The 57,671-nt window shown below is 39.1% G+C and carries 54 protein-coding genes and 1 tRNA gene (2 of these 55 cut by a window edge); 34 read left to right on the plus strand and 21 right to left on the minus strand.

The window, feature by feature from the left end; genetic code table 11:
* The 5 genes from EHQ24_RS06285 to prmC all read left to right on the plus strand — a co-directional run.
* A protein-coding gene (locus tag EHQ24_RS06285) for an amidohydrolase family protein (RefSeq protein WP_135600824.1) crosses the window boundary here: on the plus strand, positions 1–917 show its 3' portion. It extends 313 nt beyond the left edge of the window; only the last 917 of its 1,230 coding nucleotides appear in the window; the start codon falls outside the window, past its left edge; the stop codon is at positions 915–917.
* Between the two features lie 25 nt (positions 918–942).
* Positions 943–1,995, plus strand: a complete 1,053-nt coding sequence (locus EHQ24_RS06290; RefSeq protein WP_135600825.1) for a tetratricopeptide repeat protein — start codon at positions 943–945, stop codon at positions 1,993–1,995.
* 11 nt (positions 1,996–2,006) lie between these two features.
* Positions 2,007–2,639: a Crp/Fnr family transcriptional regulator gene (locus EHQ24_RS06295; RefSeq protein WP_167483061.1), complete on the plus strand. Its 633-nt coding sequence runs from the start codon at positions 2,007–2,009 to the stop codon at positions 2,637–2,639.
* 2 nt (positions 2,640–2,641) lie between these two features.
* Positions 2,642–2,714, plus strand: a tRNA-Arg gene (locus EHQ24_RS06300).
* Positions 2,715–2,720: 6 nt separating this feature from the next.
* Positions 2,721–3,605 carry a peptide chain release factor N(5)-glutamine methyltransferase gene (prmC, locus tag EHQ24_RS06305; protein ID WP_135600827.1) on the plus strand — a complete coding sequence of 295 codons (885 nt, stop codon included), beginning with the start codon at positions 2,721–2,723 and terminating at the stop codon, positions 3,603–3,605.
* Here prmC and EHQ24_RS06310 read toward each other — a convergent pair.
* On the minus strand, positions 3,597–4,025 hold the full coding sequence (locus EHQ24_RS06310) for a MarR family winged helix-turn-helix transcriptional regulator (protein WP_135600828.1): 429 nt from the start codon (positions 4,023–4,025) through the stop codon (positions 3,597–3,599). The genes prmC and EHQ24_RS06310 overlap by 9 nt on opposite strands.
* Positions 4,026–4,202: 177 nt before the next feature.
* On the opposite strand from EHQ24_RS06310, the gene EHQ24_RS06315 reads away from it, so the two are divergent.
* On the plus strand, positions 4,203–5,066 hold the full coding sequence (locus tag EHQ24_RS06315) for an alpha/beta fold hydrolase (protein WP_135600829.1): 864 nt from the start codon (positions 4,203–4,205) through the stop codon (positions 5,064–5,066).
* A 49-nt stretch (positions 5,067–5,115) separates the two neighbouring features.
* Here the strand turns inward: EHQ24_RS06315 and EHQ24_RS06320 are convergent, their stop codons facing one another.
* From EHQ24_RS06320 to EHQ24_RS06330, 3 genes are all read right to left on the minus strand, one after another.
* Positions 5,116–7,218 (minus strand): hypothetical protein, encoded by a 2,103-nt coding sequence (locus EHQ24_RS06320; protein WP_135600830.1) that lies wholly within the window; start codon positions 7,216–7,218, stop codon positions 5,116–5,118.
* Positions 7,219–7,567: 349 nt separating this feature from the next.
* A complete protein-coding gene (locus EHQ24_RS06325) occupies positions 7,568–8,551 on the minus strand; it encodes a malate dehydrogenase (protein WP_135600831.1) in 984 nt (327 codons plus the stop codon).
* A 27-nt stretch (positions 8,552–8,578) separates the two neighbouring features.
* Complete coding sequence (locus EHQ24_RS06330; protein ID WP_135600832.1) at positions 8,579–9,628, minus strand: DsbA family protein; 1,050 nt, start codon at positions 9,626–9,628, stop codon at positions 8,579–8,581.
* 163 nt (positions 9,629–9,791) lie between these two features.
* Here EHQ24_RS06330 and EHQ24_RS06335 point away from each other — a divergent pair, with 163 nt between their 5' ends.
* Complete coding sequence (locus tag EHQ24_RS06335) at positions 9,792–10,109, plus strand: hypothetical protein (RefSeq protein WP_135600833.1); 318 nt, start codon at positions 9,792–9,794, stop codon at positions 10,107–10,109.
* A gap of 2 nt (positions 10,110–10,111) precedes the next feature.
* Positions 10,112–10,750 (plus strand): hypothetical protein, encoded by a 639-nt coding sequence (locus EHQ24_RS06340; RefSeq protein ID WP_135600834.1) that lies wholly within the window; start codon positions 10,112–10,114, stop codon positions 10,748–10,750.
* Between the two features lies 1 nt (position 10,751).
* On the opposite strand, the gene thrB is transcribed toward EHQ24_RS06340, so the two are convergent.
* Genes thrB through EHQ24_RS06355 form a run of 3 tightly spaced genes read right to left on the minus strand, consistent with a single transcriptional unit; the run spans position 10,752 to position 14,502 of the window.
* Positions 10,752–11,705, minus strand: a complete 954-nt coding sequence (gene thrB / locus EHQ24_RS06345; RefSeq protein ID WP_135600835.1) for a homoserine kinase — start codon at positions 11,703–11,705, stop codon at positions 10,752–10,754.
* A 34-nt stretch (positions 11,706–11,739) separates the two neighbouring features.
* Entirely contained in the window at positions 11,740–13,263 is a 1,524-nt protein-coding gene (locus EHQ24_RS06350; RefSeq protein ID WP_135600836.1) for a phytoene desaturase family protein, read from the minus strand.
* A gap of 54 nt (positions 13,264–13,317) precedes the next feature.
* On the minus strand, positions 13,318–14,502 hold the full coding sequence (locus tag EHQ24_RS06355; protein ID WP_135600837.1) for an acyl-CoA dehydrogenase family protein: 1,185 nt from the start codon (positions 14,500–14,502) through the stop codon (positions 13,318–13,320).
* 370 nt (positions 14,503–14,872) lie between these two features.
* Here EHQ24_RS06355 and EHQ24_RS06360 point away from each other — a divergent pair, with 370 nt between their 5' ends.
* Complete coding sequence (locus EHQ24_RS06360) at positions 14,873–16,348, plus strand: HD domain-containing phosphohydrolase (RefSeq protein WP_135600838.1); 1,476 nt, start codon at positions 14,873–14,875, stop codon at positions 16,346–16,348.
* On the opposite strand, the gene EHQ24_RS06365 is transcribed toward EHQ24_RS06360, so the two are convergent.
* Positions 16,345–17,694, minus strand: coding sequence for an adenylate/guanylate cyclase domain-containing protein (locus EHQ24_RS06365; RefSeq protein ID WP_135600839.1), 1,350 nt, complete (start codon positions 17,692–17,694; stop codon positions 16,345–16,347). The genes EHQ24_RS06360 and EHQ24_RS06365 overlap by 4 nt on opposite strands.
* A gap of 84 nt (positions 17,695–17,778) precedes the next feature.
* Between EHQ24_RS06365 and EHQ24_RS06370 the strand changes: the two genes are divergently transcribed.
* From EHQ24_RS06370 to EHQ24_RS06440, 15 genes are all read left to right on the plus strand, one after another.
* Entirely contained in the window at positions 17,779–18,606 is an 828-nt protein-coding gene (locus EHQ24_RS06370; RefSeq protein ID WP_208725725.1) for a hypothetical protein, read from the plus strand.
* A gap of 16 nt (positions 18,607–18,622) precedes the next feature.
* Positions 18,623–18,922 (plus strand): LIC10362 family protein, encoded by a 300-nt coding sequence (locus EHQ24_RS06375; protein WP_135600840.1) that lies wholly within the window; start codon positions 18,623–18,625, stop codon positions 18,920–18,922.
* A gap of 67 nt (positions 18,923–18,989) precedes the next feature.
* A complete protein-coding gene (locus EHQ24_RS06380) occupies positions 18,990–19,751 on the plus strand; it encodes an electron transfer flavoprotein subunit beta/FixA family protein (RefSeq protein ID WP_135600841.1) in 762 nt (253 codons plus the stop codon).
* 10 nt (positions 19,752–19,761) lie between these two features.
* Positions 19,762–20,721: an electron transfer flavoprotein subunit alpha/FixB family protein gene (locus tag EHQ24_RS06385; RefSeq protein ID WP_135600842.1), complete on the plus strand. Its 960-nt coding sequence runs from the start codon at positions 19,762–19,764 to the stop codon at positions 20,719–20,721.
* Between the two features lie 23 nt (positions 20,722–20,744).
* Positions 20,745–21,326, plus strand: coding sequence for a LolA family protein (locus EHQ24_RS06390; protein WP_135600843.1), 582 nt, complete (start codon positions 20,745–20,747; stop codon positions 21,324–21,326).
* A gap of 2 nt (positions 21,327–21,328) precedes the next feature.
* Complete coding sequence (locus EHQ24_RS06395; protein ID WP_135600844.1) at positions 21,329–23,284, plus strand: hypothetical protein; 1,956 nt, start codon at positions 21,329–21,331, stop codon at positions 23,282–23,284.
* Positions 23,281–24,249, plus strand: coding sequence for a tryptophan--tRNA ligase (gene trpS / locus EHQ24_RS06400; protein WP_135600845.1), 969 nt, complete (start codon positions 23,281–23,283; stop codon positions 24,247–24,249). Before EHQ24_RS06395 ends, trpS begins: the two co-directional genes overlap by 4 nt.
* Positions 24,250–24,291: 42 nt before the next feature.
* Entirely contained in the window at positions 24,292–26,121 is a 1,830-nt protein-coding gene (locus tag EHQ24_RS06405) for a ComEC/Rec2 family competence protein (protein WP_135600846.1), read from the plus strand.
* Positions 26,075–26,950, plus strand: coding sequence for a 16S rRNA (adenine(1518)-N(6)/adenine(1519)-N(6))-dimethyltransferase RsmA (gene rsmA, locus EHQ24_RS06410; RefSeq protein WP_135600847.1), 876 nt, complete (start codon positions 26,075–26,077; stop codon positions 26,948–26,950). Before EHQ24_RS06405 ends, rsmA begins: the two co-directional genes overlap by 47 nt.
* Positions 26,951–26,969: 19 nt before the next feature.
* Complete coding sequence (locus EHQ24_RS06415) at positions 26,970–28,211, plus strand: sterol desaturase family protein (protein WP_135600848.1); 1,242 nt, start codon at positions 26,970–26,972, stop codon at positions 28,209–28,211.
* 253 nt (positions 28,212–28,464) lie between these two features.
* A complete protein-coding gene (locus EHQ24_RS06420) occupies positions 28,465–29,250 on the plus strand; it encodes a M23 family metallopeptidase (RefSeq protein ID WP_135600849.1) in 786 nt (261 codons plus the stop codon).
* A gap of 6 nt (positions 29,251–29,256) precedes the next feature.
* Entirely contained in the window at positions 29,257–30,084 is an 828-nt protein-coding gene (locus tag EHQ24_RS06425) for an HAD family hydrolase (protein ID WP_135600850.1), read from the plus strand.
* Entirely contained in the window at positions 30,081–30,767 is a 687-nt protein-coding gene (gene rsmI / locus EHQ24_RS06430; protein ID WP_135600851.1) for a 16S rRNA (cytidine(1402)-2'-O)-methyltransferase, read from the plus strand. Before EHQ24_RS06425 ends, rsmI begins: the two co-directional genes overlap by 4 nt.
* A gap of 39 nt (positions 30,768–30,806) precedes the next feature.
* Positions 30,807–31,430 (plus strand): helix-turn-helix domain-containing protein, encoded by a 624-nt coding sequence (locus EHQ24_RS06435; protein WP_135600852.1) that lies wholly within the window; start codon positions 30,807–30,809, stop codon positions 31,428–31,430.
* Between the two features lie 2 nt (positions 31,431–31,432).
* A complete protein-coding gene (locus EHQ24_RS06440) occupies positions 31,433–32,359 on the plus strand; it encodes a 50S ribosomal protein L11 methyltransferase (RefSeq protein ID WP_135600853.1) in 927 nt (308 codons plus the stop codon).
* On the opposite strand, the gene EHQ24_RS06445 is transcribed toward EHQ24_RS06440, so the two are convergent.
* Positions 32,356–34,470: a 7TM diverse intracellular signaling domain-containing protein gene (locus EHQ24_RS06445; RefSeq protein ID WP_135600854.1), complete on the minus strand. Its 2,115-nt coding sequence runs from the start codon at positions 34,468–34,470 to the stop codon at positions 32,356–32,358. The genes EHQ24_RS06440 and EHQ24_RS06445 overlap by 4 nt on opposite strands.
* A gap of 104 nt (positions 34,471–34,574) precedes the next feature.
* On the opposite strand from EHQ24_RS06445, the gene EHQ24_RS06450 reads away from it, so the two are divergent.
* A complete protein-coding gene (locus tag EHQ24_RS06450) occupies positions 34,575–35,951 on the plus strand; it encodes a flavin monoamine oxidase family protein (protein WP_135600855.1) in 1,377 nt (458 codons plus the stop codon).
* 2 nt (positions 35,952–35,953) lie between these two features.
* Here EHQ24_RS06450 and EHQ24_RS06455 read toward each other — a convergent pair whose 3' ends face one another.
* Entirely contained in the window at positions 35,954–37,069 is a 1,116-nt protein-coding gene (locus EHQ24_RS06455; protein WP_135600856.1) for an acyltransferase family protein, read from the minus strand.
* Positions 37,070–37,118: 49 nt separating this feature from the next.
* Here EHQ24_RS06455 and EHQ24_RS06460 point away from each other — a divergent pair, with 49 nt between their 5' ends.
* Both EHQ24_RS06460 and EHQ24_RS06465 read left to right on the plus strand, forming a co-directional pair.
* Positions 37,119–37,412 carry an HNH endonuclease gene (locus EHQ24_RS06460; RefSeq protein WP_135600857.1) on the plus strand — a complete coding sequence of 98 codons (294 nt, stop codon included), beginning with the start codon at positions 37,119–37,121 and terminating at the stop codon, positions 37,410–37,412.
* Positions 37,412–37,777, plus strand: a complete 366-nt coding sequence (locus tag EHQ24_RS06465; protein ID WP_135600858.1) for a DUF1292 domain-containing protein — start codon at positions 37,412–37,414, stop codon at positions 37,775–37,777. Before EHQ24_RS06460 ends, EHQ24_RS06465 begins: the two co-directional genes overlap by 1 nt.
* Here EHQ24_RS06465 and EHQ24_RS06470 read toward each other — a convergent pair.
* From EHQ24_RS06470 to EHQ24_RS06485, 4 genes are read right to left on the minus strand one after another with little or no spacing between them, the layout of a single operon-like run.
* Positions 37,761–38,183 (minus strand): MaoC family dehydratase, encoded by a 423-nt coding sequence (locus EHQ24_RS06470; RefSeq protein ID WP_135600859.1) that lies wholly within the window; start codon positions 38,181–38,183, stop codon positions 37,761–37,763. The two genes, EHQ24_RS06465 and EHQ24_RS06470, sit on opposite strands and share 17 nt — an antisense overlap.
* Positions 38,167–39,432 (minus strand): sensor histidine kinase, encoded by a 1,266-nt coding sequence (locus EHQ24_RS06475; protein WP_135600860.1) that lies wholly within the window; start codon positions 39,430–39,432, stop codon positions 38,167–38,169. Before EHQ24_RS06475 ends, EHQ24_RS06470 begins: the two co-directional genes overlap by 17 nt.
* Positions 39,433–39,435: 3 nt before the next feature.
* Entirely contained in the window at positions 39,436–41,010 is a 1,575-nt protein-coding gene (locus tag EHQ24_RS06480) for an acyl-CoA dehydrogenase family protein (protein WP_135600861.1), read from the minus strand.
* Positions 41,007–42,908, minus strand: a complete 1,902-nt coding sequence (locus tag EHQ24_RS06485) for an AMP-dependent synthetase/ligase (protein ID WP_135600862.1) — start codon at positions 42,906–42,908, stop codon at positions 41,007–41,009. The genes EHQ24_RS06480 and EHQ24_RS06485 overlap by 4 nt, the downstream gene beginning before the upstream one ends.
* A gap of 121 nt (positions 42,909–43,029) precedes the next feature.
* Here EHQ24_RS06485 and EHQ24_RS06490 point away from each other — a divergent pair, with 121 nt between their 5' ends.
* From EHQ24_RS06490 to EHQ24_RS06510, 5 genes are all read left to right on the plus strand, one after another.
* The gene (locus EHQ24_RS06490) at positions 43,030–43,629 is read left to right on the plus strand and encodes a CBS domain-containing protein (RefSeq protein WP_135600863.1); all 600 of its coding nucleotides are present in this window, start codon (positions 43,030–43,032) and stop codon (positions 43,627–43,629) included.
* Between the two features lie 8 nt (positions 43,630–43,637).
* Positions 43,638–45,071, plus strand: a complete 1,434-nt coding sequence (locus tag EHQ24_RS06495) for a sodium:solute symporter (protein ID WP_135600864.1) — start codon at positions 43,638–43,640, stop codon at positions 45,069–45,071.
* A 192-nt stretch (positions 45,072–45,263) separates the two neighbouring features.
* A complete protein-coding gene (leuA2, locus tag EHQ24_RS06500; protein ID WP_135600865.1) occupies positions 45,264–46,448 on the plus strand; it encodes a 2-isopropylmalate synthase LeuA2 in 1,185 nt (394 codons plus the stop codon).
* A gap of 105 nt (positions 46,449–46,553) precedes the next feature.
* The gene (locus EHQ24_RS06505) at positions 46,554–48,302 is read left to right on the plus strand and encodes an N-acyl-D-amino-acid deacylase family protein (RefSeq protein WP_135600866.1); all 1,749 of its coding nucleotides are present in this window, start codon (positions 46,554–46,556) and stop codon (positions 48,300–48,302) included.
* 49 nt (positions 48,303–48,351) lie between these two features.
* Entirely contained in the window at positions 48,352–49,158 is an 807-nt protein-coding gene (locus EHQ24_RS06510) for a DUF4349 domain-containing protein (protein ID WP_135600867.1), read from the plus strand.
* Between the two features lie 85 nt (positions 49,159–49,243).
* On the opposite strand, the gene EHQ24_RS06515 is transcribed toward EHQ24_RS06510, so the two are convergent.
* The 7 genes from EHQ24_RS06515 to EHQ24_RS06545 all read right to left on the minus strand — a co-directional run bounded on the left by EHQ24_RS06515 (position 49,244) and on the right by EHQ24_RS06545 (position 55,674).
* A complete protein-coding gene (locus EHQ24_RS06515) occupies positions 49,244–49,810 on the minus strand; it encodes a TetR/AcrR family transcriptional regulator (RefSeq protein WP_135600868.1) in 567 nt (188 codons plus the stop codon).
* 36 nt (positions 49,811–49,846) lie between these two features.
* On the minus strand, positions 49,847–50,905 hold the full coding sequence (locus EHQ24_RS06520; RefSeq protein ID WP_135600869.1) for an alkaline phosphatase D family protein: 1,059 nt from the start codon (positions 50,903–50,905) through the stop codon (positions 49,847–49,849).
* Between the two features lie 77 nt (positions 50,906–50,982).
* Positions 50,983–51,525, minus strand: a complete 543-nt coding sequence (locus tag EHQ24_RS06525) for a hypothetical protein (RefSeq protein ID WP_135600870.1) — start codon at positions 51,523–51,525, stop codon at positions 50,983–50,985.
* 128 nt (positions 51,526–51,653) lie between these two features.
* Positions 51,654–52,187, minus strand: a complete 534-nt coding sequence (locus EHQ24_RS06530; protein WP_135600871.1) for a hypothetical protein — start codon at positions 52,185–52,187, stop codon at positions 51,654–51,656.
* A 153-nt stretch (positions 52,188–52,340) separates the two neighbouring features.
* Positions 52,341–53,228 (minus strand): hypothetical protein, encoded by an 888-nt coding sequence (locus EHQ24_RS06535; protein WP_135600872.1) that lies wholly within the window; start codon positions 53,226–53,228, stop codon positions 52,341–52,343.
* A gap of 83 nt (positions 53,229–53,311) precedes the next feature.
* A complete protein-coding gene (locus EHQ24_RS06540; RefSeq protein WP_135600873.1) occupies positions 53,312–54,325 on the minus strand; it encodes a DUF6242 domain-containing protein in 1,014 nt (337 codons plus the stop codon).
* 236 nt (positions 54,326–54,561) lie between these two features.
* Positions 54,562–55,674 carry an MBL fold metallo-hydrolase gene (locus EHQ24_RS06545; RefSeq protein ID WP_135600874.1) on the minus strand — a complete coding sequence of 371 codons (1,113 nt, stop codon included), beginning with the start codon at positions 55,672–55,674 and terminating at the stop codon, positions 54,562–54,564.
* Positions 55,675–55,819: 145 nt separating this feature from the next.
* Here EHQ24_RS06545 and EHQ24_RS06550 point away from each other — a divergent pair, with 145 nt between their 5' ends.
* Positions 55,820–56,773 carry an efflux RND transporter periplasmic adaptor subunit gene (locus EHQ24_RS06550; protein WP_135600875.1) on the plus strand — a complete coding sequence of 318 codons (954 nt, stop codon included), beginning with the start codon at positions 55,820–55,822 and terminating at the stop codon, positions 56,771–56,773.
* A protein-coding gene (locus tag EHQ24_RS06555; protein WP_135600876.1) for an efflux RND transporter permease subunit crosses the window boundary here: on the plus strand, positions 56,773–57,671 show its 5' end (the start). Its footprint extends 2,215 nt past the window's final position; only the first 899 of its 3,114 coding nucleotides appear in the window; it begins with the start codon at positions 56,773–56,775; its stop codon lies off the right edge, out of view. The genes EHQ24_RS06550 and EHQ24_RS06555 overlap by 1 nt, the downstream gene beginning before the upstream one ends.

Raw genomic sequence — 57,671 nt, forward strand, 5'->3', positions numbered from 1 at the left:
TATATTACCTCGGTGCTTATAAAAATCTCTTTTCTGGCGTTACAACTGTTTTTGATCATATCCCTCATCATGTTCAAAATCCATTCAGAGGAATCCTTCCAGTAAAACTTATCACGGATTACACATTAGCCCATTCCATTGGAAATTATAGTTTAGGTTGGGGAGAGGGTCCAGCGTTAGAATACAGAATGGCAGAACATGCAGGCCTTCCATTTGTGACACATCTCGCAGAAGGTTTAGATGATGATTCCAAACAATCCCTTCGTTTGTTAGAAAAAATGGATGCACTAGGTGAACACTCTGTACTCGTTCATTGTTTGCCATTTGGTGCAAAAGAAGTGGAAAAAATTTTAGAAAAAGGTGCATCCGTAGTTTGGTGCCCTACTTCTAACCTTCATGTCTTTGGAAGAACTACCAATATCAAACTCTTTTTAGATATGGGAGTTAACGTATGTTTGGGGACAGATTATTCGCCCAGTGGCTCCTTAAATCTTTTAGAAGAATTAAAAACTGCAAAATCAATTTACTTTGGTCTGTATGGAGAAGAATTACCGGAATCCACCTTACTCAAAATGATTACGGAAAATCCAAGAAAAGCCTTTCGATTAGGAAATCCTGATGCCCTCATGCCAGGTCTTTCTGCAGATTTACTTATAATCAACGATGATAAAAAAGATACAGAAATCCACGTTTCAGAACTTTCCTGGAAAATGATCGATCTAGTTGTGATTGATGGATATCCAATTTATGGATCAGAAGAATACCGCTCGCTCTTCTTACATTTTGGTTTAGAAACGGAAGAATTATCCATTGATAGTAAAATTAAATTGGTTGCTGGTTCACCAAAAAAACTCTTGAAACAAGTTTCTGACAGCGTCGGTTATAAAAAGAGTTTGGCTTTTTTACCTAATTTTTGAAAATGAAGCGCAAGCGAGGCATGAGTTGTCAGGTCCCATAGTACGTAATTACAAAGGAGGTTCCATCGTCTACTTCGAGAAAGACAAGGCGGAGGATATCTTTGTACTACAAAAAGGTCGTGTTGTACTAACTTACACGAATATCAACGGTATGGAACTAAAAGAGGACGTAAAACTCGGTGAGTTTTTCGGAGTTAAGAGTGCCATAGGTCGTTACCCAAGGGAAGAGACGGCTCAAGTCATAGGAGCCGCTACAGTTCTTGTCTTCAAAGTTCCAGAATTCGAAAAATTTGTCTCAGACAAAACCCATCTCATCATCAAAATGCTAAAGGTGTTTTCGAGCCAACTCCGGCAAGTCCACCGCCAGGTTAGGGAAATCCTCGGCCAAGGGGAAGCCAAGAACCCAGCTTTCGAACTTATGAATGTTGCCGAAGTTTTTTATAAAAATGGCAATTTTGAACATGCTGCTTATGCTTTCGAAAAGTATTTACAACATTATCCGGACGGAATGTACACTGATCGTGCAAGACAACTCGTCGATTTAGCGCGAAAAAAAACACCATTCCCTCTCACCATACAAGAGTTAGTTTACAAACCGGAACCTGGTGCACAAGCGGGCAAACTCCAGGAAATGTTAAAAACAATGGCAGTTCCTGCACAGAACTCAAGTTCCAGTGTGGATCCCAATTCCATTCTTTCCCAATATGACAAAGCCTCCACACTTATGAATGCAGGGAAGTATGCGGATTCCATCGATCTATTCAAAGTCGTTTCGGAAAGAACAGATTCCGTTACCCAAGAAGAAGAACAGTTTGTAGAAAACTCATTATTTTATATGGGTAAGTCTAGTTTCAAAGCAAAAGATTACCCGAGTGCCATAAGTCATTTTTCTAATTTTATTAAAAAATACCCAAAAGGTCTTTTACTCAAAGAAAATCTTTACCACCTAGCGCTTGCTACAGAAGCATCTGGTGATAAAGAAAAATCCAAACAGTTATTCCAAAAGGTAACTCAAATGCCACCTTTGGATGATAGTATCTCGGAAGATGCTAAATCCAAACTCAAAGGAGGCAGATAGTGAATGACCAAATGTTAGAAGCTATGTTTGGGAAATTTGGAAAGGTTTTCCAACCAAACGAAGTATTGTTTTGTGAATACGAACCCGGAAATGACTTTTACCTCATCAAAGAAGGGAAGGTCAAAATTACAAAAACCATTGGAACCAGTATCAAAACCCTAGATGTTTTGGAAGCTGGAGATATTTTGGGAGAGATGGCCATTTTAGAGGAACAACCTCGTTCTGCCACTGCCATTGCCGTAACAGAAGTCAAAGCCCTAAACTTCAACCGTGCGAATTTCGAAATGCTGATGACAAAAAACCCAGCACTTGCGATGAAACTCCTTCATATTTTTTCCTTTCGAATTTATGACCAAAAACGCCGCTTAATGATCCTTCTTATGGATGATATCATCGGAAAGGTGTGCGACGTATTTATTATGTTATACGAAAAACAATACAACAATGATGTGTATAACGAAATTATCCTTTCTGCAACCGTGGATGACATTGCCAATTGGTGTGCCCAACCTGTAGGCGAAGTCCAAAAGGTTCTGATGCAATACGTAAAAACAGGCAAACTTGATCTCTATCCAGATAAAATTGTTATTCACAATATCTCCGATTTCCAAAGGATAGTGAATCAGAAACGTAAACCTACGTAAAAGCTCCCATAGCTCAGGTGGATAGAGCACTAGTTTCCTAAACTGGGGACACAGGTTCGAATCCTGTTGGGGGCAAAAGATATGGCGGAACAACCAGGAACCCTACTTTATTATTTAAAACGGTCCACAGAATTTCTTGAAAAAAAGGAAATTCCAAACCCTCGTGTGGATGCAGAATGGATCCTTTCTGATCTGTTAAACCTTCCCCGAATCAAACTCTACTCTCAATTTGAAATGCCTCTCGGCCAAAAAGAAATTGATACTTACAGAGAACGGATTGTAGAACGAAGCAAACGAAAACCAGTCGCTTACATCACCGGTAAAAAAGGATTTCATAAATTTGAATATTTTGTTTCGGAAGATGTCCTCATCCCAAGACCAGAAACCGAAGAACTTGTGGATTACCTTTGGAAAAAAAAGGAAGAACTATCCCTCATCGAACCAAAAGAAATTCAAATCTGGGATCTTTGTTCGGGAAGTGGGTGCATTGGCCTTAGCCTAACACAACTTCTACCCACAAGTGTTGTGACTCTTTCCGATCTTTCCGAAAAAGCCATTGAAATGAGCCGGCGTAATGCAGAAAAATACAACTTAAACGAGAGAGCCAATTTTTATGTTTCTGATTTGGATTTGGCACTCCCGGATGGTTTACAATTTGATTTGATTGTTTCCAATCCTCCTTATATCCCTGAATCAGAAAAACCAGAGATAATGCCAGATGTTCTCGACTATGAGCCACATCTGGCACTTTTTGTTCCTAACTTTCAAGAATTCCACAAACGGTTGTTATCTGCGGCAAAAACCAGGCTGAAACCAGGAGGGAAACTAATGATGGAAACCCATCCTTTGTACATATCAGAACTGGAAGAGATGGCAAAAAGTTTGGGTTTTGTGGCACTTAAGAAAATTTTAGATAGTTCTAAGAAAGAACGGTTTTTATTTGCTGAAGTTCCTGCCCTATCCTAATTCTTTTGATTTAGATTTACCTACTAGCTGCACCGATGATTGAATTTTAAAAAGTAATAAATAGAGTTCTTTTTCGTCTGTCTCTGTTAAATGATTTCTAAATACTAGGTCAGCCGAGGATATGATAGGAAGCCCCTTCTCCCAAACCTCTTTTCCTTTTTTGGTAAACCGTAAATAGAATTGGCGTTTGTCTGACCTAGAGACCTCTCGTTTCACCCATGATTTTTTCACCCAACCATCCACGAGTCTAGAAATAGTGGTTTTGTCTTTTACCAACCGCTCACTCAATTCTTTTTGATTGATATTTACCGATTCAGACAAAGGGAGGAGTAACATCCATTCTTCAAACCGCATCCCAATTTTGTTTTTTGTAAATTCGTCAGAAAGAAACCGCCTCATCAGCAGCAAAGTTTCACTCATATAAATTCCCAGGTAGTTTGAGTTTCTTATCCCATTTCCTTTCACAACTAGAGTTCATATGTTTGACAAAATCCTTCAAGTCTTTTTTAGTTGCAAATAGCAACCATATGGTTGCATATTACAACTATATTCAAAACACAAAAAATAGAAAAGTCCCGGTACCTTTAAGGAAATGTTATGGAATGGAAATATGGAATTATCGAAAGAGAGGGATTTGCCCTCCAAGTCGCACAGAACAACACAGTGGGACCTCCACTATTTTGGATTGGGAGTGCTTTGTATTATCCGAGAGTCATCCCTAAGGAATTTACAGAAAATTACCAAATCACTGTGGTGGACCAAAGAGGGTTTGCCAAGCGCATCAGCGGAAATATAGAAACAAAAGAAGATTATGCTTTGGAAAAACTCTTAGAGGATTTTGCCTTTATCCAAACTAAATTAGAAATCCCAAGCTGCCCAGTGATTGGCCATTCTGGACATGGGTATATGGCCCTTTCTTATGCAGCGAAATATCCGGAACTTGTATCCCACCTTGTTATGATTTCCACTGGGCCAAGCCATGGAAGTCCTATGTTGGAGGCAGAAGTTTATTTTCAAAGAGAGGCTTCTGATCTTCGCAAAAAAACAAATTTGGAAAACCAAATCCAATTCCAAAAAAATATAGAGGAAACTCCTTCGGATTTTTTTATTCATTACTGTGTGAGTTTGGAGGCAAAAGGTTTTTACCAAATTCCTTTTCCTTCTAGAAAATTTTGGGAAGGAATCCATACAAACAAATTGGCCTTTGATCATTTGTTTGGTGAAGTGTTTCGAGATATCGTTGTTTCCGATTACTTCCAAAAACTTTCCATACCGATTTTGATTTGTATGGGGAAAGAAGACTATCAGGTGGCACCATATTATACTTGGGATTCGATCTTAAATGAGTTCCCTCAGATACAAATGACTGTGATGGAAAAATCCAGCCACTTACCTTTTTTGGAAAGACCGGAGGAATTTTTAAATCAGTTGAAAAATTGGTTAGGAAGAAACATAAATTAGTTGATTCGGCTTAGATTACTTCACTCTTTTCTTTTTGATTTAATCGGAACTACTGGACTGCCCAAATCCCCTGGGTGAAAGATTGGTTCCATTTATAAAAACTTCCCACAACAATGGGAACACCTCGAATCATAGAAAATGAACTTAGGTTTCCACTTTGTAATTGTGAAAAAGAACGATCGACTGCACCCGTTTTGTCTATTTTTGCCAATGCTGTTTGAAAATTTAGATTCAAATCATATTGACTCAAACTAAGTAAATATAAGGAATTTCCATCGTCTGACAGACCATATACGGAACTGCCTGGAACTGTCATATTAAATGGCAAAAGTTGTTTTTGTTCCAAATCAAAACCTGCCACCAAATAACGACTTTGCCCATTCACAGAACTAAACTCCCCTGCGCTATAAAGGGCCCCTCCAAAGATATGAAAAGTTTTTATAGTCCCTAAACCCGCTGTGGTTCCAATAGGGATATTATTTGGAGTGGTGATCGGATCTGTAAAATTTGGATAAAAATTTGTCACATTGGCCCCTGTCAAACTAAGACAAACCATACCAGCTCTCGCATTCCCTGATACCGAAGTAAAAGTACCAGCAACAAAAAGTTCTGTTTCACTAAAGACAAGTTTCCTCACAGAGCCATCAAAATTCAAATTGGGCCAGAGGAGAGTTCTTGTTGTCCCACTCAAATCTATTTTTGCCAATCGCTGGATACTTGATGCGTCTACAGTTGTTAAGTCACCACCAACATAGAGAGCGTTGTCTTTAACAGCTAAAGTTTGTACCTCGCCAGCACTGGCACCGAATGTTGGGTTCCAACTAGTAGGTTGTGCTGTTCCAAAATCCAATTCAACAAAACCATTACGAGTAGAGGAACCCACTTGGGTAAAGTTACCGGATGCATAAAGATAATTTCCATGGAAGGTTATATCGTTGATGAGTCCGTTAAAAAAAGGAGAAAAACCGGTAATCGATTGATGATTTAAATCTACGGAGAATAAATAATTACGATCTACAATATTAGTAAATACATAGTTTCCACCAATAAACAAACGGTTGTTCCATGGAAGAATGGACTTTGTTGCAAAGTTTGTACCACTATCGTACAAACCAGGATTCCATGAATCAGTGGCTGTTCCGAAAACGGAATCTACTTTGGCTGCGCTGGCCCTTGATTGTCCATTTACGGAATCAAAATTTCCGACAAAAAACACGGAATCATTTGTTTCATAAACATCCTCTAAAGGGTTTAAAGAATAACTTGAAATGGCAGGAGCCCAATTGTCTGGGGCCCCAGAACCTGTCAGAGAAACTCTGGCAAGAAAATCCCGAGGAGTGCTACCGCCAACCAATGTGAAACTTCCGCCGAAATATGCTTTCTCTCCACGAATCAGTAATTTGGTAACCTCACCATCAACATTAGGATTCCAAGAAGTTGTAAGCCCATCCGAAGCATTAATCGCTGCTAAATTATTCCGAGTGTTTGAATTGATACTCGTAAAATTTCCTCCGATATAGACAACCCCACCGGAATGAGAAACTGTTTTTACCGATGCTCCTGCAATTGATGGTTGCCAACCTGTTGCAGTTCCACTAACCAAGTCAACGGCTCCGACAAATTGCCGAATTTGGCCACCTAACGAAGAAAAATACCCACCCACGACAAAAGCAACTCCGTCACCAAAGGCGATATCACTCGGTTGGACATCTGGATTTGGGTTCCAAGAATTGACTTGGCCGGAAGTCAAATCAATGGCTGCTAAATAGTTTCGCGTATTTCCATTTACGGCCGTAAAGTCACCTAAAAGATATAAAACTCCTGCATGAATGGTAACTTTATTCACAACATTATTGATCACCACATTGAAATTGGGATCTAACTTTCCATCGGAAAGGAAATGAGCCAAATATGTTCTGGGTTTGGTGTTTGCGATTTGGAAATTTCCTGATACAAAAATTCCACCCACTCCATCTAACACGGCACTAGTAATGCGTGCCGCTCCTAAATCATTGAAGTTCATAAACTCTTCCGTCGGAAAAATAGTTCCCGTTTCTAAATTAACCAAACTCCCTCCGCCAACCGGGACTCCGACCTTAGTGAAATTACCGGCAAAGTAAACATGACCATTCCATTCTTTTACGACCTTCACATCACCGTTAGTACCCCATCGAAAATTTACTTTAGAAGCCGGGAAATCAAGTTTTATACCGCAATGAGGACTTCGATCCACAATCGCAATTTTAATGAGTATGGTCTCCCAAAATGTACGCGAATTTACATCACAAACATGATTCAGTTGGGGCACCGAGCAGGATATAGTGGAAATGATTACAAATAAAAAGATAAAATTTGATGGAAGGGAAACACATTCAAAAAATAATTTCTAAACTATATTAAGTCAATAAATATGTCATAATATTCTATTAGTTGCACATAAAAAAACCCGCCACCTTACGGTAAACGGGTTTTAAGAATCTAGGAAAATGTAAATATTAGGATTAACCTAACATATCTTTGACTTCGTTTCTTTCTTCTTTCAACTCGTTGTGAGTGATGTCAAATTTTTCCTTACCAAAAGCATTGATTTCAAGACCAGTGACGATCTCTACTTTTTTACCATCAGACTTGAGTGGGTATCCAAAGATAAGACCTTTGTCCACACCATACTCTCCATTGGAGTGACATGCAGCACTGAACCAGTCGCCAGCTTTTGTAGGAGTCACAATGTTATGCACTGTGTCAACTACCGCGTTTGCAGCCGATGCTGCAGAAGATGCTCCACGTGCTGCGATGATGGCTGCTCCACGTTTTTGAACGGTAGAGATGAAATCACCTTTCAACCATTCTGTGTCAGAAATCAAATCTGTTGCTGGTTTTCCTTTGATTTTTGCATTGTAGAAGTCAGGGTATTGGGTTGCCGAGTGGTTTCCCCAAATCGCAACGTTAGATACGTCTTTCACAAGAACACCTGCTTTTTGAGCGAGTTGTGTTTTTGCACGGTTTTCATCAAGACCAGTCATCGCAAACCATCTGTCAGACGGAACACCTTTGGCGTTGTTCATAGCAATGAGAGCGTTTGTATTACATGGGTTTCCTACAACAAGAACTCTTACGTCACTGGCAGCATTCTTTTCGATAGCTTTTCCTTGTGTTGTAAAAATTCCACCGTTGATTTTAAGAAGGTCTCCCCTTTCCATTCCCGCTTTTCTTGGAACAGAACCAACAAGTAGTGCCCAGTTGATGTCACGGAACGCCTCATCAATGTTAGAAGAAACAGATACTTTTTCCAAAAGAGGGAAAGCACAGTCGTCCAATTCCATGATAACACCTTTAGCGGCAGGAAGGGCTTGTTCTAATTCCAATAATTGGAGTTCCACTGCGGTGTCAGGTCCAAACATTTGTCCTGAAGCGATACGAAATAGGAGTGCGTATCCGATTTGTCCGGCAGCACCAGTAACAGCAACTTTTACTTTTTTGCTCATATAATTTTCCTTAAATTTTATAATCTATTATTGTTTTAGTTCTTTTTGGATGATCTCATCAAAGTTTTCGAAAGGTAATGCTCCCGAAACAAAGATCCCGTTGATAAAAAATGCAGGAGTGCCACTCACACCTACTTTTTGTCCATCTTGAATGTCTGCGTCGATTTCTGCTTTCAGACTAGATGCATCTTTCATACAAGTTTGGTATTTGTCTTTTGGCATACCTGCTTTTAAAACTAAAGCATCCACATTGGCCTTACCTAACTTTCCGCTGTTTTCAAAAAGTATGTTAAATACATCCCAATACTTTCCTTCGGATACCGAACAATTGGCAGCCATGTGAGCATACATTGCATCTTGGTGGAAAGGAAGTGGAAAGTCACGGAACACCCAACGAATTTGGCCTTTGTATTTTTCACGAAGTTGTTGGTTTACATCTTGGCTTCGTTTGCAAAATGGACATTCAAAATCAGAGAATTCGATGATTGTAATTTTTGCATCTTTCGGGCCGATCGAAGGATTATTTTTTTCTTCCACTGTCACTCGGACGGCAGCTGGTTCTTTAATTAAAAATTCAACAGGATATTTCGTAACGATATCACGATAAACAGAGCGGCTATGTTCTTGTTCTTGTTGGTTTTTTAAGAATCCAACAATTTTATCCTTAGTTTCACTTAAGGATTTCCCACCTAACTGATCTTTATTGGACATATATACATTTAGAATTTCTTCTTCAGATGGTTCTCTTGGAGTGAATCCTTGATTTAATACTTCTGATGGTTTTATGTTTTTGTCTTTGGCTACTAGTTCAAATAGTTTGTCCTGCGCAAACTCACCAAGAGTGTTTTTGATCAGGCTTTTGTATTCTGACTGAAATTTTGAATAAGCAATGGGTGAAGTTACTTTCACATCGCTCAGGTCATATTTTTTTCCGCCGATGCTGACTGCATCTTGGGTAATGTATTCCTTAACAAAAGAAGGAACACTGACAATAAAGAGAAGGGCGAAAACGAAGTTGGTCGCTAGGACGATTTTGGAGATGGGATTTTCCATCCACTTTTTAAAAATATTTTCCATCCCTGCCAGCTTCCAGGCCACAAAGCGGGCAATCAAACGGAAAAAAGCTAAAAAAATAGTCGATTTTCGCTAAAGCCGAGTAGGATATGTCCGACAATCTGAGGGAGGGAAAAGACAATTTTTTCTCAAAAGAGCTGATCCTAAACACGGAGGTTTGGGAAACATGAACACGATAAACATTCAAGGAAATTCGCACCTAACGATCCCCCCACAGATCCCAACCCAAACGGGGAAACAATCAGAAGAAGGAAAAGAATCCTTACCTGAAAAATCTCAATTGCTACGGGTCAAAAAAAACGAGGAGAAGGAACTGGAAACAAAAGTAAAACCAGAAGACTTGGTTTTGAAACCAACTCCCGCTTCCTTAGAAGAAAAATTAAACCAAATCATCTCCCCCGAAGAAGTGAAAGATTTACTTTCTCTTGTGACAAGAACTCCCCTACCAGAGCCGAAAAACCATAAGGTAGATACAAAAAGGTAAGATTGTTCCTTAGCATCGCCATTCTTGACAGCTTCACCCTAGTCCTTAGCGGGGTTTTAACCATCTCCATTTTGGGACTAGGATTAGTTGTGTACAACCAATTCATCCATCCCATCCTTTCCAGAAAAGATTCTGACCGGTTTATCCCAGTACAGACCGGAGACAAATACGATCTAGTTGTCGACGAACTCAGTCGGTTCGCCAGTTTCCAAGTGGGAAGTAAAACAGGACAACTGGCAACTCGATGTAATGCAATCACGGAAGACCATCTCATCTTTCAATTTAAAAAAAGTCGTGATAGCGAAGATTATACCATTACCGTTTTGAAAAACGGCCCTACTTTCTACAAACCACCAAGAATGGAACATTATGGAAAAATGGAATCCAAAGAAAGTTTTGAATCTTATGAAATCATTGGCCACCCTGCTGAATTTCGAATCTCAGATAAAATAACGAAAGAAAGGATGGTGAATTTTATTGAAGTCTCCCTTACCTCTTCTTTTTATTTCAACAGATCCGGGAAAGAAAGGATGAAGTTTACCTTTGAAGTAGGAAAAATCCAACCAGGTATCAATAGAAAGGTAAGGTTCCGTGGAGATGTTTACGGGTTTGGAAAAGAAGAAGGAGCAGAAGAAGACTAAACTATTTTGTTTGGATCCGAACGCCAAGCCCATCTGGTTTGACTCGCCGAAACTGGTAAGACAATCCAGAATCTGACATTCCTTTTTTTACCATCTCTTCCAATTCATTCTGTTTTGATTTTACAGACTTTCTTTCTAGAAACACAAGCAAACTCGGGCCGGAACCTGACAAACAATATCCAAAACCTGCTTCCTTCAAAACCTCTGCCAATCCAAACAAGGGAGAATTGTTTGGGATTCGGTAAGGAGTATGCATTTTATCTTCCAAACCAATCAGCAAGTCACCAAACTTACGTTTGTCTAAAAAGTGCATCCAGGCTCCAATCCGAGACAAATTAAAAATTACATCGGAAGTGGAATAAGACTTAGGAAGTGTTTTTCGTGATTCTTCTGTAGAAACATGGAATTCAGGTGTTAAAACATAAATGGCAACAGAGGCTGGGAATTTTTTACGGAAAAATCGCAAAGGTTCACCAAACGTAGAATAGGCGAAAACGAACCCACCCATATAAGCTGGCAAAGTATTGTCAGGATGGCCTTCAAATTCTGCAAGATACTGAATGAAGTCGGATTCCGTTGGTAAAGATTTCGGTTCCATTCTTTTATGAACTTCACGAGCAAGTGTGAGTCCTGCAACAATGGCCGAAGCACTGGAACCTAGTCCACCCTTCAAAGGTAAGGCCAAGGTCATTTTACAATGATAAGGTGGAGGACTTACTCCTAGTAAAAACTTTTGAAAATAAGAAAGGTAGGACTGGTAAACTAAATCTTCTTTCGCTGAAAACGGCAATGGATTGCCATTTTTTAATTCTGTTTTGGATTCCGTAATTTCTTTAGAAAAACTAAATTCAAATTCGTTCCGAAGGTCAAGAGCAAGGCCCATGAGATCAAAACCAGGCCCCAAGTTGGCGGAAGTTCCCGGCACTTGGATGAGAATCTTAGGAAGGCGAATCATCGTTTCGCCCAGGCTCTACGACCTGTTTCCAAAATCAACCTCTCTTTCGTGCTAAGAATTGTTCCGCAACATTCAGGCCTCCTAAAATCACAGCCGGAATTCCTTGGCCAGGATAGACAGTATCCCCTGTTAAAAGTAAATTAGGATCTTCCGATTGGTTGGCGATCATTCGAAAGGGATTCAAAAAATAAGAACTGGGAATTCCGCCGACCCTTCCAAACTTCCTTCCCGTCCAAGTTTTCCATGTAACAGGTGTTGCAGAATGTAAAAATAAAACCTTTCCATTTTTAAACCAACTAAACTGATTTTTTAAGGTATCGATTAAAATGGATTCGATTTCCTTTTTTTTATTTTTATAAAACTCATCTCTTATCCATAACTCTGGATTTTCAATATGAGTGGATAGGGAAAGAATCCTTACTCCATTTTGTGACCTGATCGGATCCTCTGAATGAGAAAGGGAAAGAAATACAGATTTCCCACCTCCATATGGTAAGTTTTTTTCCAAATGAATTTGGTGGTGCAGGCATTCGCTTGTTAGGGAAGTGTCACTGGGACCAGTTTGGATGGCGATCCCCATTGTAAATGCTCCCCAAATTCCTGTTTCGAATTTTGAAGTTTGTGTTTTCAGTTTTGGTAAATCATTTGTGATTTCACAAAGATTCCAAATGGGAATATTGGAGATAACTAGGTCTGCATAAAAATTTGAATTTTCTCTATGGTTGGTTTTGATTTCCCAATTCCATTTTCTTTCCTTCTCCACTCCGATGCATTTTTTAAGACTGCGAACTTCTTGTTTATAAAGGATTTTACCACCGTTTTTATGAATTTGGTTGAGAATGGTTTCGGCCAGAGTTACCATTCCCCCTTCGACAACATAATTTTGTAATTGAGGATAGGTAAGACCTGCTGCTGCCATAACAAAGGGAACATCTTTCACAACAGACTGATTGGTAATTAACAATTGTTCGTCCAAAAACTGAATCCATTCTGAATTTTTATACAAACCAAATCCTTGTAACACTCGTTTCAGAGAAACAAAAGAAAATACCAAAGGAACTAAGTCGCTGACCCTAAAATGAAATATCGTTTTTACAATATCTGTTAAATTTCGAAAGGGAAAATTTTTATATCGGGAAGACAAACTCCAAAGAAAGTCAGAAGTCAAAAAACATAAATCCCAAAACAAATCCATCCGCCAACCACCACCGAACACTCGTTTGGATTCATTTTTCCATTTTGAACGGGACTTGTATCTTTCGATGGTTTTAGTTTTCATATGGACAACCATAGAACGATCCAATGGAATTACGGGGAATTGAATTTGAAATTTTTTGGTAAGTTGGTCTAAAGGTAGGCCGGGTTCAAACCCCACAAGAGTTGTGGCTCCCGATTCAAAAACAAAACCTTTTTTTTGAAAACTAGAAGCACATCCACCGGGAGAAATTCCCTTTTCTAAAATTAAAACTTTTTTGCCTTTTTCAGAAAAGGAAAGAGCCGCACTCAATGCTCCAAGTCCCGACCCAATGACTACGACGTCCCAATAGTGATCTTCCATCCTCCTTGTAGACAGTGGTCACAGAGAGGACGGATCAAAATTTAGGAAATAGGATCACTCAGACCAAAGTTTTTTTAAGTCACTTGCGATATTTTTTTGCATGGCTTCGTTTGTGCCACCACCGATGCTCAGGAGAATGGCATCCCTATGCAATCTTTCTACTGGATATTCACGGCAATACCCGTATCCGCCTAATACTTGTATTGCGTTTCTTGAGACTCGTTCTGCCATTTGAGTGGCCACAAGTTTTGCCGAAGCCGCACCAAGGGAGTTACGAACATCTGGCCCAAGTTCACTTGCCACATGATACACTAGGGCGCGAGCCGCTTGGTAATCTGCATAGGATTCAGCAACCATCCTTTGGATTTGACCAAACTCCATTAGTTTTTTACCGAAGGCTTCTCTATGACGAATGGTATAATCACACATGATATCGATACAACGGCGAGCAATTCCAAGAGATTGTGCGGCCAGTGTCACTCGTTCAATTTCTAAATTCCGCATCATATGAGTGACAGCACCATTTTCCACACCAAGTAAATTCTCTTCTGGAACTTCCATATCTTCAAATACAAGTTGTGTTGTTGGGGAAGAACGCATTCCCATTTTTTCTTCTTTTTTACCGACCGAAAAACCTTTGTAAGACGATTCAATCACAAAGGAGGTCATTTTTTTTCCTGTTTTTTCTAACTTTGTATAGAGAACAAAAACTTGTCCAATGGATCCGTTGGTGATGTATTGTTTGACCCCATTGATGATGTAACGATCACCCTTTTTTACTGCATGAGTGGTCATCCCAAGAACATCGGTTCCGGCCCCGGGTTCTGTCATTCCCATACCACCGATCCATTCACCGGTGATGACCTTACTCAAATAACGAGCTCTTTGAGAAGGATTGGAACTATAGAAAAAATTATTCACAAAAAGTACTTCGTGGGCTAAATAAGATAATGTAAATCCTGGATCAAACCTAGACATCTCTTCATGGATGATGACAGAGGCAAGTGGATCAAGACCATGGCCACCATCAGCTTCTGGTATCGTGATTCCAAAAATTCCAAGTTCGGAACCAAGACGTTTGAACAACATGGTATTAAAGGTTTCTTTTTCATCGTTTTCTTTGGCTTGTTCGTCCATTTCCCTTTCAGCAAAGGATGCCACTGACTCACGTAAGGCCAAATGGTCTTCTGTGGGATTGAATAAATCTAAAGATGATTTTTTTGTCGAAAGCGTACTCATAGAGATAAATTTTTCGTACTTTTCCTGAACCTGTAAACGAAAAAACCAGACCACTTGCCTGCCTTAGAATCGAAATCGCTACAAAAACGAACAGTTCATCTGATAATCAAACAAACTTTTATGATCAACATAAGATATACACTAACTAGAGTTATTCTACAATTCCAAGCTTGACACAAGTTTCATATGGATAAAACAAAAACTACATTTATCAAGAGAACATCTACTTACAACTAGTGATTATCCTATGAGGAAAATCCTAGATGATAAAAAGTAAGCCTGAATCACAGGAATACTTTACAATTAATACAATCGATTCAAACATCACTAAAAGATTCGAAAAATCTTTCGTCGAATCATCCAAAATACAATGAGCACTAACGATACAAACATAGTACCTCGAGATAAGCTCGCCAAATTTGAGTTAACTGAAGAGTCTTTAAATAGTTTCCGTAAAAATAGCAATATTCCACTCGACCTTTACAATAAGGACGGACAAATCCTCATTCATAAAAAAAGAAACCCTACTGAAGCTGATTTCGGAAAACTACTAAAGTTCGAAATGCAAGGGGTTTACTTTCTTATTTCAGAGTTAAAAAAATCAAAAGCTCCAGGTCAAAACGATCATAGTTATTTAGAACCAGGTCGCACAACCAAACTATTTGATCAGGAAAAAACCTCTCGCTTTGCGAAACAATCCCAAGCACTCATTGAAGACCTTCGGAAAACCTCTTTCTCTTCAGACCAAGCTGTTTTTGTACAAAACTCTGTGAACGAACTACTCACTGACTTCACAAGTAATCCTGACTTTGAACTAGGGATTTTTAATATTTTAGAAATTCTAGGAGTGGCAGGAGTTTCTGTTGAATCAGAACTTATGACCAAACGCACAGTCGTTGCTATGGGAATGAAGGTTCGCACAAAAAAAATCGTCAATGAAGGAAAAGAAGAATCCAATAAAAAAGACCATTTGAGTCTTATGATGGCAAGTTATTTGGCAGATGTTGGATACTCAAGGTTAGACATCAAAAACAATCCAAAACTCACTAAAGAAGAATATGCTGTTGTCCAACAACATCCCATCATTAGTTATTTGATGACACTTCCTGCTCCGGAAATTGATTCCCATGTCAGAACATTAATTTTAAACCATCACAGACCCTATCGTGGCAACGGTGTGAACAACAACTTTCCAGACCCAAGGTCTCTTTTTACAAAACTTATGTCCGTCCGTGACAAATACAATAAGGATGTTGGAAAAGAAAGAATCACACAAGACATCGAACTCCAACTCCACTTACAAGAAAATAATGTAACCTCTGCTAGTTTTGAAGAGGACATTGCCATCCTTTCATTGGCAAGTGAATATGCATCCCTCACATCAAACCAACCGTGGAGACCAGCTTTTAAATCATCTACAGCTTTAAAGATGATTCTCAATGATTCCTTTTTCTCCTATAGCAATAAAAACATCAGACATCTTTTAGATTATGTAGGAAGTTCTCTCACCAATAACGAAAACATTGTAAACTTTGGAGACTTTGTCATCACAGCCTCCGTAGATTCTGAAAGACGAGCTCATTTTGATATTTGTATCGTGTTAGAAGTAGGTCGTTACCAAACAAGACCCAAACTCCAAAGAATTTGTAGCATCAATCCTATTTTTCAAAAAGGAAACAAATTCAAAATTGCAGACTTTGATTTACAGAGCATTAAAATTGATCGTAGAAAAGCAATTATGGACTTAGCTTTACAAGCGGGCACATCTCGTGTGATTTATATCATCGATCCGGAACTAAACCCCGCCCTCCACGAAGCCGTTTACAAAATCAATATGGCCTCTTAAATTTTACTTGGTGCATACAGATGAATTTTTTGTTCTCTTCCGGTAAGAGTCACAGATTCTTTTTTATCCCAACCAGTTGGCGAACCTGTCTCCAACCAAACGGCTTCCGAAATTAAAAAAGAAACTCCCAAATCTTTACAGGCAGATTCGATGCGAGAAGCTGTATTCACCGTGTCACCAATCACAGTGTATTCCATTCTTTCTTCCGATCCAATACTCCCACAAAACACTTCTCCTGTGTGAATCCCGATTCCAATTTTGATTTCTGATTCACCCTTAGAATTTCGTTCTTCGTTCCAACTTTTTAATTCATCTAACATAGACTTTGCGGCAAGAACTGCATTTTTGGAATCTTCTCCAATAATTTCTGAAGGTGTGGGAGTACCAAATGTTGCCATCACCGCATCCCCAATGAATTTATCCAAACTTCCATTGTGTTTAAAAATGGCCCGCACCATTCGGCGGCGAAACTCTGTTAAAAAAATTGACAACGCTTCTGGATCCATTGGTTCTGAAAATTGAGTGAACCCTCGGATATCACTAAAAAGAATGGTAACCTTCTGGCGTTTGCCTTTAGCGATGACTTCCGGCTCCGAAACAATTTCAGATACCAAATCTGGAGAAAAATAACGAGATAAAGTTGTTTTCTGCGATTCAGCGGCCGCAAATTTTAATAACATCCTAAGGCTACGAAAGATCGCATAAGAAATCGCAAAAACCAAAACAAGGTAAACTGTTGGTTTTGTAACAGATGCATCCGACAAAATGATTTGATCACCGAGGACATACTCATGCCAATCCATACTACTGACAGAATTTGTATCCACTAAGGCATAAAATAAAAATCCATAATAACTGATGAGAAAACAAACAAAGGAAAAGTTAACGAGTGAAAACCTGTATTGAAACAAACTCAAAGACAAAGGCAAAAGATAAAACACAACCAATGGTGTTTTGACAAGGAAGTTTGGATTTCCATCTCCCTTTAAAATGTACCAGTTAAAAATGGTAACGGAGATGAGTAAGTTATCGATAAACAAACTAATATAATCATACTTAGTTTTCCAATGACCCCTACTTTTTTTTAAAATTTGATAATGGATGAATGTATTTAAAAAATAAAATGCAATTGCTACGTAATTTATCAAATATCCATACACAGAATCTGTATTGCTGAGATTGGCAACCGCACTGGCAACGAGGGCAACTCCAATCACATACCGAAACCGAACGGCAAACAAAGCCCCCATTTGTTCTTCTTGGAATAAAAGTTCCGACATATACCGAGGAAACTGATCTCGGATGCAATAAACAGAACGAATGGAACGGACAATCGAGGCGAACATAACCAGAGATTCGAACAGATAAAGTTTTGTTTGCAAGGGAATTTTCTTTTTGCCAATTCTGAATCCATTCCTTATCAATGAATCATGTTCCAAAACGGGTGGATGGTTCGATTCGGAAAACTGACTTCCTTCCTTGCTGTGGACGTTCTCGTTTCCGTTTGGGCCAACCTTTCCTTTTTTTCCCTTTATGGAAATGAGAAAATTCGATTCACCCTTCTCCTTTTTTATACAAGTTCTGTTTGGGCGCTGTATCTAACCGACCATTTATGGGATGCTTTGCGAGAAAAGGACTTGGTCTCCGAACGAGGGAAATTTTATTTAAGACATCGCCATCTGATTGTTAGTTTTATCATTTTTCTTATCCTTATTTCACTTTTTGTAGGATTCTATTTTGAACTTTCTTTTCTCTTAAAAAACCTTCCTTTACTCCTGGCATTTTTGTTTTCCGTATGTTTGATTGTCTTCCACCTCTCCCCCATTCCCAAAGAAATTCTAGTTTCTGGATTGTATACCTTGGGAGTGATTGCCCCCTTCGGATCGTTTGGTGGCAAAAATCCCCTTGTCCTCGTATTTTTTTTCCATGTTTTTGCCAATGTCCTTCTCACCTACAATCAAGACCGTGCCTTTGACCTTGTGCAAAATACCTTCACCCTCACAGAGATCCTAGATTCCAAAAAATTAAGGACCAGTGTTCTTTCTCTTTTGGGCATGGGGATTTTGATTCTTTTGGCGCTCGAGATTTGGTGTTCTCTGTCTTTTCCCTTCCTTTTCGGAATGGGACTTTGTTATTTTTGGTTGGGGGTATGTTGTTTTCTTCCAATGGATGGGTTTCGGTTTAAATCAGCCTGTGAACTTTCTTATCTACCACTCTTCCTTCCGCAGATCTTTTTTTTCTTCTCCCCGCTTCCTTAAAATTTAGGGTGGGTTTATGTGGTTACTCATCCTCCATTCCTTTGCCCTACTGTTTTTTGCCTTACTTTTTGCTTTCCGATTTAGAAAACTTGTTCCCCATCCGGAAACAAATGTCCTCGAACAAATCCAAGTGGCCACAAATGACTGGAAATCCACTCCCCACTGGGTTCTCCTACTCACGTTTATCCTTTTCCTATTTTATCCACTGACACTCGGTTTTTCCTTCTTCCTCCGGACGGACGCCAACGTTGTAGTAGTCATCCTTTGGGTCATTTGGGCCTACAATTGGAGTAAATACACGTTCTGGAGAGAATAATGTACTTCCCTTAAGACTTCCCTCACGTTTTCTGGTCTAAGGAAATCCACGAAAACGGGGTTTAGGAATGAAAATTGTTGTTCTAGTTAAACAGGTTCCGGACACGGAAACCAATATCAAAGTCGGCGACAAATCGATCAACGAAGCTGGCGTAAAATGGATCATCTCTCCTTATGATGAATTTGCTATCGAAGAGGGAATTAGAATTCGCGAAAAAAGCGGTGGAGAAGTCATTGCAGTGTCCCTCGGCCCAGACCGCGCTGTAGAAGCACTTCGTACTGCCTACGCTATGGGTGTAGACAGAGCTGTTCATGTAAAAGTGGATGACTACGTAACTTTTGATTCTACATACACTTCCGAACTTCTTGCAAACCTCATCAAAGCTGAAAATGCAGATGTAGTGATTGGTGGACGTCAATCCATCGATACTGACAGCTCACAAGTTGTCGTTCAAATTGCAGAGAGATTGAATGTTCCTCACGTAGCAATGGCCCTCAAACTAGAGTTTGACGGAAACAAAGTTACTGCAACTCGCGAAATCGAAGGTGGAACTGAAGTAGTAGAAACAACTGCTCCTTTAGCTGTCACTGCTCAAAAAGGATTGAACGAACCAAGATACCCAAGTTTGAAAGGAATCATGTCTGCGAAGAAAAAACCGGTAGATGTTAAAAAACCGGAAGAACTCGGAGCAACTGGATCTAAACTCGAAGTTGTATCTCTTGAACCACCTCCTCCACGTATCGCTGGTCGAAAACTGGAAGCAGCAGATGCAGCAGGTTTTGCATCTCAACTTGTAAAAGCACTTCGCGAAGAAGCGAAGGTCATCTAAGGAGACTAACATGGCAGATGTTTTAGTAGTTGGTGAATTAAAAAACGGCGAACTTAAAAAAATCTCAAAAGAACTCACTTCTGCAGCTCGCAAAATTGCGGACTCCATTGGTGGCAAAGTTCATACAGTAATCATTACTGAAAACGTGGATGCGTTTGCAGGTGATTTGAAAGCGGTTGGTGCTGATACAGTAATCGGTGCAAACCTTGGCGAATTTACTCCTGAAGGTTATGCAAATGGAATTTTTGCAATCATCCAAGAGAAAAAACCAGCAGTGGTTCTTCTACCACACTCCGCACAAGGAAAAGAATACTCTGCAAGAGTAGCGATCAAAGCAAATGCTGGAATCGTTGCTGATGCGGTAGCTCTTTCTGTTGACGGTGGTAAAGTTGTTGCTAAAAAACCAATTTACTCTGGAAAAGCTTATGCAAATTTCAAAGTCACTTCCGACATCCAAATCTTTACAGTACGTGCTAACTCCCAAGAAGTAACTCCAAAAGACGGAGCGGGTGCTGTTGAAAAATCTGGTGCAGCTGCAGGCGAAGTAAGAACTAAGTCTCTCTCTAAAGATCTTTCTGGTGGAAACAAAGTACAACTTGCTGATGCTTCTATCATTGTGTCAGGCGGACGCGGAATCAAAGGACCAGAAAACTGGCCTATCATCCAAGACTTAGCAGACACACTCGGAGCAGCACTTGGTGCTTCTCGTGCGACTGTAGATGCAGGATGGATTTCTCACTCCCACCAAGTAGGACAAACAGGTAAAACTGTCTCCCCTAATTGTTACATTGCTTGCGGTATCTCCGGAGCCATCCAACACTTAGCGGGTATGGGATCTTCTAAATACATCGTTGCCATCAACAAAGATGGAGATGCTCCTATTTTCAAAGTAGCAACTTACGGTGTCGTTGCGGACCTTTTCGAAGTAGTGCCTGCACTTACTTCTGAGTTCAAAAAAGTATTGGGTTAATTCCCAATACGAACTATCAAACTTTGAGGAATTTCCTTCCCAAATTTACGATTGTTCTCCTTTTCTCTGTCCAAACGGGTTACCTTTGGGCAGAGGATGGAAGAGATCGCCTGAATGCCGTCATAGGCAAAATGAATTCTCTCGAAAGTTTTCGCGCCTCTGTCACCATCAACGGTGGCCTAACGGGTGTCGTATCTTTCAAAAGCCCAAACCAACTCCATGCTCGTTTCAGTGACGGACGGATCATTTCCTCGAACGGCAGGATTTTATGGTTTTATAATCCAGACTCATCCATAGCAGGAAAACAAGACCTAAAAGGTGTTTCCGGCGGACTCGGTGGCCTACTTTCCGGATACGAAAATGTGTCGGTAAGTGGAAGAACTTTTCGTCTTACTTCTACTACCAAGCGGTATAATGAAATTATCTTGGTTGTTTCCGATAACGACCTTCCCCGCGTACTCAAAATGAAACGTTCCGATGAAGAAATCACCGAAGTGGCCTTCTCAGGCATAGCTACCAATATTGGTCTCGGAACAGGACTATTCAACTTCCAACCTCCCACAAGCTCACAAATTGTTGAGAACCCTCTCAACCAAAAGGAGTGATTGTGACTCCGGTCTCCCGCACAGAAGCACATAGAGTTTTTGCCGACTTGTACCGTAAAACGCGGACACCGGAACACCAACAGCTCATTGATGAGGCCATTTTAAAATCAAACGACGTATTCATTCGTATTGATCTCATCCGAAAAGTAGATGAAGATTTTGAAAGTAAAAACAAACCCAAAAAAGAAGACAGTCGGGATCGTGGTCTTCCTGAAAAAGAACAACCAAGAAGAGAAGTCATTTCTCGCACTAATACTCCGGAACCTAAACCAAAACGTTCTAGTGACTTAGTCACAATCGATAGCGCCAAACAAAAACAAAACCCTGGAAAAAAAAGAGCCATTGAACAAAAGCAAGGTGGCGGTCTTCTTGCAGGATTGTTTGGTGGAGGAGCTGGAAACACAAACAACTCGATTAGTAAATTTGCGAAAGAAACGGGAACCATTGACATTGGACTTTTTGGTAGGAACCCTACGATTTCCAATAATGTGGAAAAACTATTTCGTGGAATGAAAGAAGATGTTCTAATTCCCACCATCCAAGCCCTTCGTGTTTCCGAACAACAAGGATGGAGGATTTGGACTCCACTAGTTTACAATATCATCAATAATTTTAATAAGTTTTTTAATTCCTTTGCATCGCTTGATGCACTTATCTTAGATAAAATATCCGCTGATATTTTTTTAGAACGTTCTCTCAAGATGCAAATGTTTTATGTGCGTTTCCTTCAAAGAAACGATGCAAATGACATCATTCTTTCTAACCTTCCAGACATTGTTAAAATGGATGAGAAACTCACACCAAAACTTAGCAAAATTATGGAAGGAGTCAACTACGCACTCAACCTAGAAAACAACAAACCTAGGTTATCTGACGCCATCACTGCATTTTACATTGTAGCAAAGAAAAAAATGTTCACTTGGCCAGAGATTGTGGCTGATTTAAAAGTTCCTGCCATCCAAGAACATAAATTTCAAGCAGCCCGTGAAATACAAAAAGAAGTAGAGATCACGGTTGCTAAATTATCTGACGACATCAACACTCGAACTTTCAAAAAAGAAGAACTCGCAAATCTTCGCACACGTTATTTTTCAATCGATGATAAAGGAAAAATCAGTTTCGATTTTCTGAATGTAGTTGTGGATGATTTTATGGCACACCATATGCCTGAATCGGCAAAAAGCCAAACTGTCAAAAATAGTTACAAATCACAACCGCATAGACTCGTTTATCTTTTGTTACGTGATCTACAAACAGTCTATATCAACTTAATTGAAGGGTATGTTCGTCTTGGTGATAAAAACCAAAACCAAGAACTCCTTATCATCCAACCAGGACTTTTTAGAAACGAAATTGACCAACTCAATTCGTTAGTTCGAACCATTGATAATTTTAATAAAAAATTCCCAAGTTTCCAATATAGTTTTCAACAGTATGGAATGGATAACAGCACAGGGAATGCAGCAAATGATCAAATTGCAGGAACCATTGTCCTCGCCTTACAAGAATCATCCGAATTTTTTGGAAGTTTTGCGGGAAAACTCAATATCATTGTAGAAAACCATTTGATGGCAAAAGCCACAGAAGCCAAAGGGAAAGTGAACGATAAAATTTCCTCCACAAAGGACAAAGTCATTGAAGAAGTAAAAATTTCCCAAAGGTTCATCCCCCATTTTGACAAAGCTGTTGTGGCGAAAGAAAGAATCAATGGGATGAAAGTGGAAGATGTTTTTGTTCAATTCACTAAGTATTTATATAACTATGCGGTCATTTTCAAAGATCCTGCAACCACATCTAAACTCACAGCTCATCGCAAAATTGAACAAGAGCTCATTAAACTAAACAAAGAATACGAAAGGCTTACCTACTCTACGTTTAACAAAGAAACAGAAGGTAGTTCCGTATCTTCTGAAAACCAGAGTTCTGATTCCATGGATGAATCGGAAGGAGAAACATGAGAGTCCTTACTGGATTACAACCATCAGGCAAACTTCATTTAGGTAATTATTTTTCTGCGATTAAAAAAATCTTGGACTACCAATCCAAAGAAGATTTGTTTCTCTTCATTGCCAATTTACATGCACTCACTACATTTAGATCTAAAGAAGAACTAAGAACCTTCACCATAGAATGTGCAATCGACTTACTCGCACTAGGTGTTGATCCAAAAAAATCCGTCTTCTGGGTTCAAAGTGATGTTCCCCAAGTGACTGAACTCACTTGGTATCTTTCTCAATCCATCACAGTGTCTCAATTACAACTGGCTCATTCTTTTAAAGACAAAGTGGCCAAAGGTTTTGTTCCAGGTGCCGGACTTTTTACTTATCCTGTGCTCATGGCAAGTGACATCTTACTTTTTTCTGCAGAAAAAGTTCCCGTAGGAAAAGACCAAAAACAACATTTGGAATTTGCTCGTGACATTGCCGAAAGATTCAACACTCAATTTGGACAGGCATTAATCATCCCAGAACCAGACATTGATGAAAACACAGCCACAATACCAGGTGTAGACGGGGCAAAGATGTCCAAGTCTTACCAAAACACCATCGACTTCTTTGGAACCGAAAAAGAAATCAAAAAGAAAGTGATGTCGATTGTGAGTGATTCGAAGGCCGTAGAAGACCCAAAAGATCCGGAATCCTCTGTTATCTTTCAAATCCATTCTCTTTTTCTTTCCCCTTCAGAAAAAACCTCCCAAATGGAAAAATACAAACGAGGTGGGGTGGGATATGGAGATCTCAAAAAAGATCTACTCGAATCTATCCTAAATCATTTTGCCCCTTTCCGGAGAAAACGAGAAGAACTGGCACAAAACTTAGATTATGTGCATCAGGTTCTAAAAGAAGGAAAAGAAAAAGCAAAAATCGTTGCAGAATCCAAACTTGAAGACGTTAGAAAAACTCTGGGTATCTACCCTTTTTAATTTCTAAAGAACCAAACTCACTTTCCATTTACCTCTCTGGATATGAAACCGGAGATTTACTTACTCCCCAGATCCGATTTCGGTTGGTTCTGTTTGGGAATTTGTAACAGTGCATTTTTCCTAAAACTCGGCTGCCAAATACCCGGTTTTCATTCTTTTCTCCTCTTAATCTTTCTCTCTTTATTTTTCCTTTATTCCCTCCTTCCTCAAATGGCAACGCATAGAAACGACAATCGAATTTATCTCTGTTTGATCTCATCCCTTCTTTTTTTGTTAATTGCTAATTTACAGGTTAGTCCAAGTCCAAGAACCATAAATCCCAGTTTCCGCTCCTATTTAGAATCCCAAATCAAAAAGTCACCACTTAGTAAATTTGAATCGCGAATCGTTATGGGTTTGGTCACTGGATCCACAAAAGAAATCCCAGGAAGTTTCAAAGAAATGGCAAAAGAATCTGGCATCTTACATTTGTTTGCTGCTTCTGGATTACATTTGGGGATTTTTATTGGTTCTTTACAATTTATAGGAAATCTCTGTTTTACCAAAAACAAATGGATTTCTCTTATACTTTCTCTAGGACTCGGTTTTATTTATTTGGCAGCTTTGGATTTTCCAGTTTCTTTTTTAAGAGCCTATCTTTTTGTTTTTTTATCTCTTACAGCTTCTCTGTTTTACAGAAAAATTGGGCCAGCAGATTTACTTGTGATCTCTTCAGCCTGCGTTGCCTTTTTCCTATTTTACGATTTTTTAAGTATTGGTTTTTTATTATCCTTTGGGGCAGTTTTTGGTATTTTTTTTATCAAACCCTGTTTTGATTTTTGTTTTCTTCCCAAATCCAAATCTTTTTTGAAAGAAAATCTCCACTTAACACTTGCTTGTTCCCTGTGTAGTTTTCCCGTTTTAGTTTATTACTTTCGGTCTTTTTCTTTTGGAGGGATTGGAATCAATTTTTTGTTAGTTCCATTGGCGGGAATTCTTTTGCCCACGCTGTATTTGAGTTTGTTTTTACAAAGCCTTGTTCCCACATTTCTTGTAGAATCAATTTCCTCTTGGATTTGGGTTCCGGCTTCTTTCGAATTATCCTTATTCTTAAAATTATTTTCTTGGATCTCTTTCCATGCCAGGGGTTACCAAACTTGGGCCACAGTCCCAACGGGACTTTGTTTGGTTTCTATCTTCCTCATTTTTTGTTTCACTTTTTATCCCAAACTCAAAATGAAACACATACCTATTTTAAAATTTTCTCTATACCTTCTTCCCTGTTTATTTTTTGTTTTATCGTATTTTTTTCCGAGAGAAAAAATCCCCGGTTTAGAAACCAAATCGGGGAAAAGAAACCTTTCTCTCCGCTTGGAGGATCATTTATACGTATTTGGGAAATGTGATTCTAAAAAAATATTAGAACCGTCACCCGGATCTCCACCACCGAAAAAAATATCATTTGAAAGTGAAACTTGTTTGCAAGGGATTCTTTCCCAAATGTCTAAATATCAAATAACGGATGTTTATTGGCATGGTTCCAAACAGGAATTGGATTGGATCTCACACTTCCAATTGCCCATAAAACCAGTAAGAACCGAAATCCTCGGAGCTAGTATGAATCCAGGTTTTTCCATCCTTCGTTTTGATGGGAACCCCAAAGAGGTAGACCAGTTTCTAAAACAAACAAAACTTGTTAATCAATCACAAAAGGATCCTAATTGGAAAGGAGTTTTACTTTTGGACTTTCCTCCATGGAAAAAAAAGGAAGCGAAAGAATGGATCCAATACCAAAAACTACTTGGGATTTCCACTGCCTGGAAAATGATACTCGTTGAGGATAGTTTTGAAATCCCCTTACGCCACCATCTCCAATATCCAGACCTTCTTTGAAGCCAAAGGCATAAGGGCCCAAAAGAAATTTGGACAAAACTTTCTCATTGACCAAAACATAGTCAATTTCATTGTGAACTCCACCGAATCATTGTTAACCAAAGATATCACTTTGGCAGAAATTGGAATTGGTCTCGGAACTTTAACCTATCCCGTCCTCGGTTTGGACAAAAAAACCTACCTTTTTGAAATCGATCATGCCTACATCCAATTGGCTAAGGAAGAAATTTTACCTAAATTTCCCAAAGCACTGTTATTTGAAGGGGATGCATTAGAAAATCTTTTCCATATCTATCAGGAAAATGTTTTTGTATTCGGGAACTTACCATACCACCTAACAACAGAAATCATCAACACCCTTGTCATTCATTGTAGAAATTTCCAAGGGGGAATTTTTATGGTGCAGAAAGAATTTGCAGAACGCCTTGTGAAAGAAACTTCGTCTTTATCTGTATTTCTCTCTGCGTTCTGTGATGTGAAGTATCTGAAAACTGTGCATAAAAACTGTTTTTTTCCAATCCCCAAAATCCACTCGGCCCTCATCCTTTTAAAACCCAAAAGCCAATCAAAACCAATGGAATGGCGACTAGAAACAGAAAGAGAAATAGAACTCTGGTCACGGATGTTACGCACTCTCTTTTGGGGGAAACGAAAACAAATCCAAGTAAGCCTCAGAGAATCACCTTTTTCGGAAGACCCAGTGTTTCGTGAAGCACTAGGAAAAGCCATTCAGTCAGCAGGGGTTCCACCTACGGCAAGACCTGAAGAATTGAACCGTGAACAATTTCTGACTTTGGGTCAACATTTGCTTGACCATTTGTCAAAATGATGGCAAAATTATTTCCGCCATGTTCGAGAATTTCACACCTCCGCCCATCGTTACCTACGCCATCCCGGTATTCTTCCTACTCATTGGAATCGAAGTTTACATCGGATACCGCAAAAACAAAGCCCTCTACCGGCTAAACGATTCCATCGCTGACTTAAGTACAGGGATCATCTCCCAAATCTGGGGACTTTTCCAAAAAGGAATTGGACTTTTTGCTTATTTTTATATCTACGAACATTTCCGTTTTTTCGAATTTGCACTTACCAACCCATGGGCTTGGGTTCTCTGTATTGTTGGTCAGGATTTTTGTTACTACTGGTCCCACCGTTTGGCCCACGAAGTCAATATCCTTTGGGCAGGACATGTCATCCACCACCACAGCGAAGAATACAATTTGGTAGTGGCCCTCCGCCAAACCGGACTCGGTGGGATTGTCTCTTGGATTTTTTATGTTCCTTTGGCTCTAGTCGGATTCCATCCTTGGATGTATCTTGCTAGCGGACAAATCAACCTAGTGTATCAATTCTGGGTTCACACCAAAGCTGTGGGTAAAATTGGAAAAATTGGAGAATACCTTCTTTCCACTCCTTCCCACCACAGAGTCCACCATGCGATTAACCCCATCTATATAGATAAAAACCACGGTGGGATCTTTATCATTTTTGATCGTATGTTTGGAACCTTCCGCGAAGAAACAGAACCTTGTGTATATGGAACAGTGAAACCCCTTCGTAGTTTCAATCCTGTTTATGCTAATTTTCATTACTACTGGGAACTCATCAAACAAGCAGCGAGTGCTCCCTATTTCTTAGATAAAATTAAGGTCTTTTTCAAACCGCCAGGTTGGTATCCAAGAGAAGGCACAAAACCTTCTGGATTTTTACCCATCCCGGAAGTCAGTCCCGAGTCCTTCCATAAGTACGATCCGAAACCAAACACCGAAGTAAGAGCTTATACAACCACTTGGTTTGTTCTGGTTCTCCTTTTGTCTTTTGCCTTCCTTCTCTTTGTGGGAAAATTCGCTTTGATTTCCCAAATCCTTGTGACCGTTTGGGTGACCCTTTCTTTACTCGCCATCAATGCCCTCATTGAAGGGAAATCCTGGGCCGGAGCCATGGAAATCACAAGGCTTCTGTTTGGATTTCTTGTCATTGGTTACTTTGATGTGGGCTGGGCCTACTATGCGATTGGGATTGTTTGCCTCCTTGTTGCAGGAATCTACCTCTACCGTACGAGCGGACAAAAAGCCCAAGCCGCTTAGCCGCCGTTTTCTCCGAAAGATCCGAACAAACTTCCTTCCTACCAGAAAGATTCTGGTAGGAATTTGTGATTTCCTAAAGTAAACACTGTTCTCTAAACATTTTCCTTACGGAAAAACGGATGACCTAAAAACCACTCTCAGTGTTATGTCACATAAATGCCATGAATGAGGCGGATTCACCGATCGTTCCCCTTGACCGAACGAGGCCCCGTGAGAATTTGGCATTGCACCATAGTTTTTGAGGCGAAATGAGATGAAGCGAAACCGAAGTTACTATATCATTCTAGTCCTAATCCTGTTTGTAGTGACCTACTCCGCCTATGCGGCCTACCAGAAGCAAAAAAATGGTCCTGTTTTTTTGGACAACCATGTCTTCCAACGTTATAACGAGCAGTGGGGACTTTGGGTCGACCTAAACGCCGAGAGAAAAAGCCTTCTCGAAAAAGCTTCCGAGTTTGGAATCCTAGCCCAAGAGGTGATGGAGATCAACAACCTAAAAGAAGCAGATCTAAAACGTTTGAAACGCTCTATATTTTTTCCTTACTCAGCAGAATACATGCGGGGACTCCAAGAAAAGGAACTCTTTCGCGAAACTGTTGAATCTCCCATTGACCAATTCATTTGGCCGGTTCTTCCCAATCACAAATCTCGAATTTCTTCTCGGATTGGAAGGCGTTGGAACACCTGGCATACGGGTTTAGACATTGCCATTCCTAAAAACTCCATTGTCCTTGCTGCTGCCGACGGGGTGGTGGAAGAAGCAAACCGAAGTGGTGACTATGGTTTGGCAGTCAAAATTTACCACCATGACATGAACCACTTTCATACCGTTTATGGACACAACCAAGAGTTACTTGTGAAACCTGGCGATGTAGTTCGTAAAGGACAAATCATTGCATTCTCTGGAAATACAGGGAAGTCAACTGGTCCTCATGTTCACTTTGAAGTTCGATTCCATAACGTGTACCTCAATCCAGAAAACTTTCTCACTCCGTATGAAGAAGGTGTTGCCACAAGCATCGTAGGATTTGCAGACTAAGTATTAGTGACGAACCTGACAAAGAATAGTTGGACGGACGAAATTTTCGACCGTCTGACAACCATCATACCAAAAGCTCCAGGCCTTGCCTGTTTTGATTTCGACAACACACTCATCCGTAACGACTTTGGTGAAAAAATCATGGAAGAACTCCTTCATGATGGACTTATCTACGTACAAAAAGATCTATCTGATTTTTTTCGTGATAAAGAAACATGGAAGGATCATACCAAGTTAGAAACTACCGAAAAAGAAAGATTAATTTGGGAAGAATACAGCTACCAACTTAAAGAATACGGAATCGAAACGGGATACCGTTGGACTAGTTTTATCTTCCAAGGAATGAACCAAAACGAATACTATGAAGTGTCTAGACGCACTTGGGAAAGAGTCAACATTCCTAACAGTGATTCGGGTGTATTTCCACAAGTGGAAATGAAAGACCTCATTGGTTATTTAAATTACCACCATTGGACTGTTTATATTGTGACTGCTTCCCCAGAACCTGGAATTGCTGCAGTTTCCCATTTTTTTCCTGTAGAAGAATCCAAAGTGATCGGGATGAGACAAGAGTTAGGTGAAGATGGAAAATACTCACACAAACTGATTGAACCTTATACCTATGGGGATGGAAAAGTCAAAGCCATAGAAGAAAGGATTGGTGTGTATCCAGACTTAGCTTTTGGAGATTCTTTTAATGACTATCCTATGCTTTGCCGGGCCAAACAAATGGCAGTGGGCATCAACCGTGACAATCCTGAATTTGCCAAAGCTTGTTCCGAAAAGGGAATTTATGTCCAACCTTATTTTACCTTTCCACCAGTATTCACATGAACCGACTCTATTTAGTATCTAATTCCATTGGGAATGACGCCGACATCCCTCCTCGCACCAAAACCTTATTAGAAGAAGCCGACTGGATCATTGGTGAGGAACAAAGAACGACCTCAACGATACTGAAAAAGTTAGGAATCGCAAAACCATTTGATCTACTCAACGAACACACTTCTCGTAAAGAGATGGATGAAATTGGGATGAAACTGGCGACTACAAAAAGAACCTGCCTCATTTCTGATTCAGGAAGTCCAGGCCTCGAAGATCCAGGCAAATGGCTTGTCCCTCTGGCATGGGAAATGGGTGTGGAAGTTCGTTCGGCTCCAGGTCCAACAGCCCTCGTCGCAGCCCTCACAAGTTCCGGATTTGCCACCTCCCCCTTTCTATTTTTGGGATTTTTGCCACGAGAAGAAAAGGAAAGAGAAAGGACTCTCAAACAATACTTGGGTCTTGGGATCACCATTGCCTTTTATGAAACCGCCTACCGAGCCAAACACTGCTTAGAAACCTTGTCAAAAATTCTCCCAGGCGACCGTCAGATTTTTCTTGCCCTTGGGATTTCCATGGCGAGCGAAACCAGCTACCGAGGTTCGGCCAAAGAAATTCATAAAAAATTTCCACAAGGCCTAAAACTCCCCCCGGTCTTTGTGATTGAAGAGAAAAAAGAAAGGTCGAAACGATAGTTTCTTGACAGTACCTCTGTTATATTGGACGCTTGGACAATGGTAAGTAAAGTAGAGCAACCGAGTGACGGAATAGACCAATTGATTTCAGAATCAGGCGATTATATAACAGATGTCGTCAAAGAAAATCTGAAACTCATCCGCCATACAAAAGGTTTTTCTTTGGACAAACTCGCAAACCGATGTGGTGTGAGCCGCGCGATGTTATCGCAGATCGAACAAGGAAAATCGGTACCCACAATTTCTGTGTTATGGAAAATTGCAAACGGACTCAACGTTCCTTTTTCCGAACTCCTTAAAGAAAAGAACCAAGACGGAATTCATATCCTCAAAGCAGAAAACTCAAAAGTATTGTATTCCAATTCCAAAGTTTTTGCAAGTCGCGCACTGTTTCCCTTCCTTGGAAATCGTAAAACAGAATTTTATGAACTGATTTTAAAACCAGGTGGACATGAAGTTGCAGAACCACATAAAACAGGAACCACTGAAAACTTGGTTGTTGTTTCCGGCAAACTACGGTTACGCGTTGGTGAAAAAGTTGTAGAACTTGACCAAAAAGATTCTGTGTTTTTTAAAGCTGATGTTTCGCATGAGTATTCCAATCCCACAGACCAAGAAACTTTAATGTATCTTGTTATGGATTACACGGACGAAATAGGTTAAGATTGGAATACAGAGAACTCAAAGTCAATTTACCCAAAGAATTATCTGACAGTTTTTACGAACTGTTGGATACATTACAATGTGCTGGTTATTACGAAATTTTATTTGATGGAGAAGCTCCCAAAGAAAAAGACCAGGGCCTAATCCGAGACAATACCAACATTCGAATTTATCTTCAAACCGATGAAATAGACAAAGAACTAAAGGTTCTTATCTTTTTAAAAATCCATGCTCCAAATAATTCGAATTCAGAATCTCGAAACATTGAAACTCGAGACTACGAAGAAGCTTACAAAGAATATTATAAACCATTTCCGATTGGAACCAAACTTTGGGTGATCCCAACTTGGGAAAAAAATGAACCGGATACCATCAAACTTTGGAAACCAAACGGTGGGATTCCCCTCTTCATCAATCCAGGTGTTGCATTCGGAACAGGACACCACGAAACCACCAAACTTATATTAGAGTATTTAGATGAACTTTATACTAAGGGTGAGTTCCAATTTTTATCCGCTTGTGATGTGGGAACGGGTTCAGGAATTTTATCCATTGGCCTTGCTAAATTCGGAGTATCCAAAATTTTTGCTTTGGACATTGATCCCAATGCGGTGAAAGCAGCTTGGTCCAATTGGACGGAGAACGAATACCCAAAGGGATTTCAATTTAGTGTGGAAGAATCCGGAATCGATAATCCCAAGTTATCGAATTTCAAATATGATTTAGCGATTGCCAATATTACCTATGCCGTATTATCACAAAACATTCGTCATCTGGCAAAAATTGACGCACCAAGAATCATTTTTTCTGGAATCATCACTGAAAAAAAAGATCAGTTCTTAGGTTTATTACAAAGCCATTTACCAGGCAAACTCCTCTACTCCAAAGAATGGAATGAATGGTGGGTTCTCGACTGGGTTCGTAACTAATCTTTATTTAAATATTTAATTAAACTTACCTGGTTTCCCCTATCGTTGTATTCGATACGATCAAAAACAGACTTTGTCATTAGAATTCCACGTCCATGTTGCACATGGGCTTCGTTCATTGCTTCTATTGATTTTTCCATATGTTTTTTATGATCAAAACCACGACCTTCATCTGTGATTCGATAGGCTACGTATTCTTTGGTAAATGAATATTCGATTTTGACTCGTTTTTGGCTATAACGCGGATCTTCTTGTCTTTTTTGTAAAAACTCTAAATAATTTCCATCGATGAGGGCCTTCGACTTTTCATCAAAACTAATATTTAAATTTCCATGTTCCACTGCATTGATTATAATTTCACGAACAGAAGATCTAACTTCCGTTTGCTCAATTGTATTTAAGTATTTTGCAAGTTGAGAAGTGATCTTTTGAGAGACAAGTTCCGCATTACGTAAGTAATTATTCATGGAAAGTTCAATTTTTTCTGATTCAATGAGTTGGATGATGGTGTCTTCATATTGAGAAGACATAGTAACAAGAACTTCTCTTGTTTCATCAAAGTCGATGTACTGCAATCGGCAATACATCTCTTTTGGTTCTTTTACATATTTTTGACCAAACTCTGTTTTGAAATTAATAATGGAACCTGTCATTTTTAAATCAGTAAGTTTGTCATTAACATACATCACATTATAATCTGATTTTTGATCCCTACCCATATAGAGTAAGTCTGTGATTTTTTTCCCACGTAAATCATCCAATCGAAAACCCATATGTTTTGATAGTGCCCTGTTCGCATTGATGACTTCAAAATTTTCGTTCATCATAAGAATCACTTCATCAGATCCTTGGAAAATTTCTCGGAACCGTTTTTCGGATTCTTCAATTTTCAATTTTGCATGCGAAAGTTCTCTTAGATTGTCTCTGAGACTTCTTGTAAGAAAGTTAATTCTATCAGCAAGACCAAGTGACAACAAAATTGTTTGTAAGGCAGTTCCTATTTGGATGGTCCAACGTGTGATTTGGTTGTCTGGTAAAATACCCAAACTCTTCAATGAATACAAAAGAACACCCAATAGAAAAAAAGACCAAGAGATCAAAAAATACCGAGCCGCCCTGACATTGGATAAATAAGTAGAGGCACCACTAAAAACCATAATGAGAGCCGTCGGAACCGTTAGAAAAATGGCAGTCACCATCGCAATACGGTAATGAAGAAAAAACAAAAGTCCTGAAAAGAGAAATAAAATCCCTGTCCACACCCACATGATTTTTGAAATTTTTGGTAAGTGTTTTTTTAAATTGAGATAGTTGTCCGTAAAAAAGATTCCAGTGATACAAGAGAAACAAATAAAAAAAGGAAGGGAATAGTTTCCCCAAAAAATCCAATCCGGCCAAAGATACTGAAAGGCAAACCCGTTGTTAATCAAATGGAAAAAGAAAATGGAACTAATAAAAAATAGATAATAAAGATAACTTTTTTCATAAGTGAAGATATAGATAAAAAAGTTATAAGCAACCATCACAAACAAAATCCCATAAAACAATCCAAAGATCATTTGTTCTTTGTTCAATTGGTCATAAAACTCTCGTTCTGTCCATATACTAAGTGTTAGTGGAATTGTAGATTCGGATTGGATTCGTAAATAATATATGGAACTAGAACCCGGTGCCGATTCTAATGGATATACAGGATTTCTATAGTCCAAATTTCTTTTTGAAAATGGATGGATATCACCTAAGGTTCTCACAAGTGTTTTGGGAAGGTTGTTTCCAAAAATCTGAATTTCATCTAAGAGAGGAAAATCAAATACTAAATTCCAACGGATGAGTTCCTCTGTGGGATTTTGAACTTGCACCCGAACCCAAAATGTCGACCGAGAAAAACCCAAATTGGGTGAGGTGATTTTTTGAAATCGGGAATCGTTTGATCCATTGATGATACTTGTTTCTGACAGAGAGAGGTCTTTGTCTTCTAAAACCAGAACTTCTTGCCAAATCAGTTTTCCCGAAAGTTGGGGCGAAAGTACAATGGCGGATTCCGAAAACAAAATTCCCGGGAAAAATACAACGAGGCTAACAAAATAAATTTTCAAATGGCGGAAAAACAAAGTATAGATCTCCCAATTCGCTTAAAAAGACAAAGTTACTAGATTGTATTTTTCTAATTTTTCTAGCCTTTTTTGTTTCCTTTGTCAAAATAGGGGAAAGTTCTATGAATCGAAAAAGTTTCTTACAAAAGCTGAGCGCTGTTACCTTCGGGGCAGGATTGATCCTTCCCAAAAAAACATTCGGACAAACCACAACAGTTACGACTGCCGAAACCAAACCCAAGTCTAGCGGTGGAAAAAAAGCTGTCGTTCTCGGTGGTGGCCTCTCGGGACTCTACTCTGCCTATCTGTTAAAACAAACAGGGTATGATGTCACCATCATTGAAAGGGGAGAAAAATTAGGTGGGCGGATTGCCACCTATGAAAATGCAGAACTTGGAATCTTACAAGATTTAGGTGGAGAGTGGATTGGAGAAGGACAATCGGACATCAAAAGTTTGATCAAACAACTGGGTTTGGATTTAATTCCTTCTAATATTACAGACAGATTTTCACTTCAAAAATCGAATTCTGATTCATTAAAAATCTCATCTTCTTCTCTGGAAACCTTGGACAAGGTCATCGAACTCCATAAGTCTCTGGGAAACACACAAAAACAAGGATTGGACAAAATCAATTTTTCATCCTATGCCCGCTACCAAGGATTAACTGAAGAAGAAATTCGTTCTATGAACGAATTATACCGAGTCATCTTAGGTGCCGATTTAAATCAAATTTCAAGCGAATCTGTGTTAGATGACCTTTCGGCTTTCCAATCAGCTTTGAAACCAAAATTTCAAGTGCGTGGTGGAGCTGAACGAATCATAAAAGAACTATCTAATTCTTTACGAAACCAAGAATTCATTTTAGGAGAAACAGTCACAAAGGTTTCTCAACAAAAAAACCAAGTTACCGTAGAACTGTCATCTGGACGTTCCGTAAAGGGAAGTTTGGTAGTTTGTTCTCTCCCTTCTGCTGCGGTTCTGGATATCAAATGGACACCGGGTTTACCAAAGGATTTGATTTACTCTGCCCTTCGGATGCAAACGGGAAAAATATCCAAAAACTTAAGTTTGGTCAAATCCAAAGATTCCTTGTCGAAGTTATTTTTATCCACCAACACGGCCGCAGAAACCTTATATGTATCAGAATCTGCCATTGGAAACAACGTAACTGCTGTTACTTCCATAAGCACAGGAGATAGAGCTTCTTTATTCGAAAAAGGTAGTGATCGTCAGAAAAAAAATCTAATGACCTCTTCCTTAGAAGAAGTAAACGATTTGGAACTTATCCTCGATTCACCTTTTATCTTTCATAGTTTCCAAAAATCAACGGGAAGAGCGGGATTTGTTTCTTTGTTTCCACCGGGTAGTTTTGGAATCAAAGATATTTGGGCCGAACCTTTCGAAAGAGTCTTTTTTGCAGGAGAACATTTGGCATTCCATACGGGAAGTATGGATTCTGCCGTTGCCTCTGCCATCCAAGCCGTCAGTAGAACATAAACTTATGTGTTTTTTAATCCGAAGAGAAACCTTAATGGTTTTATCTTTCGGATTAAAAATTCATATAGAAAAAAACTGCCACCTAACACCACCATTATATGCAGTGAAAATTTAGTCCACAAACTCCAATCCAAATTCCGTATCCAAAATGCATACAGGAGAGAGATGGGATGGTGGACTAAGTAAATGGGGAGACTTGCCTCAATCAAATAAGATCCTAATTTACCTTCTTTGTTTCCGAATGTTTGCAATACTGATACAAGAAAACTAGTCCACAGGAAGGGAGACAAAACCCATAAAAAAATATGAAATCCCCTAATCCAAACATTCACATATTGAAAATAGATCCAAAGCGGATCTTCAATTTCCATATCTTTAAATAACAAATACACAACGATAGCCCAAACAAAAATCGCCAATGTTTTGGTATTGGAATGGTTATTTTTTTGGATTAATATGGTTTTCCAATGATAAGTGAATATTCCTGTTAGAAAAAATGAAAACTGGAATACAAAGGTGAGTTTAAAAATCCCGTAATAGGATTCTCCTTTTGAAATTTGTGAATGTGAGAAAAATACAAAAAGAAAACAGATAGATAGAAGAAATAAATATCTAGGAAGTCCACTTTGAATTTTATCCCAGATCTTAAGAGTAAAAAAGGATTTAGGAATCAAACTATAAAGAATGCTAAAACAAAACAAATCAACTAAAAACCAAATATGGGAATGTTGGAAATGATCCTTGGTAAAAAAATATTCCAAAAAAGGAAGAAGTTCTAACTCTTTTGTTTTTATTTTTTCTGTGAGATAATATTGAATGGGTGCTAAAAAAATCAGTCCAAAAATCGTAGGTACCAAAACTCTTTTGAATCTTGCTTCCAAATAAAACAAAGATCCTTTTTTTTCCCAGACCATAGCGGAAAAAAAACCGGAAATCATATAAAACATAGGCATCCGATAACTGTGGATCCAATAACAAAAGTAGGATAGAACATCACTCCTGTTTGTATCCTGAATGGCATATTTGATATCCGAAGAATACACAATGGCTGCATGGAACACAATTCCAAGTAAGAGTGCAAAGGATCGTAAATTATCTAGGTAAACCAATCTTCCCATTCTTACAACTTTTCCTTGACGAAGAGAAAAAAACAGATTTTTTTAAACTATGACGGAAAGTCCCTCGGATTCATTTTTCTCCGATGTGAGTGATGAAGAAATTGCTCGAGAAAGAAGAAAAGCAAAAGAGTTAAAAGCCAGTGCCTGGTGGAAGAACAAACGTTCTTCTGGGATTTGTCATTACTGCGGAAAAAAATTTAAAGTAGATGAACTTACGATGGACCACCTAATTCCAATCATACGAGGAGGAAAATCAGTGAAAGCTAATTTAGTTCCTGCTTGTAAAGAATGTAATTTCAAAAAAAAACACAGCTTACCTTTTGAGAAGGAGTTCTTTTCCTAATGGACATGAAGGATTTAGGATTTCAAGGAGATGACTTTCTTCCATCCAGAGTCACAGAAGAAATTGATCTTGTAGATGAGAAGGGAAACAACTACCAGTGGGAAGTGTTTTATTCCTTTTCACAAATGGGAAATGATTATCTTGTTTTCCTTCCTTCCACAGAAGCGGAATTTCAATTTGTCAATGTTGAAATTGATGATCCTGATTCCGATGTCCCCGGATACATTGTTATGCGAATTGGACAAGATGAATCCGGAGAGGAAATTTTAGAAGAAATTCTGGATGACGACGAATTAGAAGAAATTCGTGAATATGTGGAAGATGAAATTGGGATTGTTGGACAATTTCTCAACCGGGAGGAATGACAAGAGTTTCCCCTTTACTCACCACTTCTGATTTTTGATTGGTCCAAACAATTTTCATTTTCACAGCTTTCAATCTTTCTACTTTTTCCACAACTTCCACAGAACATGTGATTGTATCTCCAAAATATACTGGTTTACGAAACTTAGTTGTGGTTTCTAAAGCAACTGTTCCAAGTCCAGGTAGTTTCATCCCAAGAACTGGTGCCAGTAAAGAAGCAGCAAGACCTCCATGAGCAATCCTTGTTCCAAAGTTTGTTGTTTTTGCATACTCTTCATCGACATGAAGTGGATTAAAATCTCCACTGATCCCTGCAAATAAATACACATCTGTTTCCGTAATGGTTTTGCTAAAGGATGCAGAATCTCCTATTTGGATTTCTAAAAAACTTTTACCCTTTTGGTACATTTGAATTTTCCTTGATAATTACTTTTTTAGGCGAAAAGGCAAAGTGGTAAAATACACCTTCGTTTGGATTAAAAGAACATTCTACCTCGCGGCCATTCATCTGACTACATAATGAAAAAATAACGGAGAGCCCAATGGATTCCGCTTTTCTAAAATTTAACCCTGGAGGAAATCCCACTCCGTTATCTCTGTATTTTAATTCATAATTGAAATTATCCGTGACAATAAAATCAATTTTGATCAAAGCATCTGGTTTGCCACCGACAAATGCATGTCGAAAACTATTGGTCAACATCTCCGTGATCATAAGTCCCATAGGAATCGCATCCACAATATTAAATTCCAATTTTTGGATATCTAGTTCGATGCTAATATCTGTTCTCATATACATGAGTTTAATATTTTCAACAAGACTTGTGATATAATCCACAGAACTAAGTCCAGATAAGTTTTTACTACTGTATAATTTTTCGTGAACAAGAGCAATGGCTTTGATCCGAACAATACTTTGTTCCAAAATATCAGCAGTTTCTCTTGGAGAGGAATAAACTTGTAGCTGTAAAAAAGAAATAATAACCGCTAAATTATTTTTTACTCGGTGGTGGACTTCTGTGAGTAAGGTTTCGTTTTCTTTCAGTGACCGTTCGAGTTTGGATTGGTTTTCCATATAACTCGTCATATCGGTAATGACAGCTACCGCTTTATTGGCACTACCTTCATTACTTGGTATAAAAAGTCGATGTTCTAACGCCCAGTTAATATGACCATCTAACTTTCGAATGCGATACAAAAGACCGGTATGATTCTCTTTTAGTTGGTTCATCCAGATATTAGTCATCCGGTCTCTGTCGAGTTCATGGACTCTTTCCATCAGTAGTTGCGGGTGGGTGAGGATTTCTTTTGTAGGAATGTCAAAAAGTCTGGATACTTGTTCACTCAGAAAATCAATTTTCCAAGTATCTAAATTGAAAACGATGACAGCATCTTCAATCCTTTCTAAAATCACTTGGAAAAGTTGGTCGGATTCTATTTTCTCAAAGAGTACCCTTTTTTGTCTGCGTAATTCACGAACGAGGAGGACAAAGATAATCGCAGCAGAGAGAGTGACAAATCCCCAACCTTTCAGACTTTGGAACTCACGAATGTCTTCGGTGGAGGCGAAGATTAGAGAAATCGCATAGTCTGAAAAGTAAATCCAGATGTAGCCGAATAACAAATAAAAAAATGCAATTCGGCCAGCTGCTTTCATTGACTATAAGAGATCCTGCAGAGACCCGAAACGCAAATGTACTGATTCCTCAATGGTTTTCCCCAACTGAGAATAATACTTCCACAACGTTTCTAATTGCGAAGGAACATAGTTTGAAAGTCGAGTGAAAGACATGAGATATTTCCCCACAAGATAATACGAAAGTAACTTTCGATCCATCAATTTTTCATCCGAAGAATAGTATTCTGTAGATTTATGGGTGTCAATTTCTGACAAAGAAAGGATCACAAAAACAGATAAAACGTCAGCAAAAGCAAATTCAACTGACTGCTGTTTTTTTCTGTTTGGTTCGCCGTCCATTGTTACAATGATATCAAACAGTACGTTTTGGATCTGATCAGAAAGTCCAGATTCATTGGTAATTTTCGAAAATTCCTTTTGAAACTTTTCTTTTCCAGGATATAAGGAAGAAATAATAGAACGTTGGATTTCGCTAGTTCCCCCTCCAATGGTGCCTAATTTTACATCTCTATAAAATCGTTCCACAGAGTATTCTTTCATGTACCCATACCCACCAAAAAGTTGGACAGAATCCTTTGCCACATCTTCTGCAATTTCAGAAGAGATGAGTTTTCCCAAACTGCTTTCTAAAGGCGAAGCAATGCCTCGATCTTTTCTTTCTGCAACCCAATAAATCAGCCTTCTTGCTGCTTGGATGTAAACCCAGTTACGAACTAAAATATCACGCATTCCATAAAAGTTAGAAATCGGTTTTCCAAATTGAACTCTTTCATTCGCATAACGAAGCCCTTTACGAAAACAAAATTCCATAGCACCGGCAAGACCCGCTACAAAAACGGTTCTTTCCCATTCTAGGGTTTCTTTTCCAATTCGCATAAACCCAGTATTGATTGGCCCAAGTAAATTTTCTTTGGGGATCACCATATCTTCGAACACTAGTTCGGCGGTCATAGAAGTATGATGCCCTAATTTTTTTAGAACCTTACTTACTTTAAACCCAGGAGTATTATTTTCTACGATAAAGGCAGAAATACCCATTGGCCCTCTTCCTTTTTCAGAAGTCCTAGCCATGACAACAAACACTTGTCCTACGGGGCCATTGGTGATGTACATCTTTGTACCGTTTAATTTCCAACCACCTTCTACTTCTTCTGCTTTTGTCAATAGAGAAGCTGCATCCGATCCAGAAGCTGGTTCTGTCAGTGCAAAACCAGCCATCCATTCCCCAGTAGAAAGTTTCGGAAGGTATTTAGATTTTTGTTCCTTTGTGCCTTGGAAAACAATCGGTATGGTTCCTATGACTAAATGGGCAACCCAAGAGAGCCCCATTCCACCATCTAACGAACCAGATGCGAATGCATCAGTGGCAATAGAACATTGTAAACAACTGGCTCCTTCACCGCCATATTCGGAAGGGATGGTAAGCCCAGTGAGGCCTGCCTTACTAAACTCTTTCCACAATTCGTCTGACCAAATTTCTTTTTCATCACGTTCTTCCGCAGACGGAAACACTTTGTCTTCCGAAAATTGAAATACAGTATTGTAAAAACTTCTTTCCTCCTCATTTAGATAGGGATTCAGTTTCGGGTGTATCATTGGTAAATTCCTTCAATTTGTTTTGAAAATACATCCGAAATGACATTTCGCTTCATTTTCAAAGTTCTTGTCATTTCGACGTCGGGATCAAAGGGACGAGGTACCACATAAAAATTGTTAGCTGGCACTGTTTCGAATCCTTTGAATCCGTTTTCTCTAGATATAATTCGTGAAATCTCAGCTCGGTACAATTCCCGAACTTTTGGATTTGAATTCCATTCTCCAGCTTTTTCCTTGGAAATTCCTGGGATTTTGGATTCTACTGCTTCGAAGTTTGGCACAATGAGTGCGCCGAGAGTTTTTTTATCATGACCCACAACCATCACTTGGTCGATGAAAGGTGAAGTTAAAAGTTTGTCTTCGATTGGGATTGGTTCTACGTTTTCTCCACCTATCAGTGCAATGGTATCTTTGGATCGACCGGCAAACACTAGTTCACCTCTATGAGAAATCATCATCAGATCTCCCGTATCAAAAAATCCTTCGGAATCAAATACAACTTGGTTGAGTTCAGGTCGTTTATAGTAACCTTTTAGAATTTGTTTGGATTTGATCCAGAGTGTTCCTTTGGCACCAACTTCGGTTACAATCTTACCTGTATCATCTTTCAATCGAATTTGATATCCAGCAATGGGAATACCAACTGTTCCTTTGGTGGGTTTGGTATTGGAACGAATGGAAACAACAGCAGAAGTTTCAGTCATTCCATATCCTTCTAGAACTTTGAGTCCAATGGCAGATAAAAATCCATCCACAACACTGGGTAGTGCAGAACCTGCAGAAATACAAATTCGGATTCGACCACCAAGAGCTTTATGTATCGCAGAAAAGATTTTAACACTAATGAGTTTTAATGGAGACAAAAGTAACAAAATAAAAAGTGCATAGGTTCTTTTGATCAGTGAAACCAATATATTTGGTTTTTTGATTTCAAATTCAAAACCAAAACACATCGCATAATAATGAGCCCAAGTGGAACCTAGTTTCAAAAAGAAATGGAATAATTTTTCTTTGAACCCACCTTCTTTGGCAACTTTCGCAATGATTCCATTGTACACAGATTCCCAAATCCTGGGAACAGAAGGAAATATAGTAGGTCTAAAATCTCTTAAATCATCTTTGAGTGATGACATGTTAGAAACTAAAAAATCCAATCCAAGAAAAATCCCTGCATATTCAATGGCTCTTTCAAAAGCATGCCATGGAGGAAGTAAACTCACTGCATTGTCATTGGAATTCATATCCAATCGTGAAATTGTATTTTGAATCGCAGTGATCCAACCTTTTTGGGACAACATCACTCCTTTCGGATTTCCAGTAGTTCCTGAAGTATAAATCAATGTGGCGAGAGAATCCGGATCTGTTTGTTTGATTCTTGATTCTAACGTTTGTTTGCCGATCTGACTCCATTTTTCTTTTCCTTTGGTAGCCAGTGCCAAAATGGAATTTTCACCTTCATACAAATTTCCTTGGTCTGTTTCCAAAATAAAAATTTGTTTTAGATGAGGAAGTTCACCAATTAGGTCATCGATCCGTTTTTTATCCTTTGGTTTTTGCACCACGAGGTATTTGGCTTCTGAGTGGTTTAAAATATAGAGAATCTCTTCTCGAACAATGTCAGTTCCACGGGGCACCACCACGGCACCAGAGACCAAAATGGCCATATCAGTTCGTAGCCAGTTGACAGTGGCATCGCAGAAAAATCCAATCCGGTCTCCCACCTCTACGCCGAGATCGATGAAACCAAGAGTCAAGTGGTCGACAAACTGCTTCAAATCTCCAAAACTGATCCCAGGAAATTCGCTGGCAGAGTTTCGTTTCCGAAAGGAAACTTTATTTGGCAGAGTTTCTGCAACATGAGCTAGGGCTTGGTAGAGGTTTTCGTAGTTTTGGGTCATTGGTTTTTGCCTTTTCGTAAGAAACTTTTACGGAAATGTAGGGTGTATAAAAAACCACTGTTCGTTTTTTGCAAGTTTTTTCTTATTTTTGACAAACTTTTCAGATAGGTAGGGCATAATTATGTTCTTTTGGATTCACGACGGGCGGATTTTACCGACAGCCCCACCCATTCCCTCAGACCGGGTGCATAAAATCCATCCCGGGAGCAAAAGTTCCCCCATTTCGGCTGAAGAGACCGAATCCCAAAACCCGCAATCCTCGTCTTTTTTACACCGTTCCCCCAGAGATGTTTATCAGGAATCGGCTGGGCCTACAGAGAAAACCGTCTACTTTCTCCGCGAAATCATGTCGGCTCCAACTCACACCCTTCCCTCCACCGAAACCATAGCCCGATGTCTGGATTTTATGTTAGAAAAACGGATCCGCCATCTCCCCATCACGGATACTCACGGAACCCTCGTAGGATTTGTATCCGACAGAGACATTTTAGAAAAAAGTAAATCCTATGAAAGGGACTGGCCTGTTTCCGATATCATGACCAAACGAGTATTAGTTGGATCTATGAATTCAGAAATTCGAGGAGTGACGAAAGTTCTTTTGGAAGAAAGAATTGGATGTATTCCTGTCGTAGATGACGATAATCATCCTATTGGTATCGTCACAAGATCGGACTTACTCCGTTTGTTACTTAAGTATCCAAATTTGAACATCATTGTTTAAGGAAATTTATGATCTGGGATTTATTTGTTCTTATCTTTTATTTTATGATCGTTTTTTACTTTGGATTTCATTTTGCGAAAAACACAGAAAAAGAAGAAGACTTTTACTTAGCTAAAAAAGAAATCCATTGGATTTTTCTTTTGTTGTCTCTTGTGGCAACGGAAACTTCCAGTTTAACTTTTTTAAGTATACCTTCATTATCTTTCAAAGGTGATTACCGGTTCTTAGAAATTGCCTTTGGATATTTGATTGGAAGAACAATTGTTGCTTTGTATTTGTTGCCATCTTATTTTTCAGGAAATACCATTTCAGTTTATGAATATATAGGAAACCGATTAGGAAAATCTCCTCAAAAAACCATGTCTTTCGTTTTTACCATCTCTCGTTTGCTCGGTGATGGAATTAGGTTGTACATTAGTTCCTTACCAATTGCTTTTCTATTGGAAAGGATGGGACTTAAACTTTCGCCCGAAGTTTTAGGAATGATTGCCCTCACCACACTCAGCATTGTCACCATCATTTATTCAGTAGTGGGAGGATTTCGAGCCATCGTTTTTACAGATGTACTCCAATGGTTTATTTATATCTTAGGTGGGATTTTTGCTTTGGGACTTCTTGTTTACAAATTAGAAATTCCGCTCCAAGAAGGAATGTCTAAACTCCAAACTTTAGGGAAGTGGAATTTATTTGTATGGGATTACCTAGCCAGTGGTGATAATAGTTATTTTTTCGTCTTTGCTCTGATAGGTGGAGCTTTTATTTCTATTGGTTCTCACGGGACAGACCTTATGCTCGTACAAAGAGTCATTGCTACCAAAAATTTACTCTCTGGTCAAAAGATTCTAATTGGAAGTGGGATTGTTGTGATTCTACAATTCATTCTTTTTCTATTGATTGGATCTCTACTTTATCTTTTTTACCAAGGCCAATCCATCACTCCTGACAAAGTCTTTAGCCAATTCATTGTGAATGAAGTTCCGTCCCCACTTCTCGGAATCCTTGTCGCGGCCATCCTTGCCAGTGCCATGTCGACTCTCAGTTCCACCATCAACTCCCTTTCTCTTACCTGGGCACGTGATTGGGGAATGGACAAATGGTTTTCTCCCAAATCCCTATCCTTATTTTTTGGAGTCACATTATTTGTTTCTAGCCTCATCCCCTACTTTCTCATTCAAACTTGGGAAAAGGGATTATTAGAAATGGGTCTCACCATCTTCTCTTATACACTGGGGCCTTCCATTGCTGTGTTCTTTTTAGCGAAAATAAAAAGAGACCTGCCTGTTTCCGGTGGAGTTTTTTCGGGATTTTTTCTCACAAGTATCTTAACCACTGTGGCCATTGGAGTGGGATTCAAAATTTCCTTTACCCTCCTCATCCCCATCGGTTTTGGAACTTTGATTTTTCTTGTTCAAATTTCTCGATTCTTCTATAAAAAAAATTGACAGAATGACTCCTATTAGTTCGTCTAAAACTTAAGAATGAAATTGTCTGCTAACATCCAGTTGCTCCTCCTCCTCGAACTAGTATAGATCGAGGGAGACAGTGCTGTGTGACAAAGCCCACTCCCATCCGGGAAGCGGGCTTTTTTTATGTTTGCTCCTCCCGGCGTTAGTGGCTGCGGATTCGGAGGAACCATGAAACCAAAACAAATCAAAATCCAAGACGTTACCTTAAGGGACGGAAACCAAGCATTACGAAAACCTTGGACATTAGAGGAAAAAATCGAAGTCTTCGATTTGCTTGTTGCATTGAATGTCGATGGGATCGAAGTGGGATTCCCTTCTTCCAATGAAACAGAGTTTGAGGCAAGTAAAACCTTAGCAAAACGAGCACCTGCTGGTATGCCCATTGCCGGACTTTCTCGTGCCAATGAAACAGAAATCAGTAAAACTTGGGAGGCCATCCAATTTGCTAACAGACCGAGAATGCACATTGTATTTCCTGTAAGTGATTTTTCGATCCGTCATGTTTTGAAAATATCCGAACAAGAAGTTATTAGAAAAATTCATAATTCCGTTTCGTTTGCAAGATCCATTGTAGGACCGGATGTGGAGATTCAATTTTCTGGAGAACATTTTGGTGATGCCATTGAAAACTTTGCGTTCACAAAGGAAGCATTCCTTGCAGCAATCCAAGCGGGTGCAAACATCATTAACTTACCGAACACAGTAGAAAGATACCGCCCCATGGTTTTTGTCAATATGGTGAAAGAGATGAAAGATTTTATTGGAGAACGGGCCAAGGTCTCAGTTCACACTCATAATGATTTGGGAATGGCGACGGCTACGTCCGTAGAATGTGTGTATGTTGGTGCGGAACAAATTGAAGTGGCTCTTAATGGTTTAGGGGAAAGGGCGGGAAATACAAACTTGTATGAAACTGTCATCGCATTACACCAAAATGGCGAAACCTTAGGAATCAATTTCGATAGAATTTATCCAACAGCCAAACGAATTGCAGAGATGACAGGGATTCCCATTGGTGAAAAAACTCCGATCATTGGGGAAGATATTTTTTCACATAGATCGGGAATCCACCAAGATGGAGTTGCGAAGACAATCAAACAAACCAAAGGTGCTTACCGAACTTTTTCTCCTGAATTTGTGGGAAGAAATGATTCAGAAACCATTTCTTTTACTAACCAATCAGGTCATAGAGCCATCCAATTTTTGTTAGAAAAACGAGGAATCAAAGTTCCCGCAGAAGAAATCCACCGTTTGTTTGAAATAGCCAAAACAATCTCATCCAAAGAAAACAACAGAGAAATCACCGAAGCGGAGTTAGTGGATTTAGCGAGCAATTTGACGGTTTCCCTCTGAACAAGAGGGAGTTTCGTCCAGAGAATCTCTAGAGTTATTTCTCGCGAATCATTGACAAATCTTTGTCAATCTGCCATAATTTTGTTTGGTTTTTCCGGAGGTATTATGGCAGAGACTCTCATCAAACAGGCGAGAATTTTTGATGGAAGCACTAATTCATCTTTTGTAGGTGATGTGCGAATCAAAGACGGAATGGTTCAAACGATTTCTAAAACAGAATTGAATCCTAATTCTGGAGAAACCGTAGTTGATGCCAAAGGACTTTGGCTCACACCTGGATTTATAGATTTTCATACTCATTATGATGCAGAGATTGAAATGGCACCAGATCTTTCTGAGTCGGTTCGTCATGGAGTCACAACCATTTCCCTTGGAAGTTGTTCTCTTAGTTTAGCTGTAGGAGATCCGACAGATCTTGCTGATATGTTCAGCCGAGTGGAAGCCATTCCCAGAAAGAATGTGTTATCCATTTTAGAGAGTAAAAAAAATTGGAACTCCGCTACTGAATATAAAAACCATTTAAACAATATGCCACTTGGCCCCAATGTCACATCGTTTGCAGGTCACTCTGCCATCCGCGCTCATGTGATGGGACTTGAACGTTCCTTAACGAAGGGAGAAAATCCCACAAAACAAGAGTTAGAAAAAATGAACCAACATCTAGAAGAAGCACTAGATGCTGGTTTTATGGGTTTATCTATCAATACTTTAGTATGGGATAAAATGGATGGATCAAGATTTAGATCAAGACCTCTTCCTTCCACTTATGCAAAATGGAGCGAATATGAATATCTAAACAAAACCTTAAGAAAAAGAGGAAAAATCTTTCAAGGGGTTCCAAACGTTTCTACCAAAATTAATGTTTTGATGTTTCTCAAAGAAGCCTTTGGTATTTTTCGTAAACCTCTAAAAACCACAGTTATCTCTTTAATGGATGTTAAGTTTGATCCGGGTTTGTACAAACTTCTTAATATCATTGGTCGCATCACAAATACAATCTTTCGATCTGATTTTAAATTCCAAGCCCTTCCTGAACCATTCGATTTGTATGCCGATGGAATGGATGTGGTTGTGTTTGAAGAATTTGCTGCCGGTGCCAAAGCCAATCATATCGAAGATGAGTTGGAAAGAAAACAACTGATGAAAGACCCAAATTACCGCTCTTGGTTCAAACGCCAATGGACAAATTGGTTTTTGCCGCGTGTATTTCATAGAAACTTCAAAGAAACAAAAATTGTGGATGCTCCAGACAAATCGTTAATTGGAAAATCAATTGATGATGTTGCCAAAGAAAAAGGTGTACATTCTGTAACTGCGTTTTTAGATCTTGTATCGGAACATGGAAACAAAGTGCGTTGGTACACAGTGATGGCCAATCATAGAAAAGAACCGTTACAAAAGATAGTCTCTTATCCAGACATTCTTATTGGTTTTTCCGATGCTGGTGCTCACTTACGTGGGATGGCACATTATAACTTTCCCCTTCGGATGTTAAAACTTGTCAGAGATGCGGAACTAGAAAATAAACCTTTTATGAGTATGGAAAGAGCTGTCCACCGACTAACAGGAGAAATTGGAGATTGGTTTGGAATCGATGCGGGTTATATCAAAGAAGGAAAAAGAGCAGACCTCGTTCTTATCGATCCAACAAAACTAGACGACTCACTTGCGAAAGATGTAGAAGCACCCATGCCATTTATGGAAGACTTCAAACGTTGGGTTCGCCGTAACGATGAAACAGTAAAAAAAGTTTTTATCAATGGAAAACTTGCTGTCGACCAAGGAAAACCAGTTCCAAACCTCGGAAAGGAAAAAGGATACGGTAGTTTTCTCGCCTCCACCATCGGCAGATAAAAAATATTTCCAGTCGGATACGAGTGCGAAATTCGTCTAAGTATCCGACATGGAAATTTCTAAAAAATTCATAACATCTCTCGTTTTCCTGGGGCTAACCTTTAGTTTTACCCAGTGTTCCTCTGCCAAAGGAATGAAAAGAGAAAGTCAGAAAGATTTTTCATACGATGAAGCAGAACGTTTTGCTCCATCGGTGGCTGCGGCGCCTAAGGCAACTCCTTCGGCGGAGATTTCACAAAATACATCAAAACCAATTAAACGAATGATGGTGTATTCTGTGAATGTCAATTTACAATCCAAAGAAATTGAATCCAAAGTCACAGAAGTAATCAAACTTGCCGAGTCATTCGGAGGTTATGCACTCCAATACAGTTCGAATGGAAGTGTGAACTTAAAAATTCCTGCAGAAAAACTAAAACAGTTTTTATTTACCTTACGAAACCAATCACAAAATTATTCAGAGGAAGTTTCTGCTCAAGATGTAACAGAAGATTTTACTGATACAGAAATCCGTATGGAGAATGCTCTCAAAATGCGGATCCGACTTTTAGAAATATTAAAAACGGCGAAAACACTGGAAGAAACTTTGAAAGTGGAAGCGGAATTGAACAAAGTATCCGAATCCATCGAGAGATTTGAAGGAAGATTAAAATATCTTTCGAATGCAATCCAACTCTCTTCAGTGCATGTACAAGTTCGCCAAAAATGGGAACCTACCGTACAAAAAGAATACAAACCTGGTCCGCTAGGGTTACCTTTTTATTATCTCTATGTAGGTCTTGGAAAAGTGAAAGATGGAGTTCTTTGGCTTTTTGTCCAAGAAATTCCTAAGGAAAAAACAGAAATCCCTGAATAAAAATCCAATCAAATTGAACCTAGCTTAATTTAACCTAACTTCTATTAAATTAAGCTAATGGTAACGAACAGAACGTATCTCAACTTTAATTTTTGATGATACGTTCTGCGGAAACGATCATTTGTGATTTCATCCTTTCAATCACTTTACGATCTTTGGTTAAAGCATACAACCTGAGCCCACCCAGATAACTCATGTACAATTCATAACTGAGAGCCCTCACTTGGTCAGAACGTAAATTTGGAGCAAAGTTTAAAATACAAGTTTCCACAGTTTCCAAAACATGGTGGACGGCTTTATTTCTATACGAATCAAATTGACTCAAATGAGAAATTTCACCAGAAAATAGGGCAATGGGGCAATCCTTTCTAGAAGTATTCCTTTGGTTCCTAACAATGAAGTTGACCCATTTTTCGATGAAGTCAGACATATCACTGGCTTTGGCTAGAACCTTTAGCATCACAACACGTTGTTGTTCGGAAAGATAATTTAAATATTCAAACCCAATATCATCCTTTGATGGGAAATGATCGTAGAGAGTTTTTTTATAGGCGCCGGCCTTTTCTAAGATCTCGGCAATCCCTGTGGCTTGGAATCCTTTTTCGCGAAACAAAGCAAAGGAACTTTCTAAGATTTTTTGTTTGGGTTTCAAAATAGACACACTCCCGAAATTTCCTTTTATAAAATTTTAATTAGAATCACTTTTAGGATAAGAAAGGACTACATTTCCATTTTTATCTTTGATGAGAGAACGCCAAACCAATTTTCCCTCGATGAGTTCGATCTCCAAGGTTCCGTAGTTTTCGTCCCGAAATGCAGATCCAAGTTTATATTCAGAATCATATTCCAGTTGTAAAAATGGCAAAGGTAAATTTAAAGAACTCGAAGTCACTTCGACGAATTTGCGAGTTTCCGAGAAGGGGTATTCGTATATTTCCGCGATGTGGCGATCCCCAGAAAGAATCACTAAATCAGAAGTTTTGGCTGAATTCAGAATCTGAAACAACCTTTCTCTTTCCTTGGGAAAGTTTCCCCACTTCTCAAACGGTTGTTCGGTGGGAATTACCTGAACGCTGGAAACAAAAATCAGTAAGTCGGAAGGTTGGTTTAATTCCTCCTCTAACCATTTCCATTGTTCTTCCCCAAGCATAGTAGCGTCTTCGTTTGATGTTGGGCCGTATTGGCTTTTTCCCGTGAAATAAGACCAAAACTTTCGTTGCAAAGGAGAACGAAAAAACCGAGTGTCCGGAATCACTACGTGAATTTTTTTCTTTTTGAATTCTAAAAAGTAAGAATGAAAAATTCCGTTACCGTCTGTGGTTCCAAACTTCCTACCTTTTGGCATCAGGGAACCCATTTGGTTGATAAACACTTCGCGGCTCTTTTTTTTATCTTCAAACTCAGCACCACTGTCATTGATTCCATAATCATGGTCATCCCAAGTGGCTAGAATTTTAGATTCAGAACGAATGGTTTTCCATTCTGGTCTGGACAATTGTTTTTTGTAAGCTGGGATTTTTTCTTCGGCGACCAAACTATCGGCATAGATATTGTCACCTAACAAAAGAAGGAGGTTAAAGGACTCTTTTTTCCACTGGGATAAAACTGGACTTTCTTTGTCCTGATGCAAACAAGATCCGAACCCAATCCGCAAACGATTAGAGTCTTTTGCCTCAAGTGAAAAAGGAAATTGGAAAAAAGAAACCAAAAGTAAAAAAAATAAAACGAAGGGAAAAGGTTGTTTCATACAAATTCCAAAAATTGAAAAGAAAAAGATTCTTAGAATTTTTAGGAATGATTTCTCTCCCGTCAATCGGAAATCTCTTAACGCCCTCCCCTATAAAAACCTCTCATATAGGTGCTATCGGGTCTACCCATTGCATTTGAAGATCCGTAGATATTATTTCGCATTACTTCTCTCGAAAACATATTACGATACGTATACAACCGGTGGTATCTCGGATAATCCCACTTTTGAAAAGAAGTATTAAAGAGAACAACTTCTTGGTAATATCCATAATTGACATGTAACCCATAAATATATCCAGTAACAGGCCATTCCTCTGGAAAAAATTCTCCTGCCACTTCCACTTCCGTTTCTTGATACATATCCCTGACAGACCTTCTGTCTCCAATCGAACATGGTTCCATACGACTGGGAACTGGCCCTTCCATTAACACCAAACATTCCGAATTGTATCCATATTTTTCAGCATAAGCCAATTGTTGGTGCGGCCGTAAGTGTTTGGTATCATACAATCCACGAAGCGCCGTTTTTTTATCCAAAGTAGTACACTCGGAAATCCCAACTATCAGTATGGAAATTAGGAACCATATTCCTCTAGTTCTACGAAATGTGAATTTCATGTTAGCATTCTACTCGAATCTAACAGATATGCGATGGGAGGTTTCCGCAATTGCGGAAATTACCTAAAACGAAAAGGAACCGACCTTTATCCAAAACAAAGATACAGCTCCCATCGGTAAAAAATAAGTTATAGTTTTTTTACATTCAGTCGGTATGCACTGATATGTGAAGAAACCGCCAAACCTGAACACTTGTAGTTGTTAGGATCCACTAACCCGGAAGACTGAATGGTATATATTTTTCCCGTTTCTAAAGTCATTTGTTTGTTCACGCCTCCTGAGGAAGAATAAAGTTCCGTATTCCCATCCTTGAAGGCCACGATAAAATCAAACTGCTTCGAATTACAGTTATTAGATGTTAAGGTTTGCCTTCCTGAATTCCCTGAAACTTCATAAGAACCGGTTGTTGTAACAGAAAAAGAACCACTGGCCGCAACCACACTACAAATAGAAATGGAACCTTCACTAAGTTCAAAGGGAGTATTCGCATTTTCATTTGTCAGAAACTGACATGTGGGTGCAGTCAGAGCAGCCAGAACCAAGGCATCTGCCATTTTATCTCCGGTGAGTTTCAACCCAGAAATGAGACCCTCTTCTTTCTCTTCCGCACAACTCCATAAAAGGAGGGAAAGAACAGAAATCAAAATTAACTTATTCAACATCGGTAACCTACTAATTGTTTTTTATGTAGGTAAAAAAATCATTTGCCTGGTTCCATTTTATGAAAATTTTGGGCGCCTCGAGACGACCGCGCTTTCCGCTACAATCTTTTGCTCACGCAAAAGGATTTTCGCTCCAATCGCTGGCGCATGGATTCATTCTGAAAACCCACATTCTATATCCATCTCACAAGCAAATTGACTCGTATAACAGATATTTGAATTCGAACACCTGTGCGGCGAAGGCCCTCTGCAAGTTGAGGTTTCGACAAAGGCATGGCAGGTTCTGTTTAATTTTTCTTCTTCTGTCAGAACAATCATTTTTACCTGAGATTGAATCTTTAATGTTGGGTTAGATTTTAACACCGCACGAATCGGATAAAATCGATATTCATTCCCTGTTGTTTCCGTAGGAATTCCTTTGATTTCTCCAGAGTTTTTATCTAAGTAAATTCCCTCAGGTAAATTTGATTCGGAAACAAATTCAATTTCTCCCAAACTTCTTAAAACCCTCAGCGAATTCTCAGAAAATTTGGGAGCCTCTGGTGTGATGGACATTCCTAACAGAAAGGACATAGACCGAAGCATATAACGAAAGGAACCGAGACAGGGAATGGATATTTGATTGTTACCTGATGGGCTCCCCGAAGGAACAATCTGAAATGGTGAGTCAGAACAAAGAGTCACGGACACTGTAATTTTAGTATTTGTCACTTCCGTAAATTTTAAAAATTTGGAAGCACCTTCACCAAATATTTGTTTTTCGGTGACGTTTTCTAAATTTTTACCTTCGATGGAAAAACTAGAATTTTCCATGACCACACTCGGAGAAACAGAATCAACAGAATACACGCCCGCTGGCCTTAACCCAGGTTCCTCCACTGTTGTTTGGCCTTCTCCCGCGAGTGAAATCAGACCAAGTAAACTCACCATCCATGATCCATCTGAGTTTGGATCCTTGGCCGAACAACTAAGCAAAATAAGAAAAGATGTAACGAACAAACCAATCTTATAAGATAGAAATAGAATTATTTTTTTTGTCATATTGACCACCTCTACAAGAGAGAGGGGTCAAAAATGATAGATCTTGGTTTTAAAACTTAAAGTTTTATTTTATGTTGAATGAATCAATCGCAGGAAGCGGCCATCACTCTTGAAGCTCCGTTATTCGAAGATACTGCCACAAACGTATTTTTTCCAAACGTAATGGATTTCCATGCGATTTGCTCTGGGGCAAGTTGTGCTTTCCAAGTAATTCCATCTGTGGATGTCATAATCCGTTCGGTTCCATCTAAAGACACTGCCACAAAAAGACCATTCCCGTAAGTTACGCCATACCATGAGTTCTGTGCAACAGAACGTGGTGTCCAGGTGATTCCGTCAGAAGATGTCATCACCCGATTGGTTCCAGTAGAAGCAACAGCCACAAAAAGTCCATTTCCATAAGTTATGGAATTCCATTGGATAGCTTGGACATCATTCCGTGCTGTCCAAGTGATCCCGTCAGGGGAAGTAATAACTTTTGCACTCGCTAGAGCCACAAAAAGTCCATTTCCAAATCCAACTTGTGACCAAGGTTCTGTAGCAGGAGGAGTACGACTGGTCCAATTGATTCCGTCGGGAGATGTTATGGCCCTATCTGCACTATTACTAGCAACTGCTACAAACGTACCATTCCCAAAAGTGAGACTTTGTAATATTGGAGTTGGAGAAGTTCTGGTCGTCCATGTTGCTCCGTCAGGAGATGACATCACTTTCTCTGGTGTTGCAGAAGGAGATGTTGTCACAAAAAGACCATTTCCATAAGCAAGCGTAGTATATGACGTAGCTATCGGTGGAGTATGCCCCGTCCAAGTGATTCCATCTGACGAAACCATCACAGGAGTTGTTCCATTTGTAGCAATTGCCACAAAACGATTGTCCCCGTATTTGACTGCTTGCCACGAATTGGCTTCCGCTGGAGTGCGGATGGTCCAACTCAGTGTTTTATTTTGACATGCTAAGTTTTCTCCAGAGCTATTCGCCGATGCACCAAGCAAAAGTAATGCTAGGGAATCATTATTGTCTGACTTCGGTTCACAGCCAATTGCGGAAAAAAGAAACAAACTTGATAAAAGAACAAATAGGGAAAATTTTCTCATTTAAGAACACCAATATAAAAGTTAACGTTCATTATTTGAATATTCTAATGGAGTGTCAAATCGCAAATTTCCATTTAACATAAATTAGGAAAAACGGAAAAGATTCATTTTTTACTTATAAATCTTTGACTGATTTGTCTAAAATTTTGCTACAGATGGCTAAAAAGGCGGGGCTCCCACCTCCTTAACCATTGCCTCAAACGAACGGGTGTTTTCTTAAATGATTTGGATTAAAATCATTCCGAAGGCATAAATTTTTTCCACCAACGTTCCATTAGGTTAGGTTCACGCACTTTGACAATTTGGCCAAATTTGGGTGTGAGTAGGTCAATTTTATAAATCTCGGCTTGTTTCTCTAAAGATTCGGCAGGTTCATACCAACTATGCAAAGACAAATTGAACATCCCCCAGTGGACAGGAACCAGTTTTTTGCCTTTTAAGTCTAGATGTGCTTTTGCCGTTTGTTCTGGCAAAACATGCACCGCCTCCCACATCGGATTGTATTGTCCGTTTTCAATAAAGGTCAGATCAAACGGACCAAATTTGTCTCCAATGTCTTTAAAGTGCACATCGTATCCGGAATCCCCGCTAAAATAAAATCTTTCTTTTTCTCCAATGATTGTCCAAGAAGACCAAAGGGTTTTGTTTCCATTCATCCCTCTCCTTCCCGAAAAATGTTGGGCCGGTGTACAAACAATTTTAAGTTTCCCTAAATTCAAGGTTTGCCACCAATCAAGTTCGGTTAGGCGGTCATCACTCACACCCCATTCTCTCAAATGAGAAATAACTCCCAGAGGTGTGATGAACTTTGTAGATTTGGTTTTGAAAAATTCGATGGTTTTCATATCCAGATGGTCATAATGATCATGTGAAATGATGATATAATCGATGTTTGGTAATTCTTCTAATTTGACCACAGCATCTTGGAAACGTTTTACCATAAAACTGAATGGCGCCGCTGATTCAGAAAACACGGGATCAAAAAATAAAATTTTCCCTTCGATGTTTACAAGAAAGGTGGAATGCCCAAACCATATGAATTTGATACTTTCATCCGGTTTTAAAAATTCAGCAAAGTCTGGTTTTTCTTCTGGTAATTTAAGATCTGGTTTTTGGTGTTTATCTCCACCAAACATAAATTTAAAGAAAAGAGAAAAGAAGTTTTGGTTTCCTCTCATTTTCTCTAAAACATCTGGTCTACGGTTGACAAACTGGTCTCTCTCTTTGTCAAAATGTTTCGATGTTTTTAATTTTTCGTAATGTTCTCCGTCAGGATCTTTCCCGAAGGCCTTACAATCAAATACTGTGATGGCAATAAATAATACCAGTATCAGGGTGATTTTTTTCAAAACGATTCTACCTCTTCTAAGTGCAACTTTCTTTAGACTGAATCCGTCGATGAACTAAAAAAGGAATCCATCTTTTTAGAAAGGCTAGATCCTTTTTCCGGTTGCATTCACCTTACCATCCAATAGGTTGAAGAAAGGACTCGGTATGCCCAAATATCTCGCGCTCTATCTTCTATTCTTTTTTTCCCTTTCCTGTAATTCAAAACCCGAAGAAAATCGACCGCGAATCGCCAGTTTTCATGCCATCCAAGACGGGGAGATCATCAAAAAATCGGAAGGGGAATTGCCTTCCACAATTACACTTGCCAACGCCGAATATCGCAACTTAGGTGCTGGCCTTTCCGTTCCGGTTCGAATTTCAGTCGTTTGTGTTTCTTCAAAGGAAGCAAATTTTTCCTATCATTTTGAAACCGAAGAACAATCCGTCATCTATTCCGATTACCTCAAAAGCAAAGCAGCTCTCTATGGGGCCAAAAAATCTTATTCTCGTTTGAAGTATCTGGTAGAAAACCAAGCAGCAGCCGGAAAGGAACTAAACGATGCCCAAGTCCAATTACAACAAATGGCAGCATCGATGGAAGAAAATCTGAATCGTTTGCGGATGCAAGGAATCCCCATTGAAAAACTATCCAAACTAACACCTGGAAATATTTTGATTGTAGGAGATATTCCTGAGACAAAACTAAACCGAGTCAAATTACAATCAAAACTTCATATTAAGTTTTCCGCATTTCCAGGAGAAAAGTTCGAAACACGCGTTGATTCTATTTCCGACGTGATTGATCCAGTCAGCCGAACAGTCAAAGTCATCATCATTACAAAAAACACTGCAAACCAATTCAAACCAGGTATGTTTGGGACAGGACAAGTTGAGTTAGAAAACATTGAAGCACTTTCTGTTCCCAATGAAGCAATCATTCTGATTGGTGACACTAGTTATATTTTCAAACAAATTGATCCTTCTAGTTTCCAAAGAATCCAAGTGGAAACAGGAATCGAAACAGAAGATTACACGCAGATTTTATCTGGACTAAAAATGAATGACCGAGTGGTTTCCCATGGTTCTACATTATTAAAAGGACTAAGTTTCGGTTACTAATGGGCTTCATTCATTATTCACTTAAAAATTCGCCTGTCGTATTATTTTGTTTTTTAATGATTTGTGGATTTGGAATTTATTCCGTCACCCATCTTAAAATTGATGCTTATCCAGATGTTTCCGATACAGAAGTCATCGTCATTACTAAATTTGATGGCCGCGCATCTTCTGAGGTTGAAAAACTAGTTACCATTCCCTTAGAACGTGCGTTAACTGGGATTCCTGGTCTCACAACAACTCGTTCCCAAAGTATCTTTGGACTTTCTGTCATTCGTTTGACCTTCAAAGACCATACAGATGAATACTTTGCAAGAAACCAAGTTAATGAAAGATTAAAATCCATTCCATTACCCGAAGGAACTGAAGTTCCGGAACTAGGGCCTTTAACTTCTCCTGTGGGAGAAATTCTACGGTATGCCATAGAGGGAGATGGAATGCCTACGATGGAACTTCGAAGCATCCAAGACTGGGAACTTTCCCCTCGTATCCAACAAATCCAAGGTGTTGCCGATGTCATTACGTTTGGTGGTGATATCAAAGAATACCAAATCGAAATCAATCCAATCAACCAAGACAAATACAATGTATTCCTAAGAGATTTAGTTTTAGCGATTGAGGAAAACAATGCCAATACTGGTGGTAATATTTTTAAACACGGGAACCAAGCCATTCCTGTGCGAGCCTTAGGTGCTATTGAAAACGAAAAAGACATAGAAAACATCATCGTTACGGAAAAAAAAGACATTCCTATCTATGTGAAAGACATTGGAAAAGTAAGAGTCATTCCTCATCCACCCAAAGGAATCCTTGGATATCGTTTGAAATCAGGGAAAGAAGTTAACTCCGGTGTCCAAGGCATCATCATGATGCGAAAAGGAGAAAACCCAACAGAGGTTCT

Source organism: Leptospira noumeaensis (assembly GCF_004770765.1).
GTDB lineage: Bacteria > Spirochaetota > Leptospiria > Leptospirales > Leptospiraceae > Leptospira_A > Leptospira_A noumeaensis.

What these genes read in the sequence shown, in the direction of transcription:
- EHQ24_RS06485 (WP_135600862.1), bottom strand. Translation starts at nt 42,908, where the DNA reads ATGACCCAAAACTACGAAAACCTCTACCAAGCCCTAGCTCATGTTGCA.
- EHQ24_RS06420 (WP_135600849.1), top strand. Translation starts at nt 28,465, where the DNA reads ATGAAGCGAAACCGAAGTTACTATATCATTCTAGTCCTAATCCTGTTT.
- trpS (WP_135600845.1), top strand. Translation starts at nt 23,281, where the DNA reads ATGAGAGTCCTTACTGGATTACAACCATCAGGCAAACTTCATTTAGGT.
- EHQ24_RS06415 (WP_135600848.1), top strand. Translation starts at nt 26,970, where the DNA reads ATGTTCGAGAATTTCACACCTCCGCCCATCGTTACCTACGCCATCCCG.
- EHQ24_RS06450 (WP_135600855.1), top strand. Translation starts at nt 34,575, where the DNA reads ATGAATCGAAAAAGTTTCTTACAAAAGCTGAGCGCTGTTACCTTCGGG.
- EHQ24_RS06525 (WP_135600870.1), bottom strand. Translation starts at nt 51,525, where the DNA reads ATGAAATTCACATTTCGTAGAACTAGAGGAATATGGTTCCTAATTTCC.
- EHQ24_RS06505 (WP_135600866.1), top strand. Translation starts at nt 46,554, where the DNA reads ATGGCAGAGACTCTCATCAAACAGGCGAGAATTTTTGATGGAAGCACT.
- EHQ24_RS06455 (WP_135600856.1), bottom strand. Translation starts at nt 37,069, where the DNA reads ATGGGAAGATTGGTTTACCTAGATAATTTACGATCCTTTGCACTCTTA.
- EHQ24_RS06315 (WP_135600829.1), top strand. Translation starts at nt 4,203, where the DNA reads ATGGAATGGAAATATGGAATTATCGAAAGAGAGGGATTTGCCCTCCAA.
- EHQ24_RS06330 (WP_135600832.1), bottom strand. Translation starts at nt 9,628, where the DNA reads ATGGAAAATATTTTTAAAAAGTGGATGGAAAATCCCATCTCCAAAATC.
- prmC (WP_135600827.1), top strand. Translation starts at nt 2,721, where the DNA reads ATGGCGGAACAACCAGGAACCCTACTTTATTATTTAAAACGGTCCACA.
- EHQ24_RS06535 (WP_135600872.1), bottom strand. Translation starts at nt 53,228, where the DNA reads ATGACAAAAAAAATAATTCTATTTCTATCTTATAAGATTGGTTTGTTC.
- EHQ24_RS06495 (WP_135600864.1), top strand. Translation starts at nt 43,638, where the DNA reads ATGATCTGGGATTTATTTGTTCTTATCTTTTATTTTATGATCGTTTTT.
- EHQ24_RS06350 (WP_135600836.1), bottom strand. Translation starts at nt 13,263, where the DNA reads ATGGAAGATCACTATTGGGACGTCGTAGTCATTGGGTCGGGACTTGGA.
- leuA2 (WP_135600865.1), top strand. Translation starts at nt 45,264, where the DNA reads ATGAAACCAAAACAAATCAAAATCCAAGACGTTACCTTAAGGGACGGA.
- EHQ24_RS06510 (WP_135600867.1), top strand. Translation starts at nt 48,352, where the DNA reads ATGGAAATTTCTAAAAAATTCATAACATCTCTCGTTTTCCTGGGGCTA.
- EHQ24_RS06380 (WP_135600841.1), top strand. Translation starts at nt 18,990, where the DNA reads ATGAAAATTGTTGTTCTAGTTAAACAGGTTCCGGACACGGAAACCAAT.
- EHQ24_RS06335 (WP_135600833.1), top strand. Translation starts at nt 9,792, where the DNA reads ATGAACACGATAAACATTCAAGGAAATTCGCACCTAACGATCCCCCCA.
- EHQ24_RS06540 (WP_135600873.1), bottom strand. Translation starts at nt 54,325, where the DNA reads ATGAGAAAATTTTCCCTATTTGTTCTTTTATCAAGTTTGTTTCTTTTT.
- EHQ24_RS06435 (WP_135600852.1), top strand. Translation starts at nt 30,807, where the DNA reads ATGGTAAGTAAAGTAGAGCAACCGAGTGACGGAATAGACCAATTGATT.
- EHQ24_RS06480 (WP_135600861.1), bottom strand. Translation starts at nt 41,010, where the DNA reads ATGATACACCCGAAACTGAATCCCTATCTAAATGAGGAGGAAAGAAGT.
- thrB (WP_135600835.1), bottom strand. Translation starts at nt 11,705, where the DNA reads ATGATTCGCCTTCCTAAGATTCTCATCCAAGTGCCGGGAACTTCCGCC.
- rsmI (WP_135600851.1), top strand. Translation starts at nt 30,081, where the DNA reads ATGAACCGACTCTATTTAGTATCTAATTCCATTGGGAATGACGCCGAC.
- EHQ24_RS06370 (WP_208725725.1), top strand. Translation starts at nt 17,779, where the DNA reads ATGTTCCAAAACGGGTGGATGGTTCGATTCGGAAAACTGACTTCCTTC.
- EHQ24_RS06365 (WP_135600839.1), bottom strand. Translation starts at nt 17,694, where the DNA reads ATGTTCGCCTCGATTGTCCGTTCCATTCGTTCTGTTTATTGCATCCGA.
- EHQ24_RS06475 (WP_135600860.1), bottom strand. Translation starts at nt 39,432, where the DNA reads ATGAAAGCAGCTGGCCGAATTGCATTTTTTTATTTGTTATTCGGCTAC.
- EHQ24_RS06520 (WP_135600869.1), bottom strand. Translation starts at nt 50,905, where the DNA reads ATGAAACAACCTTTTCCCTTCGTTTTATTTTTTTTACTTTTGGTTTCT.
- EHQ24_RS06375 (WP_135600840.1), top strand. Translation starts at nt 18,623, where the DNA reads ATGTGGTTACTCATCCTCCATTCCTTTGCCCTACTGTTTTTTGCCTTA.
- EHQ24_RS06295 (WP_167483061.1), top strand. Translation starts at nt 2,007, where the DNA reads ATGTTAGAAGCTATGTTTGGGAAATTTGGAAAGGTTTTCCAACCAAAC.
- EHQ24_RS06550 (WP_135600875.1), top strand. Translation starts at nt 55,820, where the DNA reads ATGCCCAAATATCTCGCGCTCTATCTTCTATTCTTTTTTTCCCTTTCC.
- EHQ24_RS06310 (WP_135600828.1), bottom strand. Translation starts at nt 4,025, where the DNA reads ATGAGTGAAACTTTGCTGCTGATGAGGCGGTTTCTTTCTGACGAATTT.
- EHQ24_RS06405 (WP_135600846.1), top strand. Translation starts at nt 24,292, where the DNA reads ATGAAACCGGAGATTTACTTACTCCCCAGATCCGATTTCGGTTGGTTC.
- EHQ24_RS06325 (WP_135600831.1), bottom strand. Translation starts at nt 8,551, where the DNA reads ATGAGCAAAAAAGTAAAAGTTGCTGTTACTGGTGCTGCCGGACAAATC.
- EHQ24_RS06355 (WP_135600837.1), bottom strand. Translation starts at nt 14,502, where the DNA reads ATGAGTACGCTTTCGACAAAAAAATCATCTTTAGATTTATTCAATCCC.
- EHQ24_RS06470 (WP_135600859.1), bottom strand. Translation starts at nt 38,183, where the DNA reads ATGTACCAAAAGGGTAAAAGTTTTTTAGAAATCCAAATAGGAGATTCT.
- EHQ24_RS06530 (WP_135600871.1), bottom strand. Translation starts at nt 52,187, where the DNA reads ATGTTGAATAAGTTAATTTTGATTTCTGTTCTTTCCCTCCTTTTATGG.
- EHQ24_RS06360 (WP_135600838.1), top strand. Translation starts at nt 14,873, where the DNA reads ATGAGCACTAACGATACAAACATAGTACCTCGAGATAAGCTCGCCAAA.
- EHQ24_RS06385 (WP_135600842.1), top strand. Translation starts at nt 19,762, where the DNA reads ATGGCAGATGTTTTAGTAGTTGGTGAATTAAAAAACGGCGAACTTAAA.
- EHQ24_RS06465 (WP_135600858.1), top strand. Translation starts at nt 37,412, where the DNA reads ATGGACATGAAGGATTTAGGATTTCAAGGAGATGACTTTCTTCCATCC.
- EHQ24_RS06460 (WP_135600857.1), top strand. Translation starts at nt 37,119, where the DNA reads ATGACGGAAAGTCCCTCGGATTCATTTTTCTCCGATGTGAGTGATGAA.
- EHQ24_RS06490 (WP_135600863.1), top strand. Translation starts at nt 43,030, where the DNA reads ATGTTCTTTTGGATTCACGACGGGCGGATTTTACCGACAGCCCCACCC.